Here is a 57,671-nt window from a genome sequence, read left to right on the forward strand (position 1 = left end):
AAGTATAGTGCTTGTTGTTGAGAGGCTTGTGTAGTGTGGTGCTGTGCCCCCCCCCCGCCCCCCCCCCCCCCCCCCCCCCCCCCCCCCCCCCCCGCCCCCCCCCCCCCCCCACCCCACCCCACCCCACCCCAGCCACCAACAACCCGCACCCGGAAACGTCACTCCCGCAGCAAATCCGGCACTCCCCCCGCATCCGGGTCATCCCGATCCCCCGACAGAACCGTCAAACGCTGCGTCGCCCGGGTCAGAGCCACGTACAGCACGCGCAGCCCCGCCGGGGACTCGTCCGCGATCTCGGCGGGGGTGACGACGACCGTCGCGTCGTACTCCAGGCCCTTGGCCTCCAGGCTGCCCAGGACGACGACGCGGTCGCCCTGGCCGGCGAGCCAGGCGCGGGCCTCCGCGCGGCGGGACATCGGGACGACGACGCCGACCGTGCCGTCCACGTCGTCGAGGAGGTGGCGGACCTCGGCGCGTACGGCCGAGGGGAGGTCGCCGTCCGCGACGGCGAAGCGGGGCACGACGCCGGTGGACCGTACGGCCGCCGGGGAGCGCATGCCGGGCATGGCCAGGGCCAGGATCCTGGCGGCGAGTTCGGCGATCTCGGCGGGGTTGCGGTAGTTGACGGTGAGCTCGAAGCGGCGGCGCGGGCGGGTACCGAGCGCCTCGTCCCTGGCGGCCGCGGCCTCGTCCGGGTCGGACCAGGAGGACTGCGCGGGGTCGCCGACGACCGTCCAGGTCGCGGTGCGGCCCCGGCGGCCCACCATCCGCCACTGCATGGGGGTGAGGTCCTGCGCCTCGTCGACGATCACGTGGGCGTAGTCGCGGCGCTCCTCCGCCAGCCGCTCCGCGCGCTCGCGGCGGCTCTCGGAGCGCGTCGGCATGAGCTCCTCCAGCCCGGTGAGATGGTCGAGCGGGTCGAGCTCGCGCGGCTTCTTCGGGCGGGCGGGCACGCCGAGCAGCGTCTCCAACTCGTCGAGCAGGGCCACGTCGTGGACCGAGAGCGGGCCCCGCCCCCGGTCGTCCAGCCGCTTGAGCGAGCGGGCCAGCAGGCGGACCTCGCGCGGATTGAGCTCACGGCGCGCCCAGCGGGACAGCCGCCGCTCGTCCGCCATCGCGGCGAGCACCCCGCGCGGGGTGAGCTCGGGCCACCAGGCGGCGAGGAAGCCGAGGAAGTCGTCCTCGGTGGAGACGTCCTCGTCGAACGCCTGCCGGGCCTCCGCCGCGAGTTCGGGGTCGGTGTAGCGCTTGGGGCCGCCCGCCTTGGACCACAGGGAGTCGAGGATCAGCCTGCGGGCGCGAGGGCGCAGCAGGTTGACGGGCGCGGTGCCGCCGAGCGCGGTGTTGCGGATGCGCTTGAGCTCGTCGGGCCCGATCTCCAGCCGGGCGCCGAAGGCCACGACGCGCAGCCGGTCCGGGGTGACGGGGGCGGCGGCCTCCGCCGGTTCCCCGAAGGACAGTTGACCGTCGCCGGCCGGACCGCCCCGCCGCCCCGCGGCCGCGGGCGCGGCCGCCGACACGGGTGCCTTTTCAAGTGCACCCCGCACCGCCTTGCGCAGCACCTTGAGCATGCGGGAGGAGCCCTTGATCCGGGCGACGGCGGGCTCGTCGTACGTATCGGCCTCGGCGCCGTCGACCAGGGAGCCCACGGCGCGGATCGCGACCTGGCCCTCCTCGCCGAGCGAGGGCAGCACGCCCTCGGTGTAGGCGACGAGCAGCGGCGTCGGCGAGACGACGAGGATGCCGCCCGCGTAGCGCCTGCGGTCCTGGTAGAGGAGGTACGCGGCGCGGTGCAGTGCGACGGCGGTCTTGCCGGTGCCGGGCCCGCCCTCGACCTCGGTGACCGAGGCGGCGGGCGCGCGGATGACCATGTCCTGCTCGGCCTGGATGGAGGCGACGATGTCGCGCATCGTGTGGCTGCGGGCCTGGCCGAGCGCGGCCATCAGGGCGCCGTCGCCGACGACCGGCAGCGCGGCGCCGTCCAGGGTGGCCGTCAGTTCGGGGCGCAGCAGGTCGTCCTCGACGCCGAGGACCTGACGGCCCTTGGAGCGGATGACCCGGCGGCGTACGACACGGCCGGGCGCCACCGGGGTGGAGCGGTAGAACGGCGCGGCCGCGGGCGCCCGCCAGTCGATGACGAGCGGGGAGTAGTCGGCGTCGAGGACGCCGATGCGGCCGATGTGGAGCGTCTCGGCGATCTCCGCCCGGTCGTCGCGCACGGCGTCGTCCGCGGGCTCGACGGAGGTGTAGGCGCCGTCGGGCCCCTTCTTCCCGTCCTTGCCGAGGAGCAGGTCGATGCGGCCGAAGAGGAAGTCCTCGAACTCGCTGTTGAGCCGGTTGAGGTGCACTCCGGCACGGAACACCTGGGCGTCCCGCTCGGCGAGCGCCCCCGGTGTACCGACCTGGCCCCGTTTGGCGGCGTCGTCCATGAGGAACTCGGCCTCGTGGATCTTCTCCTCCAGGCGCCGGTACACCCGGTCCAGATGCTGTTGTTCGGTACCGATCTCGCGGTCGCGGACCCCGTCGGGTTCCGTCGCCGGTCCTGTCGCCACCTGCGCGTGCGTGGCGTTCTGCGCGGCCACCCAAGCCCCCTTCTGCTGTGCCTAGGGCAGCCGTCAACCGTACGCGAACAGAGGTGCTGAGCGCACCTGTCATGACATGGTGGTTTTCGTCGCCCTTCGGACGGGTTCCGGTCAGACCTTGATGGTGTCCAGGAGTTTCCCGTCCAGCGTGCGGACCTCGAAGCGGTCAATGTCATTCCGGTTCAGTGCCGCGCCGCCGTGAGTGTACAGCGGCTCCTTGCTCCATTTGTCCGCCCCGGCGCCCTGCAGGCCGTAGCCCGCGGCGGGCACGGCCCAGGTGGTGACGGTCTGCCGCTCGCCGTTCCTGCCGACCGCGACGAGGTCGCAGGTCAGCGGGCCTCTGACGTTGGCGAGCTTCAGGGCGACGTGCGTCCCCCACGGTTTCTCCTGGAGCGAGACGGAGGCGTCGACCTTGGTCGTGGGGTCGACCGCGCCGATCTTCTCGCCCTCCTCGTACATCGCCTTGGCCGCGCTCACGGTGCTGTGGCTCGGCGCGTTCTGCGAGGTGAAGGAGGAGCCGGCCAGCGGGCCGGCGACGATCAGGACGCCGGCGGCCGCCGCCAGGCAGAGCCTGCGGGTGCGCTGGGCGCGGCGGACGGTCACGACCCTGGCGAGAAGGCCGTCGAGGAGCGCGGGGCGCGGGCGCGCGATGAGCACGCCGGGGTCCGGCGCGGACTCCTTGAGGTCGGCGAGGAGCGGGGTCAGCCCGAGCGCGGAGTCGAGTTCGGCGGCGCACCGGGAGCAGTCCGCGAGGTGCTCCTCGAAGCGCGCGGCCTCCGCTGCGTCCAGGACGCCGAGGGCATAGGCGCCCACGTCCATGTGCTGTGCCGGCTCGTTCATGCCGTCACTCCCCGTTCTTCGAGCGAGAGCCGCATGGAGCGCAGGGCGTAGAAGACCCGGGACCGCACGGTCCCGGCCGGTACGCCCAGCACCTCGGCCGCCTCGCTCACCGTACGTCCCTTGAAATAGGTCTCGATCAACGCCTCTCGGTGGGCCTCGGTCAGATCGCCGAGCGCGTCGGAGATGGTCATCAGGCGCAGGGCCCGGTCGATCTCGTCGGCCGCGGGGATCTGCTCCAGCGGCGCCGGGTCGACCTCCCGGGGGCGGGCCTGGCGGCTGCGGTGGCCGTCGATGACGATGCGGCGGGCGACGGTCACCAGCCAGGGCCGTACGGAGCCGGGGGCGCCGCGCAGCCGGTCGGCGTTGCGCCAGGCACGCAGCAGCGTCTCCTGGACGACGTCCTCCGCCCGCTGGCGGTCCCCGGCCACCAGCCGCAGCACGAAGGCGAGGAGCGGACCCGCGTGCTCGTCGTAGAGCGCCCGCATCAGTTCCTCGTCCGGACTGGTCCTGTCGGCCACGACGGCATCCTTGCGCACGGCCTTCCCCCGGTCGATAGGGCGGGACGGTGGTTCGCGGGTCAGTAGCCGTAGCCCCCGCCGCCACCGGTGCCCGCCTGCGCCTTCTTGCCCTGCGGGCCGCTGGCGAACCAGGTGCCCGCGATGCCCTGGCCCTTGGTGTCGCCGGGCTTGGTGTCGGCCGCGTAGCGGTAGAGCGGCCAGCCGCCCAGGGTCAGCTGCTTGCTGCCGTCGGCGCGGGTCACGGTGGAGACCAGGGCCTTGTCGATGCCCTTGAGGGTGACCTGGTCGCCGGCCGCCGCGGGCGGCCAGGTGGTCGCGCAGTTGCCTGAGCAGTTGGAGACGGACGGCCTGGGTTTGTCCTTGTCGAAGCGGTAGAGGGTGAAGCCCTTGGCGTCCGTGACGATGGCGCCGAGCTTGGCGTCCTGCGTCCGTACGAGAGCGGGGGACGCGGGAGCGGGCTGCGGCTGTTGCTGACTCTGCGACGGCGTGCTCCCGCCGGGCTTGTCGTAGGAGGAGGAGCCGCCGGAGCCGCAGGCGGTCGCGGTGAGCGCGGCGGCGGCCGCGCCGGTCACCGCGAGAACACCGAGGCGCGTGCCGCGCACGATTTCCCTCATGACGATTCCCCCTGCCGGGATGATTTCCGGGGCGTGGTGCCCCCTTCGACCCTGAATACGGATGGGGCGTCCGTGGCACTCAACCGCCCGGGGGAAATCCCGGAGGAATTCGGCGTACGTACGGAAGAGCCTCCGCGTTCAATGCGCGGCATTGTTTTCGGCGGGGCATTCTCAGGGGGTCTGCGGACCGGCCCCGAGGAGACGGCGGCGGTGCCTGGCCACCCGTACGCGGTTGCCGCAGACCTCGCTGGAGCACCAGCGACGGCGGCGGCCGCGCGAGGTGTCCAGATAGACCAGCGAGCAGGTCTCGCCCTCGCACTGCCGCAGCTGTCCCCGGGTGGCCGGGTCGGTGAGGAGTTCGACCGCGTCGCGGCAGATCTGCCCGACGAGCGCCCCGCAGTCGGGGGCGCGGGCGACCGTGCGGACGAGGCTGCCGTCGGCGGCCCGTACGGCCCGCAGGGCGGGCGGCGCGGTGGCGGCGAGGGCGTTGACGCGGTCCAGGTCGGGATCGGCGGCGCGGCCGTCGATCTCGGCGTGGACGACGCGGTGCAGCAGGTCGCGGGCCGCGTGGAAGCGGCTCAGCCAGCCGGCGTCGACCGCGCCGAGCGGGGTGCCGGGAGGCACGGCGCCGGCGGCGAGCAGCCAGTCCCGCAGCCGTTCGGGGGTGCCGAGCCGCTCGACGGGCTCCTCGCTGAACCGTCCGCCGACCGTGGCCACCAGATCCAGGCAGAGCCGCCCGGCGTCGAATCGCAGGTCATAGGAGGCTGTCGCCGCCATGCGCCTGTCACCTTTTCCCTGTTCGCGTCTTCCCGCGTCCCGGGACCGCCCGTGCGCGGTGCCGCCACCTCCAGGGTGCCCCGTCGGGCGTACGGCCGTAACCCCCGGATCGTCCGGGTGGCGGCGCGGTCAGCCGCGCATCAGGGCCTCGTCGGCGGCGGGCAGCCAGCTCCCGGCGGGGCGTTCGAGCCAGCCGTGCCGCGCGGCCAGCGCGTCGGCCGCCGTCCGCAGCGCGTCCAGCCCGGGGTGGCGCAGCCCGCGGGCCCACACCATCGAGACGGGCGACAGCGGCACCGGGTCGGCGAGCGGGCGCAGCACCATGCCGGGGACGTCGAGGAACTCGGCGCTCGCCAGCACCGACCAGCCCCGCTTGCGGACGACGCGGACGAACTCCTCGTCGCCGTCGATCTCCGGGAAGGGCGCGGCGATGCCGATGCCCCGGCCCTCGAAGAGCCGCTCCGCGAGGTCGGTCCACTCCGCGGTGGCGGGGTTGCCCGCGGCCGCGTAGAGGGTCTCGCCGGCCAGCTCCGCGAGCCGCACGGCGGGCCGGGCCGCGAGCCGGTGGCCGGCGGGCAGCAGGACGGCCATCGGCTCGTACCGTACGGGCCGGTGGGCGAGGCGCGCCCGGACCGCAGGGTCCAGCCCGGCGAGCCGGCCGAAGGAGACGTCGAGCCTGCCCGCGAGGATCTCCGCGGCCGCGCCGGTGAGCCCGCTGTGGAAACGGGCCACGAACTCGTGCTCGGCCGCCGCCTCCCGGGCCGCCGCCAGCACGCGGTGCGCGGTGCCGGTGGTGGCGCTGATGTCCACGAGCAGGGGACGCTCCTCCCGGTCCCAGGCGGCGGCGAGTTCGTCGTGCGCGGCGAGGATCCGCCGGGCGTACGGCAGCAGGCGCGCGCCTTCGGCGGTGAGCGTGACCTGCCGGGTGGTGCGGGTGAACAGCTCGGCGCCCAGGCGCTGTTCGAGCCGCCGGATGTCACGGCTGAGGGCCTGCTGGGCGAAGTGGAGGCGGGTGGCGGCGCGGGTGAAGTGGAGCTCTTCGGCGACGGCGGTGAAGGCGCGGAGGAGGCGTGGCTCTATGTCGTGCGGCACGCACGGCAGTCAACAACAGGAGTGCGTGAATGGCCACTGATCAGGTGTTGGACCGCCGCACGCGGTGGCGGCGAGAGTGGGGCACATGCCGAACTCCTCTTGCCGAAGCCCCTTCTTCGCGGTCAGCGGCAGCATGCTGGTGGCCGTACCCCGGACCCCGGACGCGGTCCCGCCGGCCGCCCGCAGGCGCCGGGTGTGGGCAACCGTGCTCCTCAGGCTGCGGGCCCGCTGATCCGTGACTTGGCCAGTGCCACACCCGTCAGCCCCAGCAGCGCGGCGAGACCCGCGCAGACCACCACCGTCACCAGAGCCGACCCGGGCACCCCGGAGGGCGAGGACGCCGCCGTCACGACCAGTTGCCCGATCTTCCGTACGCGCCCGTGGTGGCTGACCACGGTCACCGGATAGCTGCCCTCCCCCAGGCCGTGCCGGATCCGCGCGGGGCCGTAGTAGCGGGGCAGGTCGCCGTCCCCCGCCTTGCTCTCGTCGCGCTTGAGCGGCACCGGCCGCTCGAAGGCCGGTGACGTGGCGGTCAGCCGCGACTCCTCGCCAGGGTCGGGCGAGGAGTCGCGCCACAGCACGTTGACGGTCCCGCCGACCGGGACGGTGTGGCCGTGCGTACGGGCCCGCTCGGGGCCCGACGTGGGCGAGGTGCCGAAGAACGCGGGGCCGCGCGCCCGGCCCACGTAGTCGCGGTCGCCGGGCCGGGCCGCGCGGACCACCAGCGGCTTCGCGTCGACCTCGCGGCCGCCGGGGCCGGTGAGCGTCACCTTGTAGGTGCCGTCCTTCACCGAGGCCGGCAGGTCGAGGCCGCCGGAGAACAGCCGGGGGTTGTTCCAGTCGGCGCCCGAGGAGTCGTGGGCGAGCCGCACGGGCGCGGGGAAGGCGGGCGAGCGCGCCTCGAAGGCCGTCCCGGTCTCGCCGGGGAACAGGTCGTCGTACGCCATCCACAGCCGCTCCCCCGGCCGCATGACCTCGCCCGGCGAGGTCACCGTGAACCGCGGCCTGCGCGGGGGCCCGACCTCCACCTTGTCCTCCGCGACGACCCGCCCGCCCGCGCGCACGGTGAGGGGATAGCTGCCGGGCCTCGCGCTCATGGCGATGGCGGGCCGCGCGTGGTGGCCGCGCTCGGCGGCGGGGGCGCGGTGCTCGTAGGGGGCGAGGGTGACGCGGTGCGGGAAGACGGGCGAGGAGACGGTGACGTCGCCCCGGCCGCGTACGCCCTGGACGTCGATGTCGACGAGGCCGCCCGGGCGGTTGTCGAAGGCGCCGTTGAGCAGCAGGTGCACCCCGCCGCGCCCGTCGTCGGCGGCCGCGCCCTGGGCCGGGCCGAAGGCCGGCCACAGCGCGGCGGCCCCCACCACGGCCAGCACCGCATGCGTCCACTTCACCGCGCACCCCCTTGTCCGCCACCGAGGAAGAGGGCCACGGCGGCCTCCGGGTTGCCCTGCGCGGGCACGCGGCACACACGACGAAGGCCCCACCGCCGGAGCGGTGGGGCCTTCGCCTCACATGGGATGAGTGGAGATGGCGGGAATCGAACCCGCGTCCAACGGTGCGGAATCAGGGCTTCTCCGAGCGCAGTCCGCTGCGATTTTCTCGGCCCCGGAGATCACACGGACAAGTCTCCGTCGGGCCCAGCCACTGTTTGATTTCCTGCCGGACCCCGTGGCCGGGACCGGCAGTTTAGTTCCCTCAATGATGCCAGGATCCGGGTCGGGAACAGCCCCGGGCTGACACTTCGCTAAGTCGCTACTTAGGCAGCGAGGGCGAAGGAATCGCGCTTGGTGTTGGCGATTATTGGTTGCGACATATGGTTTACGAGATCATTGCCGCTTCCTCGGCTCGCTTCCCCTGCTTCGACATCCGCTGTCGAAACCGATCATCCCCATGTTGTTTTTTCAAGGTGCGCACCCCGTGGGGTGTGCGGTGCCCATCGTACGTGACCAACGCGCGACGGTGCCAGCGTATTCCCGCTGCCGGGCGACGCGGGCCAGGCCAGGGCTAGGCCTGCTTCGCCTGCGACGCCCGCTGACGCCTGCGGGCCGCCGCGATCGCGCGGTTCGACTCGCGGGTGTCCTGCTTCTCGCGCAGCGTCTGCCGCTTGTCGTACTCCTTCTTGCCCTTGGCGAGGGCGATCTCGACCTTGGCCCGGCCGCCCCTGAAGTACAGCGCGAGCGGCACGATCGTGTGGCCCGTCTCCTGCGACTTGGAGTCGAGCTTGTCGATCTCGGCGCGGTGCATCAGCAGCTTGCGCTTGCGGCGCGCGCTGTGGTTCGTCCACGTGCCCTGGGCGTACTCGGGGACGTGGACGTTGTGCAGCCACGCCTCGCCGCCGTCGATCTGCACGAAGCCGTCCGCCAGCGAGGACCGGCCCTGGCGGAGCGACTTGACCTCGGTGCCGGTCAGCACCATGCCGCACTCGTAGGTGTCCAGAATGTGGTAATCGTGGCGCGCCTTCTTGTTCTGCGCGACCAGCTTGCGGTCCGGCTTCTCTTTAGCCTTCTTCTCTTTAGCCATAGCGCGGCCATTCTCGCACTACGACCCACCCCTGAGGCCACTCAATACTGTGCGGGCCCGCCGCTCGGCGTCGCTCCGCACGACCACGTCGGGAGCGATGCCGCGGCCGTCGACGGAGCGGCCGGAGGGGGTGCGGTAATGGCCGACGGTGAGCTCCGCGACCGAGCCGTCCGCGAGCCGGCTGGGCAGCTGCACCGAGCCCTTGCCGAAGGTCGGTGTGCCCACGACGACCGCCCGGCCGCGGTCCTGGAGGGCCCCGGCCAGCAGCTCGCCGGCGCTCATGGTGCCGCCGTCGACGAGCACGACGAGCGGCGCCCCGGTGTCGCCGCCGGGCCCGGCCTCCAGGGTGCGCTGTCCGCCCCGCACGTCGTAGGTGGCCACCAGGCCGCCGTCGAGGAAGGCGGAGGCCGCGGTCACGGCCTCGTCGACCAGGCCGCCGGAGTTGCCCCGCAGATCCAGCAGGATGCCCTCGCCGCGCGCGGCCGCGCGGGCCGCCCGGCGGATCCGCTCACCCGTTCCCCGGGTGAAGGAGTCGACCTTGATCCGGGTGGCGGCGGGCCCGTCGGCCCGCCCGTCCGGCAGCCGGTCCACGGCGACGCTCCCGGTGTCCAGCCGCTCGCGGTGGAGGGTCCGCCGCCACGACCACCCGGCCCGCTGGAGGCCGACCGTCACGGGGGTGCCCGCGGCCCCCTGCCCACCCGCGCTGTCGCCGCGCAGCCGGGCGATCACCTCGGTGACGGGAAGGCCCGCCGTCGCCGCACCGTCGACCGTGCGCAACCGGTCCCCCGCGCGGATGCCCGCGCGCTCCGCGGGGCCGCCGGGCCGGACGCCGTCGACCTCGGTCCGTCCGTCGCCCGTGCTCCGGGCGGAGAGGCCGACGCCGACGTACGCGCCGTCCAGGGCGCGTTCGAAACCCTCGTACTCGCGGGCGCTGTAGACGGAGCTCCAGCGGTCGCCGCTGCGGCCGACCACCTCGGCCGCGGCCTCGGTGCCGGACTCGCCGTCCTGCGCGGCCTGTTCGGCGGCGGCCTCGACGGCGCTTCGGTCCACGAGGCGCTCGCCCCCCGCCCCCGCCGCGTCGACGGCCCCCGCGGCGGGCCGCGCCGCCGTACGGGCCGCGAGGCGGGCCTCCGCCGACTTCCGGCCACCCTGCGCGTCCGCGCTCCAGGAACCGGCCGCGGCGCCCGTCGCCAGCACGCCCGCGAAGACCAGCGTCAGCGCGGCACCGCGTCTGCCGCGGCGCCGCGGCAAGAACGGCGGGAACGGCGAGAACGGCAACGGGCCGGGCATGCGCGTGAGTCTAGGACACGAGAAGGCGCCGTACGGGGAGTTGTCCCGTACGGCGCCCTGGTCCGCCGCTCAGACCTTGAGGTACTTCCGCAGCGCGGCGAAGGCCGCCAGCGCGGGCATCAGCAGCCCGATGGCGAGCACCAGCGGCAGCTTGGCCAGCACCGCGTCCCAGCCGATGAACTGGATGACGTCGATGTGGTGCACCAGCCAGTTGTTCACCAGGAAGTACTGGCCGCAGACCAGCAGGACACAGGCGAAGCCCGCGCCGAGCAGGCCCGCGAAGGCCGCCTCCATGATGAACGGGATCTGGATGTAGAAGCTGGACGCGCCGACCAGCCGCATGATGCCGGTCTCCCGGCGGCGGCTGAAAGCGGACACCCGCACGGTGTTCACGATCAGCATCAGCGCCACGATCAGCATCAGGAACATCACGCCGAGAGCCGCGAAGTTCATGCCGTTGAGGAGGTTGAAGAGGTTCGACAGCAGCGTCTTCTGGTCCTGCACGGTCTGGACGCCGGGCCGCTGCGAGAAGGCACTGGAGATGACCTCGAACTTCGAGGGGTCCTTGAGCTTGACGCGGAAGGACTCCTGCATCTGGTCCGGCGTCAGCGACCCCGCGATCGGGGAGCTCTTGCCGAACTGCTCCTTGTAGTGCTTGTACGCCTCGTCGGCCGTCTCGAACTGGACGCTCTGGACGAGGTCCGTCATCTTCCCCAGGTCGGTGCGGATCTCCTTCTTCTGGTCCTCCGTCGCCGCCCCCTTGGCACAGGAGGGGAAGGACTCCGCGTCGGTCTTGTTGCAGAGGAAGATCGAGACGTTGACCTTGTCGTACCAGTAGCCCTTCATCGTGCTGACCTGCTCGCGCATGAGCAGAGACCCGCCGAAGAGCGCGAGCGACAGAGCGACGGAGACGATCACCGCGAAGGTCATCGTGAGATTACGGCGGAGACCGACGCCGATCTCCGACAGGACGAACTGGGCGCGCATGGCGTCCTTTCAGTGCTGGTAGCCGTAGACGCCACGCGACTGGTCGCGCACGAGACGGCCCTGTTCCAATTCGATGACGCGCTTGCGCATCTGGTCCACGATCTGCTGGTCGTGGGTGGCCATGATGACCGTGGTCCCGGTCCGGTTGATCCGGTCCAGCAGCTTCATGATGCCGACGGAGGTCTGCGGGTCGAGGTTGCCGGTGGGCTCGTCCGCGATCAGCAGCAGCGGGCGGTTGACGAACGCGCGGGCGATCGCGACGCGCTGCTGCTCACCGCCGGAGAGCTCACCGGGCATCCGGTCCTCCTTGCCGCCGAGGCCCACCAGCTCCAGGACCTGGGGCACGGCCTTGCGGATCTCGCCCCGCGGCTTGCCGATGACCTCCAGGGCGAAGGCGACGTTCTCATTGACCGTCTTGTTGGGGAGCAGGCGGAAGTCCTGGAAGACCGTGCCCAGCTGGCGGCGCATCTGCGGCACCTTCCAGTTGGACAGCCTGGCGAGGTCCTTGCCCAGCACATGGACCTGGCCGGTGGTGGCGCGCTCCTCGCGCAGCAGCAGCCTCAGGAAGGTGGATTTGCCGGAACCGGACGAGCCGACGAGGAAGACGAACTCGCCCTTCTCGATCTCCAGCGAGACATCGCGGAGCGCCGGCCGGTTCTGCTTGGGGTAGGACTTGGAGACGTTGTCGAATCGGATCACGAGTGCACCACGCGTCGACCTGGATAGGGGGCACGGAACACCGCGCACGCGGCTCCCGTCGGTGTGCGTGACCATACGCGAACCACCGGTACACGCGCAGTCGGCGTCCGGTCTTGGCGCGTTTGTCACCGGCTCCGCGGGGGACAAAACTGGGGCAATCGGGTCCACGCCCCCGGGTACGGCCGACCGGCCGCGCCGAACGGTGTGGAAGCTGGCACAGTGGTAAGGGGAACCGCCCGGCTCTCCCGCGCGTTGGACGTACCGGAGGAGGAGATCGCATGACATGCGACCGACTGGTGTGCGCCAACTGCGCGGCCCCCGTCAGTGAGGGCCGCTGCCCGGTGTGCCGGGCCAGCAGGGAGCGGCTGCAGCACCAGGAAGGTGTCTTCGCCGGGCTGACCCCGGCCACGCTGCTCGCGCTGCTCGTGGCGCTGATAGCGGTGGCCGTCGTGGCGCGCGGCTTCGCCGGGTAGCCGCCCGGTCACACCGCGGCGCCCGCCGCACACGTACGAGGGCCCGGAGCGCTGTGACGCGCTCCGGGCCCTCGGTCGTGTCTCCCGGGCCGTCAGGCCGCGGTGGCGCGGGTCATCAGGCGCGGCAGCAGCCGGAAGCCGATGCCGCCCGCGATCATCGTCGCGGCGCCGACGACCAGGAAGGTCGTCTGACCCGCGCCGGTCTCGGCGAGCTGCTCCTTGGGCTTGGCCTGCTGCACGGGCTTGGCGCCCGCGCTGTCGGTGTCCGTGTTGGTGCCGCAGTTGCTGTTGGTGTCCACGGGGCAGGTGCGGCCGTCGCCGGGCTTGTCGCCGTGGTCGGCGCCGGTGGCGGTGCCGCCGGTCGCGCCGTTGTGGTCACCGCCGGTGGAACCGTCACCGCCGGTGGAACCGCTGTGGTCACCGCCGGTGGTGGTGCCGCCGTCGGTCGTACCACCGGTCGACTTGCCGCCGTCGGTCTGACCACCCGTGGTCTTGCCACCGTCGGTCTGGCCGCCGGTCGTCTGACCGCCGGTGGTCTTGCCGCCATCGGTCTGACCGCCGGTCGTCTTGCCACCGTCGGTCTGACCGCCCGCGGTCTGGCCACCGGCCGTCTTGCCACCGTCGGTGGTGCCGCCGTCCGTCTGGCCACCGGTGGTCGTGCCACCGTCGGTCTGACCGCCCGCGGTCTGGCCGCCGGCCGTCTTCCCGCCGTCGGTGGTGCCGCCGTCCGTCTGGCCGCCCGTGGAGGGGCCACCGGTCGTGGTGCCCGTCGTCTGACCGCCGTCGGTCTGGCCACCCGAGGAGGGGCCACCGGTCGTGGTCCCGGTCGTCTGGCCACCCGAGGACGGGCCGCCCGTCGTGGTGCCCGTCGTCTGACCGCCATCGGTCTGACCGCCCGAGGACGGACCACCCGTCGTGGTGCCCGTCGTCTGACCGCCCGAGGACGGACCGCCCGTCGTGGTACCGGTCGTGGTGCCGGTCGTCGTACCGCTCGTGTCACCGCCCACCGGCGGCTGCGGGATCTCGTTGGGGTCGCCGTCGACGGAGGCGGCGGTGTGCACACCGCTCGTCACGCCGACCCCGGCGACATGGACGCCCGCGGCCGAAGCCGCACCGGCCGCGGTCAGCGAAGCACCCGCGGCGACAACCGCGCCGGCGGCTATGCGCGCGACGCGCAGCCGCGTCTTCTTGGTCATATACCTGCTACCCCCAGTAGCTGATCGTCATTGGAGCAGCTGTGCACGGGGCGGTGGCGCACCCGGGGGTCGAGAGCGGCTGAACCGGCCGGACCGGCCGGGCCGCTCGCCCCCTGCCACACGCACCCCAGTGACACGCATGCCGCGCGCCAGCCTGACCAGTTTTTGAGGCAGCGTCAAGAAGGTTACAAGCGGGTATGTCCGCCTATACAGCTGGTTGTTGCTACTTCTCCCGCTGCTTGCGCCAGCGGATACCGGCCTCGAGGAAGCCGTCGATGTCACCGTCGAGGACGGCGGTCGGGTTGCCGACCTCGAACTCCGTGCGGAGGTCCTTGACCATCTGGTACGGGTGCAGGACGTACGACCGCATCTGGTTGCCCCAGGAGCCGCCGCTGTCGCCCTTGAGCGCGTCCATCTTGGCCTGCTCCTCCTGGCGGCGGCGCTCGAGGAGCTTGGCCTGGAGGACGTTCATCGCGGTCGCCTTGTTCTGGATCTGCGAGCGCTCGTTCTGGCAGGAGACGACGATGCCGGTCGGGATGTGGGTCAGGCGCACCGCGGAGTCGGTGGTGTTGACGCCCTGGCCGCCGGGGCCGGAGGAGCGGTAGACGTCGACGCGCAGCTCGGACTCGTCGATCTCGACGTGGTCGGTGGTCTCGACGACCGGCAGCACCTCGACGCCCGCGAAGGACGTCTGGCGGCGGCCCTGGTTGTCGAAGGGCGAGATGCGGACGAGGCGGTGCGTGCCCTGCTCGACGGAGAGCGTGCCGTAGGCGTACGGGACCTGGACGGCGAAGGTGGTCGACTTGATGCCGGCCTCTTCCGCGTACGAGGTCTCGTAGACCTCCGTCTTGTAGCCGTGGCGCTCGGCCCAGCGGAGGTACATGCGCTGGAGGCGCTCGGCGAAGTCGGAGGCGTCGACGCCACCGGCCTCGGCTCGGATGTTGACCAGCGCCTCGCGGGAGTCGTACTCGCCGGAGAGGAGCGTGCGGACCTCCATCTCGGCCAGCGCCTTGCGGACGTCGCCCAGCTCGGTCTCCGCCTCGGCGAGGGCGTCGGCGTCGCCCTCGGCCTCGGCGAGCTCGAAGAGCACCCCGAGGTCGTCGATGCGGCCGCGCAGGTTCTCCGTCTTGCGGAGCTCCGCCTGGAGGTGCGACAGCTTGCTGGTGACCTTCTGCGCCGCCTCCGGGTCGTCCCACAGGGAGGGGGCGGCCGCCTGCTCCTCGAGCACGGCGATGTCAGCCCTCATCCTGTCGAGGTCCAGGACGGCCTCGATCGACCCCATGGTCGAGGAGAGGGACTTCAGCTCTTCGGATACATCAACGACTGCCACGCACCCAGCCTAACGGCTGCGCCGGGCTGCGGGTGTCCGACGGGTCGCCCGTTCCCGGCCGCGGGTCCGTCGCCGCCTGTGACGGGAGTGCCCCGCGGGCGGTCCGGGCAGGGCCCCGGTTACGGCAGCGGGTCCGGGTCCGGCGGGGCGTGGTCCGGGTGGTGGACGCCGGGAGGGGCGTCCTTCGCCTCGTGCGACGAGACCGCGAACCAGCTGCCGACCCCCGCCGCCGCGGCCAGCGCGACCGCGGCCGCGCCCAGCTTGATGCGGCGGCGCCGGGTCTCCTCCGGGGAGCGGTGGCGCGCGGAGCCCGCGCGGCGCTGGCCGGCCGCCCTCGGGGCCCGTGCCGTGCCGTGCGCGCCTCCGGCGAGCTCCGCGGGCGTGGGCACCCGCATGCTCGTGTGGGTCTCCCGGCTGGAGTCGGCGACGGCCCCCGGCACCAGCGGGACGGCGCCGCGCCGCCGGGGCGCGGTGGCCACGCCCGAGGACGCGGGCCCGCCGTCGTAGGCCGTCTCCCGTTCGGTGAGCGTGGCCGCGACCGCCTCGGGCTCGTCCTCGGGCTCGTCGATGTCGAGCGGCGGGATCCCGGCGAGGCCGGGCAGCAGCTCGCGCAGCCGGACGCCGAGCTCGGACGCGCGCAGCCGGGACGCGGGCCCCTTGGCCAGGCACTGGACGATCAGCTGCCACAGCTCGTCGGGGATGCCGGGCAGCGGCGCCACGGTCTCGGTCACGTGCCGCCGCAGCACCGCGCCGGGGTGGCCGCCGCCGAAGGGCGTGAAGCCCGCGAGCAGCTCGTAGAGCACGGTGGCGAGGGCGTAGACGTCGACGGAGGCGCGCGGCGGCAGGCCCTCGATGATCTCGGGGGCGAGGTAGTCCGGGGTGCCGATGACGCTGCGGGGGCTCGGGGCGCGCCCGCCCGGCCCGGCGGGGCGCGGGATGGTGGGCTCGGCCGGGCGCGGGGAGTCCACGAGCCGGGCGATGCCGAAGTCGGTGAGGAGCGCCGGGTGGGCGCCGCCGGGGCCGAGCGCGCCCTGCATGTCCAGCAGGACGTTCTCGGGCTTCACGTCGCGGTGGACGACGCCCGCCGCGTGCGCCGCCGCGAGGCCGTCCGCGACGTCGGCGACGATGGCGACGGCCGCCTCGGGCGCGAGGCGGCGCTCGCGGTCGAGGCGGGTGCGCAGGTCCGTGCCGCGGATGAGGTCCATGACGAGCGCGAGGTCGGCGCCGTCGACGACGAGGTCGCGGACCCCCACCACGTTCGGGTGGTCGAGCCCGAGGAGGGCCGCGCGCTCCTGCACGAACCGGCCGACGAGTTCCTGGTCGGAGGCGAGGTCCTCGCGCAGGAGCTTGATGGCGACCGGGCCCTCGGGGCCCTCGCCAAGCCACACCGTGCCCGCACTGCCGCGCCCCAGGACCTGGTGGGCGGTGTACCGGCTGCCGATCTTCCGTGCCAAGGCTGTTCGGGTTCCTTTCCGGGTCCTCCGACGTCCGACAAGGGAGCGCTGGCGACCAAGCTACGCGGACACGAGGGGGTTGGGGGCGCCGATCCCGCACCAACTGTCACTTCTGCGGCTTAAAAACACCCCTGAGGTGTCGACATGTAGACACTGCTGCCCTGTCGGCGCGGCACCGGTGCTACTGCACTGCCATCGGCCGTCATCGGCCGCCGCCGGCTCGTCGCCGACCGCCGCTAGTTGCCGCCGCCGGAGGACGAGCCCAGGCCGGAGACCCAGTCCTTGATGTCGACGAACCAGCCGTAGGCGGCGTCCCAGAAGCTCTTGCCGTCGGCGACCCAGTCCTTGAGCGGTGTGAACTCCCAGACCAGCCAGGAGCCGATGACCAGCACCACGATCATGAACAGGCAGCCCTTGAGGCAGCCGAGGCCCGGGATGCGCATCGGATTCGCGCTGCGCTGCCGGGGCGGCCGGGGCTCGCGGCGCGCGGACGGCGGCTCCGGGGCGTACCGCTGCGGCTGGGGCTCCTGATAGTGCTGCGGCTGGGGCTGGGGCTGGGGCTGGGGCTGGGCCTGCGGGCGCTGCTGCCGCCGGGGCGGCCGCTGCGGGGCGTACTGCTGCGGCTGGGGAGCGTACGGCTGCTGAGGGGGCGCGTACTGCTGCCCGTACTGCTGCTGGGGAGGCTGCGGGGGCTGCTGGTACTGCTGCTGCGGCTGGGCCGCCTGCCGGTGCGGGCGGCGGCGCAGCGGGTCCTCGCTCGGGTCGAGGTAGCGCATCTGCGTCTGCTCGTTGCGGTCCCGCGCGGCGCGCATCTGGCTCTGCCAGGGGTGCGGGCCGTCGTTGCCCTCGGGGGGCAGCGGCGGGACGGGCGGCATGGCGCGGGTGGGGTCGGCGCCGCCGTTCGGGCCGGAACCGGCGGGCATGACCTGGGTGGGGTCGGCGCCGTGCGCGCCGCCGGAGGTGTTCGGCAGCAGGCTGGTGGCCGCGTTCGGGTCGTAGGAGCCCGCGTTCGACGGCAGCACCTGCGTGGGGTCGGCGTCGCCGGACGGGGACCCGGCGGACGAGCTGTCGCCGCTGCCGGGCACCAGGGCGGGATCGGGGTCGGGGGCGAGCAGGGCGGCGACGCCGAGCGCGGCCTCGGCCTGCGCGGGGGAGGCGTGCACCCCGACGCCGGCGGCGACGACGCGCAGGGCGCGGGCGAGGTTCTCGGCGCTGGGCCGCTCCTCGGGCCGCTTGCTCAGGCAGCGCTCGATGACCGTCCACAGGGGCTCGGGCACGGTCGTGGGGCGGCGCGGCTCGGCGCTCAGGTGCTGGTGGAGGACTTCGAGCGCGGTGGCCCCGGCGAACGGGGGGCGCCCGGTGACCAGCTCGTACAGCAGGATGCCCGCGCCGTAGATGTCGACGGCGGAGGTCTGCGGGCGGCCCTCGGCGGACTCGGGCGCGACGTAGGCGGGCGTGCCGACGAACTCGTGGGTGCGGGTGAGGCCCGGGGAGTCCGCGAGGCGCGCGATGCCGAAGTCGGTGAGCATCGGGTGCATCAGCTGCCCGTCCGCCCCGGAGAGCAGGACGTTCGCCGGCTTGAGGTCGCGGTGCACGACGCCGTCGGCGTGGCTGGCGGCGAGGGCGTCCGCGATCTGGGCGGTGAGCAGGGTGGCGGCGACCGGGGTGAAGGGGCCGTTGTCGCGCAGATAGCGGTGCAGGTCCGGGCCGTCGACGAGGTCCATCACGAGGGCGAGGAGGTCGCCCTCGACGACGAGGTCACGCGTACGGACGATGTTGGGGTGCGTGAGGCGCAGCAGGACGGAGCGCTCGCGCAGGAAGCGCATGACGACGTCCGCGTCGTTCGCCAGCTCCTCCTTCAGCACCTTGATCGCGACGGTCTCGCCGGGCTGCCCGGCCACGGCGGCCTCGGAACCGGCCGTCTCGCGCTGCCGGGCCCGCCAAACGGTGCCCGTCGCCCCGCGTCCGAGCACCTCCTCGAGGAGGTACTTGCTGCCTACCGGCCGCACGTCATGCGCTCCCTGGTCGTGATTGCCGTGATCCGCTGTCGTGATCCACGCTGCTGACGGCCGCTCCCGTCGTCGTGACGCCCCGTGGTCGTCGCGTGCCGTGGCGGCCCTTCGCCCACTGTAGTGCCGTCGTACGGACCACCGGACTGCCGAAATCCGGGGGGCTTGGGGTAAAGACGCGCGTTCCGGACAGTTGGTTGCCGTGGGGCGGCGGGGCGGTGTGAGGTGACCCGAAAGAGGCGCGGGGAACGGCACGTCGACGGCCGTGGGAAAACTTGCCAATGAGCGTCATCAAGCGGCAAAAAGTGACCTCCCGGTGAGCGCTTCCCCGGCTCGCCTGGCCCTTACTTGGTCATCATCCGCGTTTTTCGCACGGCCCGATCGTCGTCCAAGATCACGAATTGGCTCTCGCCGGGCGCGTTGTCGGTGGCAGGTGCGAGGATGCTCGCAGCACGGATGCGGTGGGGAGGGAGCGCAGGGCCCCGCGCGACGTGGTGACCTGTACGTGCCGACGCGCCCGTGCACGGTGGGGGAAGCGGCGGATGCGCCCGCCGGTCCCGCCGCGGCAGGGGCAGGAAGGGACCGTTGACGGCGATGCAGATCAGGCTGACCGTCCTCGGGCCGCTCAGCGGCCACACCACGCACGCCACGCGCGCCTGTGACGTCCTGGTGACCGCCCCCACGGGCACCGCCCTCGCCAGTGTGACCAGCGGCCTCGCGGCGGCCGTCGCCGCGGCCGGCTCCGACCTCGGCAGCGGTGCCGTCGTCGTCTACGCCGGGGCCGAGCGGCTCGACGCCCAGCGCTGCGCGCTCGGCGAGCCGCCCCTGATCGACGGCGCCGTCCTCTCCCTCTGCGCCCCCGCCGACCCCGAGCGGCACGCGGGCGTGCTGCCCTCCGGCACACCGGAGGCCGCCGCCCGGCTGCACGTGGTCTCGGGCCCGGACGCGGGCGGCGTGCACCTGCTGCACGGCGGCGAGGTCAGCGTCGGCCGCTCCACCGCCGCGGACGTGCCCCTCGACGACCCGGACGTCTCCCGGCTGCACTGCGCGGTCACCCTCGCCGACGACGGCACCGTGACCCTGCGGGACCTGGGGTCGACCAACGGCACCACGCTGGACGGCGAAGCCGTGGGGGAACAGCCGGTCGTGTTTCCCTCCGGCGCGCTGCTGCGCGCCGGAGAGTCCGTGCTGAGCCTGCACGGCACGCTGGACGCCGCCCCGAGCGTGCTCCCGGCCGCCCCCGACGGCGAGGGCCACCTGCGGGTGGGCGTCGTCGAGGCGCCCCACGGGCCCGTGGGGGCGCCCGTGGCCGGGGCGTGGCTGGGCGGGCCCGGCGGCCCGCCGCAGCCCGACCCGAGGTCGGGCGCCACCTCCCTCGGCACGGCGGTCCTCGGCGCGGACAGCGCGACGACCCGCCCCTTCGACGGCCCGCCCGGCAGTCCGGTCACCCACGGCGGCCGCGGCGTCCCACTGGGCGCGGCGGTGACGGCCGCGGATCCGGAGGCCGGCGAGGACGCCCCGGACGACGCGCGCAGGCGCGCGGGCGGCCGCAACCGCGGCATAGGCGCATGGGCCCGGCGGCTGACCGGCGGGCGCGGCGCGGTCACCCGCCCCCTGACCACGGACGAGTGGGACGCGGAGGACGCGGGCGAGCGCGCCCGCGCGGAGTCGGCCGTCCTGCGGGAGCGCTGGCCCGACCCGGCGAGCGTGCTGCTGACCGTCCTCGGGCCGGGTCCGCGCCTGTGGGAGCGCGGCCCGGACCACCCCGACCTGCTGACCGTCCGGCTCGGCACCGCCGACCGGCACACCGCCGACGGCAGCGCGCCGCTCACGTCCGTGCCGGTGACGGTCGGGCTGCGGCAGGCCGGTTCGCTCGGCCTGGCCGGGCCCCGGGGGCGGCTGTCGGCGCTGGCCCGGTCCGTCCTCGCGCAGCTCGCGGCGCTGCACTCGCCCACGGCCCTGGAGTTCGTCCTCATCAGCGCGGACCGCTCGCGGTCGGCGGAGGAGCGGCTGGCGGAGTGGTCCTGGCTGAGCTGGCTGCCGCAGTTGCGCCCGGTGCGCGGCCAGGACTGCCGGCTGCTGGTGGCGTACGACCGCGAGCAGGCCGTGGCCCGGGTCGCCGAGCTCGTGCGCCGGCTGGACGAGGGCCCGCTGGGCCCGCACTGGGCGGCCGCTCCCGCGGCGGCCGTCGCCGCGGCCGCCGAGCGCCACACGGGTGCGCACACGGTGCTGATCGTGGACGGCGACCCGGGTTCGGCCGACCTCCGGGAGACGGTCTCGCGGCTGGCCGCGGGCGGCCGGGCCGCGGGCATCCACCTCATCTGTCTGGCCGACGCCCCGGCCACCACGCCCGCCTCCCCCGTCTCCGCCACGCTGGCGACGGCCCGGACCGCGTCACCGGCGTTCCCGCACTGCGGTGTGGTGGCGCTGCTGAGCGGCGACGTGGCCACGGTCGTGCAGGTCATCCACCGGGCACCGGCCCCGGCGGCCGACGGGGCGTACGCCGAGAGCGCGTCCGTGCCGGGAGCGGCCCCCGGCACCGCGGTGGAGCCGCTGCGCGCCGGCCACCCGGATCCGTACGGCCTGCATCAGGACGCGCGCGCGGACGCCGCGGCCGGTGACGCCGTGGCGGCGTGCGGCGGCCAGGGCGAACAGCCGGTCGGCGCCGCCGTGGTGGCGGCCGTCGACGCCGTGTCCGCGGCGTGGGCCGAGCGGTTCGCGCGGGCCCTCGCGCCGCTGCGGATGGCGGACTCGGGCGGCGCGGACGGGCAGGCGTCCCGGGTCGTGGCGGCGCTGCCGCGCACGGCCCGGCTGCTGGACGAGCTGGGCCTCGCGCGGGCCACGCCCGCCTCGCTGACGGCCCGTTGGGCGGCCGCCACGGACCGCGGCACCCGGCCGGGCGGCCGCGCCGTCGCCGTGCTGGGCGCCGGGCCGCACGGCCCGCTCGCGGTGGACCTGGCGGCCGACGGGCCGCATCTGCTCGTGGAGGGCGGGCCGGGCAGCGGCAAGACCGAGCTGCTGCGCTCGCTCGCCGCCTCGCTCGCGGCCGCCGACCGCCCCGACCGGCTCTCGCTCGTGCTGGTCGACGGCGCGGGCGCCGAGCGCGGCGAGGGTCTGCGGCTGTGCACGGACCTGCCGCACGTGTCGACGTATCTCGCGGCCGCCGACCCCATGCGGATGCGGGAGTTCGCGCAGGCGCTCAGCTCGGAGCTCAAGCGGCGCGCCGAGCTGCTGGGCCGGCTCGACTTCGCCGCGTGGCACGCGCAGGCGGCCGCGCCGGCCGCCCCGCAGGTCGTCGCGCCCCGCCGTCCGGCGGACTCCACCGGCGACCTGGACCCGGCCCCGAGCGGCACCCTCAAGCTCCGTACGCAGAAGGACGGTCCGTCGCGCACGGCCGAGACGGCGCTGCCCCGGCTCGTCGTCCTCGTCGACGACTTCGACGCCCTGGTCGCCCCCGCGCTGGGCAGCACGGGCCGCCCGGCGGCGGGTTCCGTCGTACGGGCCCTGGAGGCCGTCGCCCGGGACGGCGAGCGGCTCGGGGTGCACCTCGTGGCCGCGTCCGGCCGCCCGGACCGTACGGCCGACACGGCGGCCGTCGAGCGGGCCGGGCTGCGCGCGGCGCTGGAGATCGCGCCGCCCTCGGCCGACGGTCCGGCGGGCGACGGCAGCGGCGCGGGCGAGCCGGCGCCGGGCCGCGGCCGGCTGATGCGCCCGGACGACGACGCCACGACGCCCTTCCAGGCGGGCCGGGTCACGGGGCGCATCCCGCGCACGGCGACGCTCCGGCCGACGGTCGTGCCGTTGGACTGGGCGCGCATGGGTGACCCTCCGACGCGGCGGCCGCTGCGTGAGCTGGGCAATGGGCCTACGGATCTGGCGTTGCTGGCCAGTGCGCTTCAGCGTGCCGCGCAGTCGGCTGGGGCGGAGGCGGCGCCTCCACTGCTTTGAGGGGCTTCCGGGGGCGCTTTCCGCTGGGGGCGGGGGCGCTTCCGGGTGCGGGTCCGTTGCTCCCCCAGCTACCGCTGGGAGGTGCCCCCAGCGGCGGGCTTTTCCCCAGCCCCGCCCCTTCCCGAAACTGGGGGCAGGCCCCCAGACCCCCGAAGCACGCTTCGCGCGCTGTCCTCAAACGCCGGACGGGCTGAATACGCTGCGGGGCTAGGGAACAAAAGCCGATCACCTGACGCCCCATCACAACCCCGTCACAATCAGCCACTTGACACCCGACACGGTATTGCGGCAACCCCCGACCCGGCGTAGACCTGTCGCGGGGAGCCCGTACGGGATGGGGGGGCGGCAATGCCTAGCACAGGGCGTAGCACAGGCGCACGCGCGGTACTGGCAGTGGTCGCGGTGGGGGCGCTCGCCCTGACCGCCGCCTGCGGGGGCGGCAGCAAGAGCGACGACAAGCCGTCGGCGAGCAGAAGCAGCGGCTCCGGTTCGATTCCGCAAACGGTTCAACTTCCCAAACTCAGTGGGCAGAAGCTCAAGGTGACCGCAGTCTGGACGGGTGACGAGCAGAAGAACTTCACCAAGGTGCTGGACGAGTTCTCCAGGCGCACGGGTGCCGACGTGTCGTTCGTGCCCAGCGGTGACGACATGGCGTCCTTCGTCGGCTCGAAGGTCGCGGGCGGCGACCCGCCGGACGTGGCGATGCTGCAACAGCCCGGCGTGCTCAACGAGTTCGCGGAGAAGGGCTGGCTGAAGCCGCTCAGCGGTGAGGTCACCGCGCAGCTGGACAAGAACTTCGCCAAGGGCTGGCAGGAGCTCGGCTCGCACGGCGGCAAGCAGTACGGCGTCTATTTCAAGGCGGCCGACAAGTCCCTGGTCTGGTACAACACCAAGATCTTCGACGCGGCGGGCGCGAAGGAGCCGAGGACGTGGGCCGACTTCCTGCACACCGCGCAGGTGATCGCCGACTTCGGCGTCTCCCCGGTGTCGGTCGCCGGCGCGGACGGCTGGACGCTCACCGACTGGTTCGAGAACATCTATCTCTCCCAGGCGGGCCAGGAGAAGTACGACCAGCTCACCAAGCACGCCATCAAGTGGACGGACCCGTCCGTGAAGGACGCGCTGACCACGCTCGGGCAGCTCCTGGGCAAGAAGGAGCTGCTGGCGGGCGGCAACGAAGGGGCGATCGGCACACAGTTCCCCGACTCCGTCACCCAGACCTTCCTCGGCGGTGACAAGGCGAAGGCCGCCATGGTCTTCGAGGGCGACTTCGCGGCCGTGAACATCGCCGGGGCCAAGGCACAGCTCGGCAAGGACGCCAAGGTCTTCCCGTTCCCCGCCGTCGGCGCCAAGCCGCCGGTGGTGACGGGCGGCGATGTCGGCGTGGCCCTGAAGGACGGCCAGGCCGCCCAGGCCCTGCTGACCTTCCTCGCCTCCCCCGACGCGGCCGCGATCTGGGCGCACCAGGGCGGTTTCCTGTCCGCGAACAAGAACCTCGACCTCGCCGTGTACCCCGACGACGTCTTCCGGGGCATCGCGAAATCCCTCGTCGCCGCAGGCGACGACTTCCGCTTCGACATGTCCGACCAGGCCCCCGCCTCCTTCGGCGCCAAGCCGGGGCAGGGCGAGTGGAAGGACCTCCAGGACTTCCTGAAGAACCCGGGTGACGTGGCGGGCACCCAGGCGAAGCTGGAGTCCGACGCGGCCAAGGCGTTCAAGAACTGAACCGACGGGAGCCCCATGTCGACCGCGACAGCGGGCGGCGCCGCGGCCCCGGCGGCCGTACCGCCCCCGAAGAAGTCCCGCAGCGTGCTGGGCACCCGGCCGTGGGTGGCCGCCTGTTTCCTGCTGCCCGCGCTGGCGCTGCTCGGCGCCCTCGTCGTCTATCCCATCGGCTATTCCGTCTACCGCAGCTTCTTCGACGCCTCGGGCCACGGCTTCGTGGGGGTCGACAACTACCACGAGGTGTTCACGGACGACCGGATCCGTACGGCGCTGAAGAACAACGTCATCTGGGTGATCGTCGCGCCGTCCGTCGCCACCGCGCTCGGCCTGATCTTCGCGGTGCTCACCGAACGGGTGCGCTGGGGAACGGCGTTCAAGCTGGTCGTCTTCATGCCGATGGCGATCTCGATGCTGGCCGCGGGCATCATCTTCCGGCTGGTCTACGAGCAGAACCCGGACCGCGGCGTGGCGAACGCCGTGTGGGTGGGCATCCACGACACCTTCACCAAGCCGGCGCCGTTCCCCGGCGCGCACCCCGTGAACGACAAGGTGTTCACGACGGGCGGCGGGGCCTTCACCACCCGGTCGGTGGTGAAGGCCGGCACGCCCGCCGCCCTGCCGCTGGTGGGCGTGAAGCCCGGGGACCTGGGCGGCGCGAAGGACGCCATCCCGGCGCGGGGCGTGGCCGGGAAGGTCACCGGCACCGTGTGGATGGACTTCACCCGGGGCGGCGGCGGGACGCCCGGCATGATCGACCCGGGTGAGAAGGCCCTGGGCGGGGTGAAGGTCGAGGCCGTCAAGGACGGCGGGACCGTCGCCTCGGCCACGACGGAGTCCGACGGCACCTTCACGCTGCCCGCCGCCGCGGACGGCGCGCGGCTGCGGCTGCCCGCCGCCAACTTCGCCTCGCACTACAACGGCATCGACTGGCTCGGCCCGTCCCTCGTCACCCCGTCGATCATCGGGGCGTACGTGTGGATGTGGGCGGGCTTCGCGATGGTGCTCATCGCGGCGGGGCTCGCGAGCGTGCCCCGTGAACTGCTGGAGGCGGCGCGGGTGGACGGCGCGAACGAGTGGCAGGTCTTCCGCCGGGTGACCGTGCCGCTGCTGGCACCGGTGCTGGCGGTCGTCCTCATCACCCTCATGATCAACGTGCTGAAGATCTTCGACCTCGTCTACATCATCGCGCCGGGCGCGAGCCTCGACAAGGCGAACGTCCTGGCCCTCCAGCTGTATCAGTCGTCGTTCGGCACGGACGTCAACCAGGGGGTGGGCAGCGCCATCGCGGTCTTCCTGCTGGTGCTCGTGCTCCCGGTGATGCTGGTCAATATTCGGCGGATCCGGAAGGAGCGGCAGCGATGACCACGGTGGACACGGCCGTACGGGCCAGGCAGTCGCTGCCCGCGCGGATCGCGGCCCGGCTGGGCGGGGGCGCCATGCGCTTCTTCCTGATCGTCGTCGGGCTGTTCTGGCTGACGCCCACGGTGGGGCTGCTGCTCTCGTCGCTGCGGGACAAGTCCGATATCGCGGGCTCCGGCTGGTGGAAGGTCTTCGCCCACCCGGCGCAGCTCACCACCGCCGGCTACAGCGACCTCTTCCACAACGACACGGTGATGCGGTCCCTGCTGACCACCGCGCTGATCACCGTGCCCGCGACGGTGCTGGTCATCCTGATCGGGGCGCTCGCCGGATACGCCTTCGCCTGGCTCGACTTCCCGGGCCGCGACTGGTGGTTCATGGCCGTCGTGGGGCTGCTGGTGGTGCCGGTGCAGGTGGCGCTGATCCCGGTGGCCAAGCTCTTCGACAAGCTGGGCATCTTCGAGAGCACACCGGGCGTGGTGCTCTTCCACACGGCCTTCGGGCTGCCCTTCGCGGTCTTCCTGCTGCGCAACTTCTTCGCGGAGATCCCCCGCGAGCTGCTGGAGGCGGCGCGGCTGGACGGGGCGGGCGAACTGCGGCTGTTCACCCGGGTCGTGCTGCCGCTGGGCGGGCCGGCCATCGCCTCGCTGGGGATCTTCCAGTTCCTGTGGGTGTGGAACGACATGCTGATCGCCCTGATCTTCGCGGACAGCGGGCACCCGCCGATCACGGTGGCACTCCAGCAGCAGGTGCGCCAGTTCGGCGACAACATCGACGTGCTCGCGTCGGGCGCGTTCCTGTCGATGGTGGTGCCGCTGGCGGTCTTCTTCGCGTTCCAGCGGCAGTTCGTGAGCGGGGTGATGGCGGGGGCCGTGAAGTAGGACCGCCTGGTCACCTCGCGCCCGTCCGGCCCCGCCCTCGGCGGACTCAGCCGCGGCGTACGTACAGCGACACCGCTCCCCCGCGCACGTAGGCCGAGGACTTCTCGGCGCAGAACTCCCGGAGTCCGTCCCACTTGGCGGACTCCGGGCGCTGGGCCCGGAACCAGGGCGTGCCCACCGTGGTCGTGTCCGCCACCACCCACACCCGCGCGCCCGGGCGCAGGCGCGTCAGCCGGGTCCGCAGCTCCCGCGCCGGGACCTCCTCGCCGAAGAGCGTGCCGGAGGCGGCGGGCGACCTCTTGAGGGTGAGGTCGTGGAGCCCGGCGAAGTCGTGTGGATAGGCGAGCGCGACGCGGCGCTCGTGGAGCGGGAGGAAGAGCACCGCGTCGCCCGGCCGGGCCTGGCGGCCGACCAGGCGTGCCACGGGGGCCAGTTCGTCGCCGCGGCTGACGGGGAGCCGTTCGCGCTCCTGCTGCGGCAGCTGCCACAGGAAGGCCGCCGCGACGGCGAGGACCCCGGCCGCCGCCGCGGCCCGCCGCCACGGGAGTTGACCGAGGATCCGGTCGGCCCCGGCGGCGGCGAGCAGCGGCACCCCGGCGAGGCTGAACAGCAGATAGCGGTCGAGGAAGAGCGGCCGGAACTGCGCGGCCGCGTAGAGGAGCACGGGCGGGAGGACCGCCAGGGGGAGGGCGACGGCGTTCAGGTGGAGCCGGCCCGCGCGGGGGACGGGGGCGGCGAGGGCCACGGCCACCAGCAGCAGCGTGCCGAAGAGGACGAGGTCCCGGGGGCCCGCGAAGGAGCGCAGCAGCGCCTCCGCCTCGGCGGGTCCGGGCGTCCTGATCCAGGAGACCTGGGCGCTCTGCCCGCGCGAGAAGACCGCCAGCGGGGCGAGCGCCCCGCACGCGGCGGCGGCCGCACAGCCCCAGGCGCGCCAGGTCCGCGCGGGTATCCGGGAGACGAGCAGGGTCAGCGCGTGCGCGGGCAGGAGCAGGACCGCGAACTCGTGCAGCAGCGCGGTGACCGCGACCACCACGCCGTACCACGCCCACCGCCCCCGCCCGCCGTCCTCGACGGCACGCACGAGCAGCCAGGTCGCGAGCGCGGCCCCGGCGGCGACCAGGGCGTACGAGCGGCCCTCCTGGGCGTAGTGGCCGACGAAGGGGGTGGCTGCGTAGAGCAGCCCGGCCCACAGGCCGACGCGGGGGCGGGCGAGGCGGCGGCCGAGCGCGCCGACGAGCGCGGCGGTGGCCGCCGAGGCGACGACGGAGGGCAGCCGGAGCGCGATCTCGTCGGCGCGCACGGCGAGCACCCAGTGCATCAGCAGGTAGTAGAGGCCGTGGACGGCGTCGACACTGCCGAGCAGGTGCAGGATCTGCGGCACCGTGCGGCGGGCCACCTGGAAGGTGGCGCTCTCGTCGCGCCACATCGTGCCCCGGTCGAGCCCCCACAGGCCGATGCCGAGCATCACGGCCGCGGGGACGAGCACGGCGGCGCGCCGCCCGCCGCGCCGCGCGGGCTCCGGCGACCGCCCGCGGGCCGTCGGCTCCCCTTCGGCCGCACCGGCCCGCCTCACCAGCACTGTCCGCATCCCGGCCCCTCCCTGTCCCGCCCGGCCACGCCCGGGCGGGGAATATCCCCGATGGTGACGTTTCGTAGGTAAAAATGGCTTTCGTGGAGGCAGACGTCAGCGAGTCCCGGAAACCGCCCGCCGCCCCGCGGGTCTGCGTGATCGTCATCGGCTTCGACGACGCGGCCCACATCGGTGACGCCGTGCGCTCGGCCCTCGCCCAGGGCCCCGCCGTGGCCGAGGTCGTCGCCGTGGACGACGCGTCCACCGACGGCACCGGCCCGCTGCTCGACGCACTGGCCGCCGGGGAGCCCCGGCTGCGGGTCGTCCACCGCGCCGCCAACAGCGGCGGCTGCGGCGCCCCGCGCAACGACGGCGTACGGGCGGCGACCGCGCCGTACGTGATGTTCCTGGACAGCGACGACACGCTGCCCGACGGCGCCGCCCAGGCCCTGCTGCGGGCCGCGCTGCGGCACCGGGCGCCGGTGGCGGCCGGCCTGTGCGTACGCCGCGAGCTGCCCCAGGGCCGCGAGACCCGCTGGCAGCCGGGCCTCTACCGGCGGGCCGGCGCCCGCCCGCCCGAGGAGCGCCCGGCGCTCCTCCACGACACCCTCTGCGTCAACAAGCTCTATTCGCGCGCCTTCCTCGCCGAGCACGCCATCGCCTTCCCCGAAGGGCCCTTCATCTACGAGGACTTCGTCTTCACCGCGCGGGTGCTGGCCGCGGCGCCGCGCATCGCGACCGTGCCCGACACCGTCTACGTCTGGCACGTGCGCCGCGGCGCCGCCGCGCCCTCGATCTCCCTGGACCGCGAGCGCGTCGCCAACTGGCAGGCCCGCGTCCGCGCCCACCGGCGGAGCGTGGACGTCTTCCGCGACGCGGGCAGCAAGCCGCTGGCCCGGGCCGCGCGGGTGAAGTTCCTCGACCACGACCTGCGGATGTACGTCCGCGAGCTGCCCGTGCGCGGCCTCGGCTACCGGCACGCGTGGTGGCGGATCACCCGCGGCTATCTCGCCACCTACGAGGAGGCGGAGCTGGCCGCGGCGCGCGCCCCGGCCCGCTGGATCGCCCGCGTGATCCTGGCCTCGGAGGCGCCGCGCGACCTCGGGCGCCTCGCCCAGCTCGCCGCCCGTCCGGCCCGGCTGCCACCGCCCTACGCGGAGCGGGGCGGCGACCCGGTGTGGGCGGCGGACCTCCCGGGCGCCCCCCTGGACGGCCTCACGGACCCGGCGGCCGTGCCCCTCGCGCAGCTCCCGGTGACCGTCGACGCCGAACTGCGGCTCCTGCGCGGCGAACTGCGGCTGAGCGTCCACGACCTGCACGGGCGACTCGCCGCCGACCCGCCCCGCACCGTCGACGTCGAACTGCGCCACCGGAACGGCACGGCGACCCTGCGCCGCACCGTCCCCCTGACCGGCGGAGGCCCGCCCTGGACCGTACGGCTGCCGCTCCGCCTCACCCGGCTCGCCCGGCTGGGGATCCGCGACGGCACGGGCGCGGCCCCGCAGTCCTGGGACATCCGCGTACGGGCGCACCTGACGTCGGGCGGCTCCTTCCGCACGTCGGTCCGCGCCACGGGCCGCGCACCGCGCCGGACCGTTCTGCCCAGCCGCCGCTTCGGCCTCCTGCTGGCCCGGCCCTACGCCACGGCCACGGGCTCCCTCGCCCTGCGCGTGGCGGCGGGCCCCCGGGCGATTGCGGCTGCCGCCGCGCGGGTGCTCGGGGGACGGCTCTAGGCAGTGCTCGGTTGTTGTGGCCGGTTCCCTGCGGGCGGTGTCGTCGGCGCCATCGCTGCGCGGCGGTGTCCTCAAACGCCGGACGGGCTGGAAGTGGCCGATGTGGGTGCGCGATTCAGCCCGTGGGGGCACCTTGGGGGCACCCCCGGACGGAGTCTGGGGGAGGTAGCTGGGGGAGTTTGAGGACGCGGCCGCAGGCCGCTCCCGCCGCAGGCGCAACCGACCCGCACTCATGACCGCCACCCCCTACCGGTCGATCTCCGCGAACAACGCCTCCCACCGCTCCAGCACGCCGTCCAGCCGCAGCGACGCGACATGCGCGCGGGCCGCCTGCCCGTACCGCCGGCGCAGGGCCGCGTCGGCCATCAGCTGCCGGAGCGCTTCCGCGAAGGCCGCCGTGTCACCGGGCGGGACCAGCGAGCCCGTGCGGCCGTGGGCGACCAACTCCCGTACGCCGCCGGACAGGTCGAAGCTGACGCACGGCACGCCCACGGCGGATGCCTCCGCCAGTGCCATCGGGCGGCCTTCGCGCTCGCTGGTGAGGGCCACGACCGACAGCTCGCGGTACGCGGCGGCCATGTCCCGCACGCTCCCCCGGAACCGCACCCGGCCCCCGATGCCCAACCGCTCGGCGCGGGCACGCAGTTCGGGCTCCAGCGGGCCGTCGCCGAAGCAGTGCAGCTCCCAGCCGGGATCCGCCGCGCCGGCCACGGCGAACGCGTCCAGCAGCCGGTCCAGCCGCTTGATCTCCTCCAGGCGGCCCACCGCGCCGATCCGCCGGGTGTCCAGGGGTGCGGGCGGGCCGGGGTCGAAGGGCAGCGGGTTGGGCAGGGCCGTCGCGTTGGGCAGCCTCCTGCGACGGAACTCCGCGGCGTCCGACTCGCTCAGGAACACCGACTTCTCCAGCGCCGGATAGTGCCGCAGGATCAGCTGGAGGTTCTCCGAGGCGCACGCCTGGAGGAAGGACTCGTGGTACTGCCCGATGCCCTTGAGGTGACGCCACGGGACCTCCTCCAGCCAGTCCGCCGCCCAGGGCGAGCCGATGATCACCAGCCCGTCCGGCACCTGGGCGAAGCGGGCGGCCAGGCGCCCGCGGGCCCGGTCCCGCTCCCGCCGCTCGGCGCGGGCGGCGAGCGTCCGGGCGGGGCTCAGCCGCTCGGCGAAGGAGGCGGCCCGCCAGGGGGGCGCGGCCGGTGCGGAGCAGAGGGTGGTGCGCCCGTAGGCGGGGTCGGGCGTATAGACGTGGGGTTCGGGGCTCGGCCGGATCCCGATGAGCTCCACGCGGTGCCCGCGCTCGGCGAAGCCCTGGGCGAGGGTGTGCAGGACCCGCTGGGAGCCGCCCATGGAGTCGACGTCGATGCCGACGAGGAACAGATCGCGCGCCGTCATCGCCCGCCGCCTCCCGCCCGGTTACCACCCTCGAAGAACAGCTTCACCACGCCTTCGGCGGCCCGGCCGTCGGCGTAGGGGTTGAAGCGGGTCCGGAACCGCTCGTACGCCCCCGCCCACTCCTCCCGCACCGCGTCCAGGTCCGCGAGCGCGTCGGCCAGCTCGTCCACCGTGCCGAGCAGCGGGCCGGGGGCGATCTCGGCCAGGTCGTAGTACGTGCCGCGGGTCAGGGAGCGGTAGCGGTCGTAGTCGTCGGCGTAGAAGAGGAGGGGCCGCCCCAGGTTCGCGTAGTCGAACATCACCGAGGAGTAGTCCGTGAGCAGGGCGTCGGAGGCGAGCAGCAGGTCGTTCACGTCGAGGAACTCCCGTCCGTCGCGCACCGCGTGGCCCAGTTCGCGGGGCACGGTGAAGCGTTCGTAGTAGTGCGGGCGGATGATGACCATCCATTCCTCGCCGGTGCGCCGTACCAGCCCCTCCAGGTCCACGCGGATCGACTCGCCGCCTCCGCGCGTTCCGTCGCGGAAGGTCGGCGCGTAGAGCAGGACCTTGCGGCCGGGGGGAATCTGGAGGCGCTCCCGGGTGGTGGCGGCGCGCTCGCGCTGTCCGGGTTCGTGCCCGCGCACGAGCGGGTCGTTGCGGGGCAGGCCGGTGCGCAGGAGCTCGCCGGTGTAGCCGTTGGCGCGGACGAAGGTCTTCTCGAACTCCTCGCTGGGGGCGATGAGGGCGTCCCAGCGGGCCACCGTCTCGCGGTGCAGGCGCCGCCGTTCGGCGCTCGCCAGGCGCAGTTCGGGGACGTCGAAGCCCATGTGCTTGAAGGCCTGCCCGTGCCAGGTCTGCAGATAGCGGGTGCCGGGGCGCTTTCCGTAGAGCAGGGGGAAGCCGTGCGAATCGACCCAGTAGCGCGCGCGGGCGACGGTGCGGACGTACTCCCAGCTGCCCCGCCTGATCAGGGGGGTGCCCTCGGGGTAGGAGGAGCTGCTGCCCGTGTACGACCAGACGGCGCGCAGCGGGAGGCCGCGGCGCAGGAGTTCCTCGTGGAGATAGCGGGGGCTGTCGGTGTAGCCGCGGCCCTCCATGGCCTCGAAGACGACCAGTTCGTCGTCGATGGGGAGTCTTTGCAGCTCGTGGTAGGTGAGGGCCTTGGCGCGGGGGCCGGTGACGCGGCGGGTGAGCCGGTGGATCCCGCGGTGGACGGTGCGCAGGCGCGGGGCCGCGGCCCCGGCATGGCCGAGGACTCCGGTGCGTTCCCAGGTCAGTTCGAGCCGCCCGGCGCCCCGCTCCTCGCGGCCGACGCGCAGCCGGTGGCGCGCCAGGTGCAGGGTGAGGGAGGCGAGGTCGCCGGGGACCAGCAGGGGGTCGGTGCGGGTGAGGCCCATCCGGCCGAGGACGACCACGGGGTGGCGGCGGCCCCGGAATCCCTTGAGGCCGAGGGGGATCCGCCCCGGGTCGAGGTCGATGGTGGCGGTGCGGGGGGCGGGCAGGCCGTCCGCGCCGGTGCGGGGCGGGTCGTAGCGGAAGGGCACCGTGAGGGGTTCCGCGGTGGTGGCGACGCGCAGTTCGGCGGTGTCGGGGCCCGCGTCGGGGAGGAGGTGCGCGGGGTCGTGGGTGTGCAGGAGGACGCGCAGCAGGGGTCCGGCGGGGCCGATGTGCGCCACCTCGTGGCGCAGGGGTCCTCCGGTGAACGGCTGCTCGTCCAGGTGCCATCCGGTGATGTCGAGCCCGGCGGCCGCCTCGGGGCCGGCCGGGGGGAGCGGGCCCCAGTACGTCCGGCCGGCCTCGCGGACGACGTGGCGGGGGGCGAGGTGCGGGCGGTCGAGCGTGCGCGCGCACTCGGCGGCCTCGGCGAACCGCCCGGCGCTCAGCAGGTAGTGGCAGATCTGCTGTTCGCGGGGCATCGCGGCGTGGGCCTCGGGGGCGAGGGTGCGCAGGTGGGGCGTGACGACGGCGGCGAACTCGGCGATCCAGCGGTGGTCGCGGAAGGGCAGGTCGCCCAGATAGAGGCGCAGGTCGTGGCGGAGGAACTTCTCGTCCTCGGCCGCCTTGAGGTCGGCGTTGCCCGTCTCCTGGAGGAAGGCGTCGACGAGCCCGGCCACGGTGACGCGGTCCCGCACGCTCTCGATCCGGTGCCGGCCGGCGGTGATGGAGGGGGTGGCGGGGTCGGCGGCGAGCCACCAGGTGTAGACGGGCCAGGGGACGACGGCGAAGCGGCGCGCGAGGGTGAGGGCCTGGGCGCTGAAGAGGGAGTCCTCGTAGTGCACGCCTTCGGGGAAGCGCAGGCCGTGCCGGGCGAGGAAGCCGGCGCGGTAGAGCTTGTTGGTGGAGAGGGCGTCCAGGAAATAGCGGGGCGCGGCGCGGATACCGTCGAAGACGTGGGTGTCGTCGAAGAGTTCGGGATACCACAGGCCGGTGGTGCCGGTCTCCTCGAAGAGGCGGGTGACCTCGCCGGTGACGAGGTCGGCGCCGGTCTCCTCGGCGGTGAGCAGCAGGGATTTGCAGGCGTGGTAGGGCAGTTCGTCGTCGCTGTCGAGGAACATCACGTGGGGCGCGCGGGCCACCTCGATGCCCGCGTTGCGCGGGGCGCCGCAGCCGCCGCTGTTGGCGGGCAGCCGCAGGGCGCGCACCCGGGGGTCGGTCCCGGCCAGCTCGCGGGCGGCGGCGAAGGTGCCGTCGGTTGAGCAGTCGTCGACGATGATCACTTCGAGGGCGCGCAGCGACTGGCCGAGCACGGACCGTACGGCGCGCGGCAGCCGTCCGGCATCGTTGCAGGCGATCACCACGACGCTTACGTCAGGGCCCTGCCGGGCGGGCCTTCGCACAGCGCTCACACTTCACCCCGTTTCCGAGCGGTCCAGGTGGTCCCCGGCTTCGGGATCACTACCGAAAGAGTAGACGCGACCACTGACAGTGACCTCGCGGGCGGGCCGGGCCCGGTCGCGCCAGGCCCGTACGGCCAGCACTGCGGCGACGCCCGTGATCATGACGATGTCGCGGAAGGCGTGCCTCCGCGCGCCGTCCAGGTACGGCCAGTTCACCGAGGCGAGCTCCGGGAGCAGCGGGAGCCAGAACCAGGCCGAGCGCGCCGCCGCCCCGCGCACCACCGTGGAGGCGGCCAACGACGGCAGGACGACCAGCATGTAGTGCTGGAACGACGGCCGGGAGACCAGGAACGCCGCGAGCATCAGCAGGGACGCGCACTCCACGAGCCGTGCCCGCTCGTCTCCCCCGGCCCGCCAGCGCACCCGGGCCAGGGCGAGCACGGTCAGCGCCGCGGCCCCGGCGAGCGCGAAGGCCACCGGTGACGGCACCCCGAGCCGTGGCAGCACGGTCGTCCAGGAGGCGTCGAACGGCCGGGCGTACGCGTCCTGTCCGTGCAGCAGGAACGGCAGCGTCCGGGTGAAAAAACGGCCCGGCCGGGGCATCGCCGACGCCGCCGCGAGCGACAGGGCGACGGGGACGCCGACGGCCCACGCCAGCGCCCGCCACCGCCGGGCCAGTACGAGCAGGAGCAGCAGCGGCACGAGCATCGGCTTCAGGGCGATGGCCACGCCGGTCACCACCGCGGCCGCGCACCAGCGGCCGCGGTGCGCCAGCAGCAGGGTCACGGGGAAGGCGACGGCGGAGAGGACCGTCCAGTTGCCGAGGCTGACCAGGCCGTGGAACGGCTCGAACACGCCGAGCCCGGCGACCATGGCCGCCGCGAGCCGGCTGTCGGCCCGCACGCCGAAGAGCCGCAACGCGACGAGCACGCCCGCCAGTCCGAGCAGGGCGGTCGCGACCGGCACCGCGTAGAACAGCACGCGCTCCCCGGCCAGGGTCTGCGGGAGTGCCGCGAAGACCGCGCCCGGCAGATAGAGGAAGCGCTTGTCCGCGTACGGCGAGCCGCCGTCGAGCAGGGTCCGTGCCGCGCGCACCACGACGGCGTTGTCGATGGCGGCCCGCGTGCCGGTCAGGATCCGCACGACGTCCAGCGCAAACACCAGCAGGGCCGCGCCGAGGAGCGGCCGGGGCGCGCGTCCGCGCAGCCACCGGGCGGGGACGTCGGCGGAGCCGGGCCACCGGGAGTGGACGACGCCGGGCGCGCCCGGGGAGCCGCTCACGGCGCGACCACCTCCGACAGGACGAAGCCGCCGGGCCCGCGCGCGGCCCTCCTGAGCGCGGGGTCGTCCGGCGGCAGGCCCGGCCCGCCGTCGCGCTGGAGCACCCAGCGCGCGCCGAACTCCCTGAGGATGCCGAGCCGTTCGGCCCTGGAGGCGTCCGGGGAGAAATAGCGGCGGGTCGCGTCCCGGCGGTGCCGTTCGTCGCGGAGGAAGACGTCGGGGTAGGCGGGGGTGACGGTGTACGGGCCGTAGGCGGGGATGGTGCGGAGCGCGTAGTAGTTGTCGGTCATCACCGTGGCATCCCAGGGCATCGCGCGCGCCGCCCAGTCGAAGCGCGGCCAGAGCGCGATCGTGTGCACCCGGCGCAGCGGCGGCGGGAGGGCGGCGGGCCGCAGGACGTACGACAGCGCCCCGGCCTGGGTCCACGCGCCCGCCAGCAGGGCGGCCGCCGTCAGGGGCACGAGGGCGGCGCGGAGCCGACGGCCGGCGCCGTCGGCGATCTCGGTGGCGAGGGCCAGTTGGGCGGGCAGGAGCGCGGCGGGCAGGATCCGTCCCCACGCCTGGTGGCCGGTGAGCCCGCCCGCCGCGAAGACCAGGAGTCCCAGCCCGAAGAAGATCACCAGGGGGTCGCGGCGGTCGCGCCGCCAGCGGGCCGCGAGGGCCGGCACGCCGAGGGCTGCCAGGCCGAACTTCGTCGTGAGGTGGTCGTAGAGCGGCCGGTGGATGTCGTCGAGGCCGCCCGCGCCCGGCAGCGAGAAGAAGGAGTAGTACGGCCAGCAGGCGAGCACCACGACGGCCAGCGCGGCCGCGGCGCCCACCCGTACCCACACCGCGGCGCGCGGCCGGGGGCGGGCGCCCAGCAGGACCGCGGCGGCGCCCAGCACGGCCACCGCGCCGGTGAATTGATGGACGAGCAGGACGCACGCCAGCAGCAGCCCGAGCGCGAGGAAGCGGGCCGGCCCCCGGCCGCCTCCGGCGAGCGACCCGCGCAGCAGCGCCCACAGGTGGAAGGCCAGGCCGAGGGCGAGGGTGCTGGGGTAGGCGAGGGTGAGCGACAGCGAGACCAGGCCGGGGAAGCCGCTCCACGCGAACAGCCGCACGCCGTCGAGGAAGAGGACGCACAGCAGCGCCAGCGGGACCGCCGCCCACGCGCGCGTGAAGGTGCGCACGAAGGCGGCGATGCCGGTGCCCAGCAGCACGAGCCCGGCGAGGCCGCCCAGGCGCAGCACGGTGAAGGTGCCCCAGCCGGTCACGGAGGCGGCCAGGGCCAGCAGGACCGTCCACGGCGAGTAGTAGGGGCTGGGGGTGTCGGCGCGCACCAGGGGGTTGCCGGGGTGGAGCGGGTCGGCGCGCAGCCGTTCCAGGACGGCGGCGTGCATCCCCAGGTCACCGGACCAGGGCAGGCGTACGACCATGAGCAGCAGCAGGGCGGCGAGCAGCAGGACGCAGGCCGCGAGCGCCCGGTGCGGGGTGCTCGGGCCCGGCCGGAGGGCCCCGGCGGTGCGCGGGGCCGTGCGCTCAGCGGGCGCGGCCGTCGGCGGCACGGGCGGCCCTCGCGCGCAGTCGCCACGGCATGGCCACGGATTCGAGCTGCACGGCCAGGTTCATCTTCGACTCGCCGACGGTGCGGTCCTCGAAGTGGATCGGCACCTCCATGACGGTGTGCCCGGCGCGCAGGGCGCGGTATTTCATCTCGACCTGGAAGCTGTATCCGGCGCTGTCGACGGTGGCGAGGTCGATGGCGCGCAGGGCGTCCGCGCCCCAGAGGTTGAAGCCGCTGGTGATGTCGCGGACGCGGGTGCCGAGGATCGTGCTGGCGTAGGCGTTGGCCCAGCGGGAGAGCAGTCTGCGGTGGAGGCCCCAGGCGGCGGAGAGGGTGCCGCCGGGGACGTAGCGGCTGCCGACGACGACGTCCGCCCCGGTGGCGAGGGCGACGCCGAGCAACTCCGGTACTTTCTCCGCCGGATGGCTGCCGTCGGCGTCCATCTGGACGACGTACGCGGCCCCTTCGTCGACGGCGCGGGCCATGCCGGCGGCGTAGGCGCGGCCGAGGCCGTCCTTGGCGGTGCGGTGCAGGACGGACATCCGGGCGCGGTCCGGCCGGTTGTACCGTTCGGACAGATCCTCGGCGATCTTGCCAGTGCCGTCGGGGCTGTTGTCGTCGACGACGAGCAGTCGCAGCCCCTCCAGCGGCAGCGCCATGAGCGCCTCGGCCATGGCGGGGAGGTTGTCCGCCTCGTTGTACGTGGGCATCACCACGGTCGTCGCGGTGCGCCCCCACTCCGCGGGGAGCGGGGGCACGGCGGGTGTGCGGATTGCGCTCATGTGCCTGTCCTTGTCGGTGTGGCCGGCGGGGGTCCGGTTCAGGCGGCGGAGAAGCGGATGGCTGCGTCGGGGATGGCCGTGCCGCACCAGACGCGGGCGCCGTCGCGGAGTTCGTTGTCCGCGCCGATCGTTGCGTGGTCGCCGATCACCACGCCGTCGAGCACGGTGCGCGGGCCCACCCGGGCGCCCTGGCCGATCATGCTGGCGCGCACGCGGGCGCCCGCTTCGACGTGCGCGCCGTCCAGGACGACCGAGCCCTCGATGTCGGCGCCCGCCGCGACGTACGCCCCCGCGCCGACGACCGTGCCGCCGCCGAGGCGGGCGCCGGCCTCGGCGCGGGCGCCGGGCAGCAGCAGGAACTCCCCCGGCTCGCCGGGGACGGCCGGGGAGCGCACGACGCCGCGTACGAGGTCGGCCGATGCCTGGACGAAGGAGGCGGGGCGGCCGAGGTCCAGCCAGTACGAGGCGTCGACGACGCCGTGCAGCAGCGCGCCCGACGCCAGCAGCCCGGGGAAGGTCTCGCGCTCCACGGAGACGGGGCGGCCGGTGGGGATGGTGTCGATGACGTCGCGCCGGAAGACGTAGCAGCCGGCGTTGATCTGGTCGGTGACGAGCTCCTCCGGGTGCCGCGGCTTCTCGGTGAAGGCCAGGACGCGCCCGTCGGGGGCGGTGGGCACGAGGCCGAAGGCCCGGGGGTCGGCGACGCGGGTGAGGTGCAGGGTGACGTCGGCCTGGGCCCGCTCGTGGCGGCGCAGCAGGCCCCCGATGTCGAGGCCGGTGAGGATGTCGCCGTTGAAGACGAGCACGGGTGCGCCGGGACCGCAGGTCAGCGCGCTCGCGGCGCTGCGGATCGCGCCGCCGGTGCCCAGCGGTTCGTCCTCGGTGACGTAGGTCAGGCGCAGCCCGTGGGCGGAGCCGTCGCCGAAGTAGGGCTCGAAGACCTCGGCGAGGTAGGAGGTGGCCAGGACGACGTGGTCGACCCCGGCGGCTCTGGCGCGGGCCAGCTGGTGGGCGATGAAGGGCACCCCGGCGGCGGGGACCATCGGCTTCGGCGTGTTGAGGGTCAGCGGCTGGAGCCGGGTCCCCTTGCCGCCGACGAGCAGTACCGCCTCTGTCATGCCACTGTCCTCGCCGTCGTCGCACTGTGTCAGTTTTTGCGGCAATTTACACTACAATCAGTTCTCTGCGGCAAATGTCTGCTTTGCGTGGCGAGCGTATTGGGAGAGGCCCTTGCGACCCTTGCGACCGAGGAGGTCCGGCACCCCGGAACCCGCCGCGCCCGGCACCCCGCGCGCGGCCCCCGCCTCCCGCCCGGCACGGCTGCTGGCCCTCGGCCGGGAGTTCGCGAAGTTCGGCACGGTCGGCGGCCTGGGCATCTTCGTCAACCTCGCGGTCTTCAACCTCTGCCGCACCACCACGGGCCTGCCCGTCGTCCGCTGCAGCGTGCTCGCGACCGTGGTCGCCATCGCCTTCAACTACGTCGGGCTGCGCCACTTCGCCTACCGCGACCGCGACAAGAGCCACCGCAGCCGGGAGATCACCCTCTTCGCCGCCTTCAGCGCGGTCGGGCTGGTCATCGAGAACGGCGTGCTCTACGTCGCCACCTACGGCTTCGGCTGGGACACGCCCTTCCAGAGCAACCTCTTCAAGTTCCTCGGCATCGGCGCGGCCACCCTCTTCCGCTTCTGGTCCTACCGCGCCTGGGTGTTCCGGGCGCTGCCGCGCCGGGCCCGGCCGCCGCGCACCGGCGAGCCCTCCCCTCACGGCGACCCCGCGAACAGCACGAGCAGCCCTGCCGCGTACCACCCCGAGACCACCGCACCTCCGCCGTAGAGACACACCCGCACCCCAAGCGGAGCACGCGCGAGCGGCCGGGCCGCCAACAGCAGCAGAACCGGCAGGAACGGCAGCATGAAGCGTGGCTTGGACAGCGGCGAACCGGGCGTGCCCACCATCAGCACCCACGCGCCCGCCACCAGCACGACCAGCGGCCACGGCACCTGACGGTCCAGCGCCAGCGCCACCACCCCGATCGCCGTCAGCAGCAACAGCCCCAGCACGACCGCGCCGCGCAGATCACCGGTCCGGCCCGCGTGGTGGTAGAGCAGCATCCCCTTCAGCAGGTGCGCGGTGGCCCGGCCGAAGTCGAACTGCTGGTCCCAGGCGCGCTCCGCCTCGAACCACCCGTCGAGCCGGCCCACCTTGCTCCCCAGGAACAGCCAGCTCCCCAGCAGTCCCGCCGGTGCCGCCGCCAGCGCCACCCACGGCCGCCAGCCGTCCCGCCGCTGGACCACCGCCCATCCGGCGGTGACCATCACCGTGCCGATCAGCACCGAGGCCGTCGGCCGTACGCCACCGGCCAGGACGCACAGCGCGGCCGCCGTCAGCCAGCGGCGCTCCAGCAGGGCCACCAGCGACCACAGGAGCGCGGCGCTGAAGACCGCCTCCGAGTACGGCACCCACAGCGCGAACGCGTACGGCGAACAGGCCCACAGCGCCACGCACGCGTACCCGGCGCCCGGCCGGCCCCCGACCGTGCGCACCAGCCGGTACACCCCGGCCGCGGCCACCGCCGCCGCGCACCAGGAGACCACCACCCCGGCGTACGGGAACGGCAGCCCGGTCAGCACGTGCACCGCCCGGATCAGGCCGGGCACCAGCGGGAAGAAGGCGATGGTGCTGAACTTCGGCTCCCCGTCGGGGCCGTAGGGGATCTCGCCCGGATAGCCGCGCTTGGCGATGTGCAGATAGTGCCCGCTGTCCCAGCGGCGCAGCAGCTGCTCCACACCCCGCCCGAGGTGATGGTTGATCAGCAGCAGGACGGCGAACCCGGCCGCCGCGACGGCGAGATAGAGGACGGCCGCCAGGGCCGCCTCCCGGCGCGCGGAGTGGTCGGGGAGGGCCTTCGGAGGCGCCGGGGCGGGGGCAACTCGTGTGACGACCTTCATTGGACTCTCTTAACACGAATCAACCCGACAAAAGGGGCGGCCCCGGGGATTTCTCCCCGGGGCCGCCCCTTGTTCATCCAGGCGTCAGCTGTGCGTCCGCAGCAGCGTCCGCATCGTCCGCATCGCGACCGACAGGTTGGCCAGGTCGAAGGAGTCCGAGCCGCGGATCTCGTCGAGCGTGGTGCGCGCCCGGCCGAGGATCGCCGCGTTCTTCTCCTCCCACGTCCGGAAGCGCTGCTCCGGGGTGGAGCCGCCGTTGCCGGCGGACAGGATGTCCGAGGTGAGCGCCGCGTGGGCCGCGTAGAGGTCCTCACGGATGGAGGCGCGGGCCATGGACTGCCAGCGGTCGGAGCGCGGCAGCTCGATGATCCGGTCCATCAGCTGGGTGATGTGCAGCCGGTCGCCCAGGTCGTAGTAGACCTCGGCCACGTCGAGCGGCTCCTTGCCGCTGCGCTCCGCGACGGCCACGATGTCCAGCGCCGGGAAGGCGGAGGAGAAACCGGCCACCCGGACGGCCAGGTCGTCCGGCACGCCGGTCGCGACCAGCTCGTCGCGGATGGACTGCCACCACTCGCTGTCGGCGCCCTTGAGCAGCTTCGGCAGCTGGAACCAGACCGCCGCCACGCCGTCCCGGAAGAACTCGATGGTCTCGGCGAGCTGGAGCGGCTGCGGACGGTTGTTGAGCAGCCAGCGGGTGCCGCGCTCGACCAGGCGGCGCGAGTGCAGCCGGATACGGGTCTGCACATCGGCCGGCACGAGGTTGTCGAGCGCCTCGACGGCGTCCCAGACCTTGCCCAGGCCGAAGATCTCCCGGGCCGCGGTCTGCGCCCGGACGATCTCCTCCAGCGACGCCCCGGTCTCCTCCCGCAGACGGTGCAGGAAAGTGGAACCGCCGCTGTTGACCGTGTCGTTGACCAGGACCGTCGTGACGATCTCCCGGCGCAGCGCGTGCCCGTCGATCTGCTCGCCGAAGGAGGAGCGCAGCGCCTGCGGGAAGTAGGCGTACAGCAGCCGCTCCAGATACGGGTCGTCCGGCAGGTCGGTGGCCAGCAGCTCCTCGGACGTCGTGATCTTGATGTAGGCGAGCAGGACCGCCAGCTCCGGCTGGGTCAGCCCGCGGCCCGCGGAGAGGCGCTCGCGGATCTGCCGGTCGGTGGGCAGGAACTCCAGCGCGCGGTCCAGGTGACCGTCGCGGCTCAGCCGGCGCATGATCCGCTGGTGGGCGTGGAGCAGGCTGGGCGCCTGGGCGACGGCGTTGGCCAGGGCCACGTTCTGCGCGTAGTTGTTGCGCAGGACCAGCTCGCCGACCTCGTCGGTCATCTCCGCCAGCAGCTTGTTGCGCTGCTTGACGGTCATGTCGCCGTCGGTGACCAGCGCGTTCAGCAGGATCTTGATGTTCACCTCGTGGTCGGAGGTGTCCACACCGGCGCTGTTGTCGATGGCGTCCGTGTTCATCCGGCCGCCGGTGGACTCCGGCCCGCCGGCGCGCGCGAACTCGATGCGGCCCAGCTGCGTCAGACCGAGGTTGCCGCCCTCGCCGACGACCTTCACCCGCAGGTCCTGGCCGTCGACGCGGATCGCGTCGTTGGCCTTGTCACCGACGTCGGCGTGCGACTCGGTGGACGCCTTCACGTACGTGCCGATGCCGCCGTTCCACAGCAGGTCGACCTGCGAGCGCAGGATCGCCTTCATCAGCTCGGCGGGGGTCATCTTGGTGACGCCCGCCTCGATGCCGAGGGCGGCCCGGACGTGGGCGTTGACCGGGATCGACTTGGCCGTACGCGGGTGGATGCCACCGCCCTGCGAGAGCAGGCCCGTGTCGTAGTCCGCCCAGGAGGACCGGGGCAGCTCGAACAGACGGCGGCGCTCGGCGTAGGAGACGGCCGCGTCCGGGGTGGGGTCGAGGAAGATGTGGCGGTGGTCGAAGGCGGCCACCAGCCGGATGTGCTCCGACAGCAGCATGCCGTTGCCGAACACGTCACCGGACATGTCACCGACGCCGACGACCGTGAAGTCCTCGGTCTGGGTGTTGTGCCCCAGCTCCCGGAAGTGCCGCTTGACGGACTCCCAGGCACCGCGGGCGGTGATGCCCATGCCCTTGTGGTCGTAGCCCGCGGAGCCGCCGGACGCGAAGGCGTCACCGAGCCAGAAGCCGTACGACTCGGCGACCTCGTTGGCGATGTCGGAGAAGGTCGCGGTGCCCTTGTCGGCGGCGACGACCAGATAGGTGTCGTCACCGTCGTGCCGCACGACGTCCTTCGGGGGCACGACCTCGCCGCCGACCATGTTGTCGGTGATGTCGAGCAGACCCGAGATGAAGGTCTTGTACGAGGCGATGCCCTCGGCCAGCCACGCGTCACGGTCCAGGGACGGGTCCGGCAGCCGCTTGCCGACGAAGCCGCCCTTGGCGCCCACCGGCACGATGACGGTGTTCTTCACCATCTGCGCCTTGACCAGGCCGAGCACCTCGGTGCGGAAGTCCTCACGCCGGTCGGACCAGCGCAGACCGCCGCGCGCGACCTTGCCGAAGCGCAGGTGCACACCCTCGACACGCGGGCTGTAGACCCAGATCTCGTACGCCGGGCGGGGCGCGGGCAGGTCGGGGATGGCCTGCGGGTCCAGCTTGATGGACAGGTAGGCGTGCGGCAGACCGGCACTCGTGCGCTGGCCCCTCTCGTCGCTTCCCGCGCTGACGCGCTGGAAGTGGTTCGTGCGCAGCGTGGCCTTGATGACCGTCAGGAAGGCCCGCAGGATGCGGTCCTCGTCCAGGCTCGCGACCTGGTCGAGGGCGCCGTCCAGCTCCTCCAGCAGCCCGTCGATCAGCTCGCGCCCGGCGCGCTGGAGCGCCGGCGACATCCGGGCCTCGAAGAGGTTGACCAGCAGGCGCGTGGTGTGGACGTTGTTGCTGAGGGTGTCCTCCATGTACGCCTGGCTGAAGGTCGACCCGGCCTGCCGGAGGTACTTCGCGTAGGCCCGCAGCACCATCGCCTGGCGCCAGTCGACACCGGCCTCGAGCACCAGCTTGTTGAAGTTGTCGTTCTCCGCGGCGCCCGTCCACACGGCCGCGAAGGCCTCCTGGAAGCGGGTGCGCGCGTCCTCGCCCTCGATCCGCTCCGGCATCCGCAGCCCGAAGTCGTAGATCCAGGCGGTCGTCCGGTCCGAGCAGCGCAGCTCGTACGGGCGCTCGTCGACGACCTCGACGCCGAGGCGCTGGAGCACCGGCAGGACGGCGGAGAGGGAGACCGGCTCGCCGGTGCGGTAGATCTTGAAGCGGCGCTCGCCGGGGCCCGCGCCGACCGGCTCGTAGAGGCTGAGCTCGAAGTCGCGGTCGCCGCCGGCCGTGGTCAGCTTCTCCAGGTGACCGAGGTCGGAGACGGCGCCGCGCGGGTTGTGGTCGGCCTTGTAGCCCTCGGGGAACGCCTGGCCGTAGCGGCGCAGCAGCTCGGCGGCGCGCTCCTCGCCCACCTCGGCGGTGAGCGTCTCGGCGAAGCCGTCCGCCCAGGAGCGGGCGGCCTCGACCAGCCGGGCCTCGATGCGCTCGACGTCGGCGTCGGTGAGGTCGGGCAGGGTGGCGCCCGGCTCGACGCGGACGACGAAGTGCAGCCGGGAGAGGACCGATTCGGTGTTCCACGCGGTGAAGTCGACGCTGGTGCCGCCGAGCTCCTCCTTGAGGATGTCGATCAGCCGCAGCCGGACGGCCGTGGTGTAGCGGTCGCGCGGCAGGTAGACGAGGGCGGAGTAGTAGCGCCCGTAGGTCTCCTGGCGGAGGTAGAGCCGCAGGCGGCGGCGCTCCTGGAGGTAGAGGACGCTGGTGGCGACGGCGCGCAGCTGGTCGGCCGGCGTCTGGAAGAGCTCGTCGCGCGGGTAGGTCTCCAGGATCTGGAGCAGGTCGCGGCCGTCGTGGCTGTCGGGCGTGAACCCGGCGTCGGCCAGCACCTGGGCGACCTTGCGGCGGACGACGGGGACCCGGCGCACCGACTCGGTGTACGCGGCGGAGGAGAACAGGCCCAGGAAGCGGCGCTCGCCGGTGACGTTGCCCTCGGCGTCGAACTTCTTCACCCCGACGTAGTCGAGGTAGGAGGGACGGTGCACGGTGGCGCGGCTGTTGGCCTTGGTCAGCACGAGCAGCTTGTGCTCGCGGGCCTTGGCGCGGGCGTCCGCGGGGAGCCGGTTGAAGGACGGGGACGCGCCGAGCGGCCCGGCGTGGTGGCCCTCGCCGTGGTGCGTGGGGTCCGAGCGCAGAATGCCGAGGCCGGTGCCGGGGACGGCGCTGAGCACGTCCTCCTCGCCGCCGTCGGTGGGGACCTTCGCCAGCTCGTACTCGCGGAAGCCGAGGAAGGTGAAGTGGTCGGAGGACAGCCAGCGCAGCAGCTCGCGGGCCTCGCTCACCTCGGACTCGGGCACGTCGGGGGCGGAGGGCTCGGACGGCAGCTCGTCGGCGATGCGCAGCGCGGCGTCGCGCATCTTCTCCCAGTCCTCGACGGCCTCGCGGACGTCGGACAGGACGCGCAGCAGGTCGGAGGTGATCTGCTTGAGGTCGCCGCGGTCCGTCTCGCGGTCGATCTCGACGTGGATCCACGACTCGGTGAGGGCGTCGTGCGGCAGGACGGCGTCCTTGCCGTCGCCGTGGGCGTCGCAGTTGGAGCCGAGGACCTCCAGGAGGCGGCCGGTGAGGTCACGGCGCACGACGACCTGGGGGTGGATCACGACGTGGATGCCGCGGCCCTGGCGGGAGAGCTCGTTGGTGACGGAGTCGACCAGGAAGGGCATGTCGTCGGTGACGACCTCGACGACGGAGTGGCTGCACGTCCAGCCGTTCTCCTCGACCGTCGGCGTGTGCACCCGCACATTGGCGGTGCCCTGCGGCCGGTTCTCGGCGAGGCGGTAGTGCGAGAGCGCGGCGCCGAAGACGTCGACCGGATCCCGGCCGCTGAGGTCCTCGGGCGCGGTGTGCAGGTAGTAGCGCTGGAGAAAGGCGGTCAACGTCTCCGGGTCGAGACTGCCCTCACCCTTCGGCCCAGTCGGTTGTTGCCCCCCGGCCGGGCTGGTCTCGGCGACGCGGGCCGCCCGTTCGAGCAACTCGGCCTTGGCTTCGTCCAGCTTGGTCTGCATGTCCTCTGGCTCCTGTCGCGCGCCGTTGCGTGACATAGACGGTGAAGGCATCACGCCGCGACACGGGGTATCCGGTCGTCGTCGACGTTATGCCGGAATGAGAGGTGACCGGGCCTTTCTTGACGAGATTCGTCAGAGGTGCCCAGGTGCGGGGACCAGCGGCGGCCCGGGTGCGGTGGCACTCCGGGCGCAGGGCAGGGGCGTCGTCACCCCAGCTGGATATCGCGCTGATCACCTGGTAAGGCTATCGCTCTTCCCGGGGGAAGCGTCATGAGCCGTTTGTGTACAAAACCCGGGCCCGAACTTTGACGGTCTGGACAGCGCTTTCCGCCGGACGCGGTTCCTCGCCGGACGCGGACCGCCCGCCGCCCGCGGATCCACTGGGCTCCACGGCGGTTCGCCGCCCTGCGCGGCTCCGTCACCGGGACGCCGCGGGAGCTCCCCGGGGGAGCCTCCTGGAGCGCCGGACGGGCCCGCTGTGGCCGATGTCACGCCCGGTCAGCCGACGAGCCGCTCCGCCTCGGCGACGGCCTCCGCCAGGCTGTCGACCACCGTCACGCCCGCTTCGCCGAGGCTGCTCCGGCTGTGCGACCCTCCGGTGTAGAGCACCGCGTGGGCGCCCACGTGGGCCGCCGCGACCGCGTCGTCGACGGCGTCGCCGATCACCACGGCGCGCCCCGCCGCTATGCCGTCCAGCCCGGCGACGTGCCGGGCCATGTGCGCGGCCTTGCTGCCGCCCGAGGGGCCGGTGCGCCCGTCGACGCGGACGAATCTGCGCTCGATGCCGAAGCTGCGGACGAGGGGCACGAGCTCGTCGTGCCCGAACATCGACAGGATCGACTGGGTGCCGCCCGCCCCCTGCCAGCTCTCCAGCAGGCCCTCGGCGCCGTCGGCGAGGCCGCAGCGCGGGAAGTGGTCGCGGTAGTGCCGCTGGAAGACCAGGTCCATGTGGTCCCACTCTGCCTGGGTGGGGAGGCGGCCCATCAGCCGCTCGTAGAACCGCGGGATCGGGACGCAGTACAGCTCCCGGTACCGCTCCAGCGTGATCGGCTCCAGGCCGGTCTCGGCGAAGGCGGCGTTCGTCGCCGCCATCACCGCGTCGGTGTCGTGGAACAGCGTGCCGTTCCAGTCCCAGATGATGTGTGCCCCGTGGTTCCCCATGACACGACCGTACCGATCAGCACCGACAACGCCGCCCGGAGCCTCAGTCCGTGCCCGGCGGATCTTTGCCAGTCTGCGGGCCCGTTGCTGCCTGCGGCGGGAACGCCCTTGGGGGTCCCCCCGGACGAAGTCTGGGGGGAGTGTCCTCGCCGCGTAGCGGTGGTGCGGACGACGACCACCCGCAGCACCGACCACAAGATCCGCCGGACAGGCCCCAGGACACCCGCGCCCACCAGGGCGTTCGTCAGATGAGGCCGGCGATCTCCTGGACGCCGAACCACATCAGGTCGTGGTCCTCCGCGCCGTCCACGGTGAACTGCGCGTCGTCGTCGCCCTGGTCGGCGGCGCCCAGCGCGGCCGCGGCGGCCGCGACGTCCGCCTCGGCGTCGCCGGAGTCGAGGTGCACGGCCGCCGCCTTCGCCAGCGGCACGGCGGAGGCCAGCCGCACCTGGCCCAGCGTGGACTGCTCCAGGCCCTGGTCGGGGTCGGTGGTCGCGGCGCCCTCGGGCACGTCGACGGCGACGACGACGCGCCGGCGGGCGGCGTCCGGGGCACCGGCGAGCATCCGCAGCGACGCCTCGGCGGCCCGGCCGAGGGCCGCGTACTCCAGCTCCTCGACGTCGTCGGAGAGATACCACTCGCGCAGCGCGGGGGTGACGGCGAAGGCGTGCAGCGGGGCGGGCCCCAGCTGGCCGGTCCGGTGCGCCTCGGCGAGACCGGGGAGGGTCAGGGGGACGTAGACGCGCATGACCGCTGCTTTCCTGAAGATCCTGAAGCCTGAAAGAACGCGCTGCCAGCATACGGCGGGAGTCCCCCTTCGGAGTGCCGGGAGGCCCCGTGGAGGCGCTTCTCCCCCGCTTGCCGCCACCGGAGGCACTCCGGCCCCACCGGGCCGCCGAAACGGCCCCCTGTGCCCCTTCGGCCCCTGATAGGGGAAACCGGCCTGCCGCCCGGCCCGCCCCACCGCGTCCTTGCCGCCCTCCGCGGCCCGCCGGTAGAAGATCGGCAAAGAAAACGAAGAGAACGAAGAAACCGACGAAGACGGCGAAGAAGAGGCCACCGCCCGGCATCGGCACCGGGCCCGGCATCGCGGGGGCGATCGGCATGCAGCGCACCACCACCGGATCCACCGGACCGGCCAGGACCGCACGGGCGGCCAGGACCGGCCCGCCGCGGCGCACCGACAGCAGGCGCCCGCACCCCGACCCGGCGGCCCGCCGCCGCGAGCGCGAGGGCCTGCCGCGCTACTGGTTCGCCAACCGGCTGCTGCTCACCCTCAGCGGCCAGCGCCCGGTGCACTGGATGCTCGGGCACACCGTGGGCACCGCGTACGACCAGCTCGCCACGCTGGCCCCGCAGGCGCCGCTGCGGCCCCCGCCGCCGGGCCGGACGCCGTTCGTCCGGCGCTGCGACGAGTTCAGGCCCCGGCCCGGGGTGATCGAGGCGTTCGCCCGGATCGTCTCCGGCGACCGGCTCCAGGCACTCGCCTTCCGCCTGGAGCACGGCACGGACCAGCGGTGGCGGTGCGCGGCCGTCGAGCTCGGCGGGGCACGCGCGTAGGCCGTACCCGGCGGGTCACCGCCGGTCCGAAGGCCGACGGTGACCCGCGGGGCGCTCGCGGCTCGCGGCAGGAGCATCCTTCGCCGCACGGCGGTGGCTCGGACGCATCACCCGCGGACGACGGGCCGCAAGACCCACCGGTACGCGCGAGGCGGGGGCGGGGCACCGTGTGCCCCGCCCCCGCCTCGTGTCACCGCCCGCCGGGTTACTTCTTGCGGCGGCGGCCACCGCTGTTCTTCTGGGCCTTGCGCCGCTCGGCGCGGGTCATGCCGTCCGCCGAGGAGCGCGTCGGGCCCTCGTCACCGACGAGGTCGCCCTCGACGACACCGCCCTCACCGTCGACCGTGGGGGCCGAGAAGTGCAGCCGGTCCGGGCGCTGCGGGGCGTCGAGGCCCTTGGCGCGGATCTCCGGACGGGCACCGGCGACGACGGCGTCCTGGGGCTCCTTCTCCAGGGACGGGCGCTCGCCGCGGTCCTGGACGGGGACCTCCTCCAGCTGCTGGTCGACCTGGACCTCCAGGTTGAACAGATAGCCGACGGACTCCTCCTTGATGCCCTCCATCATGGCCTGGAACATGTCGAAGCCCTCGCGCTGGTACTCCACCAGGGGGTCCTTCTGGGCCATGGCGCGCAGGCCGATGCCCTCCTGGAGGTAGTCCATCTCGTAGAGGTGCTCACGCCACTTGCGGTCCAGGACGGACAGCACCACGCGCCGCTCCAGCTCACGCATGATGTCCGAGCCGAGCTGCTCCTCGCGGGCGGCGTACTGCTCGTAGATGTCGTCCTTGATGGACTCCGCGATGAACTCGGCCGTGATGCCCGCGCGGTCGCCCGCGGCCTCCTCCAGCTCCTCGACGGTGACCTTCACGGGGTAGAGCTGCTTGAAGGCGCCCCACAGCCGGTCCAGGTCCCACTCCTCGGCGAAGCCCTCGACGGTCTCCTGGCGGATGTAGTCGTCGATGGTGTCGTCCATGAAGTGCTTGACCTGCTCGTGCAGGTCCTCGCCCTCCAGGACGCGGCGGCGCTCGCCGTAGATGACCTCGCGCTGGCGGTTGAGCACCTCGTCGTACTTCAGGACGTTCTTACGCGTCTCGAAGTTCTGCTGCTCGACCTGCGACTGGGCGGAGGCGATGGCCCGGGTGACCATCTTGTTCTCGATCGGCACGTCGTCGGGGACGTTGGCCATGGCCATCACGCGCTCGACCATCTGGGCCTTGAACAGGCGCATCAGGTCGTCGCCCAGCGAGAGGTAGAAGCGGGACTCGCCCGGGTCGCCCTGACGGCCGGAACGGCCGCGCAGCTGGTTGTCGATACGGCGGGACTCGTGGCGCTCGGTGCCCAGCACATAGAGGCCGCCCAGCGACTTGACCTCCTCGAACTCCGCCTTCACCGCGGCCTCGGCACGCTCCAGGGCGTCCGGCAGCGCGGCCGCCCACTCCTCGACGTGCTCCACCGGGTCCATGCCGCGCTGGCGCAGCTCGGCCTCGGCGAGGTCGTCGGGGTTGCCGCCGAGCTTGATGTCGGTGCCACGGCCGGCCATGTTGGTGGCCACGGTGACGGCGCCCTTGCGGCCGGCCTGGGCGACGATCGTCGCCTCCCGGTCGTGCTGCTTGGCGTTGAGCACCTCGTGCTGGATGCCGCGCTTGGCGAGCTGCTGCGAGAGGTACTCCGACTTCTCGACGGAGGTCGTGCCGACCAGGATCGGCTGGCCCTTCTCGTGCTTCTCCGCGATGTCCTCGACCACGGCGTCGAACTTGGCGACCTCGGTGCGGTAGATGAGGTCGGACTGGTCCTTGCGGACCATCGGCCGGTTGGTCGGGATCGGCACCACGCCGAGCTTGTAGATCTGGTGGAACTCGGCGGCCTCGGTCATCGCCGTACCGGTCATGCCGGAGAGCTTGCCGTAGAGGCGGAAGAAGTTCTGGAGGGTGATGGTGGCCAGGGTCTGGTTCTCGTCCTTGATGTCCACCCCTTCCTTCGCCTCGATCGCCTGGTGCATGCCCTCGTTGTAACGGCGGCCGGCGAGGATACGGCCGGTGTGCTCGTCGACGATCATGACTTCGCCGTCCATGACGACGTAGTCCTTGTCCTTCTTGAACAGTTCCTTCGCCTTGATGGCGTTGTTCAGATAGCCGACGAGGGGAGTGTTGACCGACTCGTAGAGATTGTCGATGCCCAGCCAGTCCTCGACGCGGGAGACGCCGGACTCGTGGATGGCGACGGTGCGCTTCTTCTCGTCGACCTCGTAGTCGCCGGTCTCCTCGATGCCCTTCTGCGGGTTGGCCGGCTCGCCCCTCTTCAGGCGGGTGACCAGCTTGGCGAAGTCGCCGTACCACTTGGTGGCCTGGTCGGCCGGGCCGGAGATGATCAGCGGCGTACGGGCCTCGTCGACGAGGATGGAGTCGACCTCGTCGACCACCGCGAAGTTGTGCCCGCGCTGCACCAGCTCGTCCTGCGACCAGGCCATGTTGTCGCGCAGATAGTCGAAGCCGAACTCGTTGTTCGTGCCGTACGTGATGTCGCAGTTGTACATCTCGCGGCGCTGCGCGGGTGTCATGTTGGCGAGGATGCAGCCGACCGACAGACCGAGGAACTTGTGCACCCGGCCCATCAGCTCGGAGTCGCGCTCCGCCAGATAGTCGTTGACGGTGATCAGGTGGACGCCCTTGCCCGAGAGGGCGTTCAGATACGTCGGGAGGGTGCCGACGAGGGTCTTGCCCTCACCGGTCTTCATCTCCGCGACATAGCCCAGGTGCAGGGCGGCGCCGCCCATCAGCTGGACGTCGTAGTGCCGCTGGCCGAGCACGCGCTTGGCCGCCTCGCGGACGGTGGCGAACGCCTCGGGGAGCAGGTCGTCCAGGGACTCCCCGTCGGCGAACCGCTGCTTGTACTCGTCGGTCAGCGCGCGCAGCTCGGCGTCGGAGAGGGTGAGGAAGTCCTCTTCGATGGAATTGACCTGGTCCGCGATGCGGTGCAGCTTGCGCAGGATCTTGCCTTCTCCTGCACGCATGATCTTGCCGAAGACGGACACGTAGGCTGACTCCTTGCCGGTCGGGCCTGGCACTGGGGCTGCCCCCGCCGCAGGCAGGGGGAGGGTGCGCGGGCACGACGGGACAGTCCCCGCCGCAACGGCCATCGTAAGCGAGGACCCCGCCGCGCCGGGAGGTCCGTCAGGGCCCGAGCCGGGTGTCACCCGCACGGTGAACGAACGGCACCGCCCGAAGGTGCCGGGCCTGTGACATTTCTCCGCGATCGACGTCAACGGGGAAAATCACTCGCCCGGGACCGCGGCCGGCGACCAGACTCCCCGCATGGAACCCCTCTCGCTCGCCACCCCGCGCCTGACGCTGCGCCCCTTCGCCCCGTCCGACGCGGGCGCCGTGCACGCGGCCTGCCAGGACCCGGACATCCCGCGCTACACCAGCGTCCCCTCCCCCTACACGCGCGAGGACGCGCGGACCTTCCTGGAGGAGACCTGCCCGGCGGGCTGGCGCGACGACTCGATGTACACCTGGGGCCTGTTCACCCGCGACGAGGGCCAACTGGTGGGGTCGATGTGCCTGGTGCGGCTCGCCCAGCTGCGCTCCCCCGAGCGACAGGCCGAGCTCGGCTACTGGACCGCCAAGGAGCGGCGCGGCCGGGGCTACACCGCGGAGGCCGCCCGCGAGGTGGCCCGCTGGGGATTCGAGGAGCTCGGCGTGGAGCGGCTGGAGTGGTACGCCGAGGCCGGGAACACCGGTTCCCGCGCGGTCGCCCTGAAGGTGGGCTTCCGCATGGAGGGCACCCAGCGCGCGAAGATCCCGTACGCCGGCACGCGCCGCGACGCCTGGGTCGGCTCGCTGCTCCCGTCGGACCTCGGACTGCCGTCCGGGGCCCCCTACCTGCCGTTTCCCGAACGGGCCTGACCGACCGGGGGCGTTGTCAGTGCCGGGATCTACGCTGGCGGCATGGTCTCCAGCATGACAACTGCCGCCGCTGCCAAGGGTCCACGCACCGAGCACCGGCTCTCCGCCGACGAGGCGCGGCGCATCGCGCTGCGGGCACAGGGGCTGCTCGGCGCCCCCGACCGGCGGGCCGGGGTGCGCGGGGTGCTGCGGCTGCTGGGCGCCGTGCAGCTGGACACGATCTCGGTGCTGGCCCGCTCGCACGAGCTGGTGCCGTACGCACGGCTGGGCGGGGTCGGGCGCGGCACGGTCGAGTCCGCCTACTGGACCCCGCGCACGGCTCCCGAGCCGCCGCACAGCTTCGAGTACTGGTCGCACGCCGCATGCCTCCTGCCCATCGAGGAGTGGCCGCTCTTCGCCTTCCGGCGGCGGGCGTTCCAGGCGCGCGGGCACCGCTGGCACGTGATGAAGGAGCCGGAGCGCTCCTGCGCCGCCGTCCGCGACCGGCTCAAGGCGGACGGCCCGCTGACGGCCACGGAGTTGGGCGGGGCCAAGAACGGCGGCCCCTGGTGGGACTGGTCCGAGACGAAGATCGCCGTGGAGTGGCTGCTCGACACCGGCGAGGTCGTGTGCACCGAGCGGCGCGGCTGGAAGCGGGTGTACGACCTGGCGGAACGCGCCGTCCCGGACGCCCTCTTCCACGACGACCTCGACGACCTGGAGTGCGTACGGCGCCTGGTCACCCAGGCGGGCGCGGCGATGGGTGTCGCGACCCGGGCCGACCTCGCGGACTACCACCGCCTCAAGGGCGAGCAGGTGGACGCGGTCATGGAGGCCACGGGGCTGGTGCCGGTCGAGGTCGCCGGGTGGTCCAAGCAGGCATGGGCGGATCCGCGGGCGCTGGCCGGTGACGGGCGGGGCCGGCACCGCACGACGCTGCTCTCGCCGTTCGACTCGCTGATCTGGGACCGGCCGCGCACGGAGCGGATCTTCGGCTTCACGCACCGGCTGGAGGCGTATGTGCCCAAGCCGAAGCGGGTGCACGGCTATTTCGCGATGCCGCTGCTGACGGGCGGACGGCTGGCCGGGCGGGTGGACCCGGCCCGCGAGGGCAGCACGCTGGTGGCCCGCCAGGTCTCCCTCGACGGGCCCAAGGCCGTGGCGCCCATGGCACAGGCGCTGCGCGAGGCGGCCGGGTGGGTGGGCTGCGACTCCGTGCGCATAGAGCGCTGCGACGACGCGAAGCTGGCCGCGGCCCTGGTCACCGCCCTCGGCTGACGGGAGGCCGGCGACGGGCCCCGGGCCCCCAGGAGCCCCGAACCCTCAGCCGCCTCACCGAATCTCGAAACTGCAACCCTCGGGGGATAACCCCCGAACCCCCAGCCACTTCACCGGATCTCGAGGATCTTCTCCCGCATCGCGTAGACCACGGCCTCCATCCTGGAGTGCAGCTGAAGCTTCTCCAGGATGTTGCGCACATGGTTCTTCACCGTGTTCTCGCTGATGAACAACTCCTTGGCGATGTCGCGGTTGTTCATCCCGGTGGCGACGAGCTTGAGCACCTCCAGCTCACGGTCGGTGAGCCGGGGCGCGGGCACCAGCCGGCGCTCGTCCGTGCGCTGGATCATCGACTTGAACTCGGTGAGCAGCTTGGAGGCCATGGACGGGCTGATCTGCGACTGCCCGTCGGCGACCGCCCGGATCGCGGTGGCCACCTCGTCGGTGGAGATCTCCTTGAGGAGATAGCCGGTCGCCCCCGCCTTGATGGCGTCGTAGAGATCGGCTTCCTCGTCGCTGATCGTCAGCATGATGATCTTGGCGCTGGGGGCCACCTCCTTGATGGAGGTGCACGCCTCGATGCCGCCGCGCTTGGGCATCCGCACATCCATCAGCACGATGTCCGGCAGCAGGTCGGCGGCCTTGTCGACGGCCTCCGCGCCGTCCCCGGCCTCGCCGACGACCTGGATGTCCTCCTCCTGCGCGAGGACGATCTCCAGCCCCCGGCGGAAGAGCGCGTGGTCGTCCACCACCAGCACCCTGATGGGCTCCGCACGCGTGCCGCCCCGGTCCGCGCAGGCACTCTCGTCGTCGTCCTCGCCGGGCACGAGCACCGGCCCGAACCTGTCCGCCATCGTTCCTCCCCCTGGAGACCCCTGAAGGCCCAGAGTCCCTCGCGGTTGCACAGTGCTGCCCGCCGCCCCAACCGGTTTCGGCGGGCCGGTGGTTGGCCGTCCGTCATGATTTCATGCCGGGCAACCGGGCGGTGCTCCCGCCGTCGCACAGGGTGCCCAGGGAGCGCCGGAGCGCTCCGAGGGCACCATCGGATGGATGTCTACGACGCGGGCCGCGAGAGGCTTCGGCCGCCTGCCGGGCCTCCCGGCTCAGCCGCCGAGCGCTCCGCCCGCCCCGCCGGGCTCCGCTTCGAACAGCGGGTCGGCGTTGAGACGGATGACGCCGTAGTCGTAGGCGTGCCGCCGGTAGACGACACTGGGCAGCTTGGTCTCGGAGTCGACGAACAGATAGAAGTCGTGGCCGACCAACTCCATTTCGTAGAGCGCCTGGTCGAGCGTCATCGGAGCCGCGGTGTGGGTCTTCTCGCGGACCACCAGGGGGCCTTCGCCCTGGACCTCGAGCGATCCCATGCGGGTGACCGGGACTCCGTCCATCGCCTGCTCCACGGTGAGTTCACCGCTGTCGTTGAGCTCCGCGGCGCCGATGACGGTCGACGCGGCATCGCTCGCGGGAATGCGTCCGTTGCCCCTGCGGCTGTGACGCTTGTCGTTCTGCTTGCGCAGCCGCGCTTCCAACTTGCTGGTGGCGAGGTCCAGCGCGGCGTACGGATCGGCTGCTGCCGCCTCCGCCCGGATCACCGGTCCACGCGAACGCACCGTGATCTCCACCCGGTCGGAGCGGTCGGCCTGCCTGGGGTTGGGCTCCTTGGACACCTCGACGTCGAGGCTGATCACCTTGCCGTCGAGCTTCTGGATCTTGTCCAGCTTCAGCTTCTCGGCCACGTGCTTGCGAAAGCGCTCGGGCACCTCGGTCTTGCGGCCTTTGACGACGATGTCCACGCAGAACTCCGTTCCCGGATCGCCCCGCTGAAGATGCGGAGCGCATCCCTCTTGCAACAAGCCCCGGGGACACCCCGGAGCCACCGACTCGGCGGTTTCACCTCCTCCTCCCCCATCGACAAGATCTACACCCCATCGACTTCAAGCTTCTTCGAAAGCGCAGGAAAAGCGCCATTCGGAGATATGAGGCATAGAGCTTGCCCTTCCTCACAACCGAACATATCTCGCCCGGACGCCTGTCGGTAGCCCCTACCGAGGCGTACCCCCATTCAGGTGTTTTCCTGCCGTTTCCCTCATCAACGAGTGGCGTTCTCCGAGGGTTCCGTTTATGCGCGGCGCCGGCCCGACGGGCGTACGCTCGACAGTGGCGACCACGGCCGCCCCGAGAAGCCGCCCTCCGACCAGGGAGACGGCCCGCGCCGCCTCGCTCAGCGACGCTCCCGTCGTCATCAGGTCATCCACCAGCACCACCGGGCCCCTCTGACACAACAGCCCCTCTGCCCCCTTGAGTACCCCCAACGCGTCGGACACATTCGCCCGCCGCTGCCGGGCGTCCAGACCGGCCTGATCCGCGACGGCCCTGCGCTGCCGCAGCACCGCAGCCGTCCGCGCGGGAAGACCGGCACGCCGCAGCACACCCGCGGCCGCGAGAGCGATCCGCCGCCCCGGATCGTGCCCCCGAGCGGCGACGGCATGCCGCGCGGAGGGAACGGGAACGAGCAGCAGGGGGCCTCCCCCGCCCCTCCCCACCTCCCCCTCGCCCCCGGCGCCCCCGTTCTCCCCCTCCGCCACCGAACGCACCGCCCCTGCCAGCGCAGCCCCCAGCGGGCCCGCCAGCGCCAGCGCGCCCCGTTCCTTGTGCGCGAGCAGGACCGATCGCACCCTGTCGCCGTACCGCGCCGCGGCGTGCACGGGCGGCAGCCCCACCGGCACCGGGTCCGGCCACACGCGGTGCGCCCGGGACCCGCTCAGCGCCGCACGGCACTCCTCACACAGCACCGTCCGCCACCGGCCGCACCCCGCGCAGTCGACCGGCAGCACCAGGCCGGTGATCTCCTGCCACCACCTGCGCATGGCCCTACTGTCCCGCGGAGCGGCGACCCCTGCCACCCCTGTGGATAACTCCCGGTCGCTGGCCTCAGAGGAACCACGGGCCACAAGGGACACAGCCCATCGGGCGGGCCTGCCGAAAAGCGCACATCCGGAACATCCCGCGTGCGGGAGCACCGCCCACCCCGGATGGACCGGAGTCGTTCACCCCGGACGGACCGGAGCCCGTTCACCCCGGATAGACCGGAGCCGAGCCCTCCTTGGTCACCAGCTTCCAGTTGGTGTCCGGGAGCAGCCGTACGATCCCGCCGTCGCGCTCCGCGACCAGCGTCGGCGCCTTGGCCGCGTTCTCCGCGGCGGCGATACCGCGCACCCCGGTGATGCCGGGCAGCGCCGAGGCATTCGACAGCGAGCCGTCGGTCTCGACGTACAGCAGCTGCTGCAGGCCGTTCTGCTCGCTGCCCGCGACCAGCAGGCGGCTGCCGCCCGCCCAGGACACCGCGTCGACCTGCTCCAGCCTCGGTGCCACGGAACGCAGTTCCTGCACCGAGAGCGTCATCCGCCCCACGCCGCCGTGCCGCTCCACGCGTCCCAGCTCCAGCGACGTCCGGTCGCCCTTCGTCACCAGCAGCGCGACGCGCACACCGTCCGCGGCCACCCGCAGCCCGGTGATCCGCCCGCCGTCGAGCCGGGGCACCTGGACCTCTTCCGGCGCACCCGTACCGCCCGGCAGCCGCAGCAGGCGCGGCCGGTCCGGGTCCTGGTCCGCGACCCACAGGTCGCCCAGCCCGTCCCAACTGGGCGACGTCAGGCCCGCCTTGGCCCCGCTGCCCCGCACCGTCAGCCGCGGGTCGCCCAGCGCCGCACCGGACTCCAGCCCGGCGACGTACAGCGACTGCCCGTTGGCCGTCACCCCCGCGGCCCGCTTCTCGTCACGGGCCACCGCGACCGAGCGCAGCTGCACCGGGGCGTCCGCACCGAACGGACCGGGGACCCGCCGCGGCTCGTCCTCGCCGTCCGCGATGCTCACCATCCGGTGCTGCGCGTCGACGAAATACTGCCGGTCCGGATGACCCGCCGTCTGGTCCGGTGCGTACCACCGCGCCTGGTCCCGCTGCAGCACACACATCTGGGAGCCGTTCTCGCGTTGCAGCGTCACCTGGCTGACCTTGGCCGACTGGTCCTGCACCGTGTAGAGGACCTGCGCGGCCATCCGCAGGCACTGCTCCTCACTGGTGCCGTCCGCCCGGGCGTTGAGCCGCACCTTCAGGGCGTTGGAATCGTCCAGGGACAGCCGCTGGTCGACCACCTGCGTGCCTTCGCGGAAGGCCGTCGTCGCGACCGGGTCGAGCCACGTCGTCGGCCCGTCCAGCAGCGCCTTCACCGAGGACGTCACCGGGTCTATGCGCTTGCGCAGGTAGACGGGGTCGGCGACGAGCACGTTGCGGCCCTGCCCCACACCACTCGCCCCCAGCTCGGC

Annotated in this window: 41 protein-coding genes and 1 other RNA gene (1 of these 42 running past the window's edge); 10 read left to right on the plus strand and 32 right to left on the minus strand. The window is 73.2% G+C overall.

The window, feature by feature from the left end:
- Positions 1-158: 158 nt before the first annotated feature.
- From AB0435_RS20350 to ftsE, 12 genes are all read right to left on the minus strand, one after another.
- Positions 159-2,552, minus strand: a complete 2,394-nt coding sequence (locus tag AB0435_RS20350) for a UvrD-helicase domain-containing protein (protein ID WP_366427622.1) — start codon at positions 2,550-2,552, stop codon at positions 159-161.
- Between the two features lie 141 nt (positions 2,553-2,693).
- A complete protein-coding gene (locus AB0435_RS20355; protein WP_366427603.1) occupies positions 2,694-3,422 on the minus strand; it encodes a zf-HC2 domain-containing protein in 729 nt (242 codons plus the stop codon).
- Entirely contained in the window at positions 3,419-3,958 is a 540-nt protein-coding gene (locus AB0435_RS20360) for a sigma-70 family RNA polymerase sigma factor (RefSeq protein ID WP_366005058.1), read from the minus strand. Before AB0435_RS20360 ends, AB0435_RS20355 begins: the two co-directional genes overlap by 4 nt.
- 41 nt (positions 3,959-3,999) lie before the next feature.
- Positions 4,000-4,554: a hypothetical protein gene (locus AB0435_RS20365; RefSeq protein ID WP_366427604.1), complete on the minus strand. Its 555-nt coding sequence runs from the start codon at positions 4,552-4,554 to the stop codon at positions 4,000-4,002.
- A 171-nt stretch (positions 4,555-4,725) separates the two neighbouring features.
- The gene (locus AB0435_RS20370) at positions 4,726-5,331 is read right to left on the minus strand and encodes an ABATE domain-containing protein (protein ID WP_366005060.1); all 606 of its coding nucleotides are present in this window, start codon (positions 5,329-5,331) and stop codon (positions 4,726-4,728) included.
- Positions 5,332-5,460: 129 nt separating this feature from the next.
- Positions 5,461-6,420 (minus strand): LysR family transcriptional regulator, encoded by a 960-nt coding sequence (locus AB0435_RS20375; RefSeq protein ID WP_366005061.1) that lies wholly within the window; start codon positions 6,418-6,420, stop codon positions 5,461-5,463.
- 212 nt (positions 6,421-6,632) lie between these two features.
- Positions 6,633-7,811, minus strand: coding sequence for a hypothetical protein (locus AB0435_RS20380; RefSeq protein ID WP_366427605.1), 1,179 nt, complete (start codon positions 7,809-7,811; stop codon positions 6,633-6,635).
- Between the two features lie 128 nt (positions 7,812-7,939).
- Positions 7,940-8,310: a transfer-messenger RNA gene (gene ssrA, locus AB0435_RS20385) on the minus strand.
- A gap of 114 nt (positions 8,311-8,424) precedes the next feature.
- Entirely contained in the window at positions 8,425-8,940 is a 516-nt protein-coding gene (gene smpB, locus AB0435_RS20390; protein ID WP_366005063.1) for an SsrA-binding protein SmpB, read from the minus strand.
- A gap of 18 nt (positions 8,941-8,958) precedes the next feature.
- Positions 8,959-10,230 (minus strand): S41 family peptidase, encoded by a 1,272-nt coding sequence (locus AB0435_RS20395; RefSeq protein WP_366427606.1) that lies wholly within the window; start codon positions 10,228-10,230, stop codon positions 8,959-8,961.
- 69 nt (positions 10,231-10,299) lie between these two features.
- A complete protein-coding gene (gene ftsX, locus AB0435_RS20400; RefSeq protein WP_366005065.1) occupies positions 10,300-11,217 on the minus strand; it encodes a permease-like cell division protein FtsX in 918 nt (305 codons plus the stop codon).
- Positions 11,218-11,226: 9 nt separating this feature from the next.
- A complete protein-coding gene (ftsE, locus tag AB0435_RS20405) occupies positions 11,227-11,916 on the minus strand; it encodes a cell division ATP-binding protein FtsE (protein ID WP_361531257.1) in 690 nt (229 codons plus the stop codon).
- A 278-nt stretch (positions 11,917-12,194) separates the two neighbouring features.
- On the opposite strand from ftsE, the gene AB0435_RS20410 reads away from it, so the two are divergent.
- Complete coding sequence (locus AB0435_RS20410) at positions 12,195-12,389, plus strand: hypothetical protein (RefSeq protein ID WP_366005066.1); 195 nt, start codon at positions 12,195-12,197, stop codon at positions 12,387-12,389.
- 92 nt (positions 12,390-12,481) lie between these two features.
- Here the strand turns inward: AB0435_RS20410 and AB0435_RS20415 are convergent, their stop codons facing one another.
- From AB0435_RS20415 to AB0435_RS20430, 4 genes are all read right to left on the minus strand, one after another.
- Positions 12,482-13,585 (minus strand): LPXTG cell wall anchor domain-containing protein, encoded by a 1,104-nt coding sequence (locus AB0435_RS20415; protein WP_366427607.1) that lies wholly within the window; start codon positions 13,583-13,585, stop codon positions 12,482-12,484.
- A gap of 223 nt (positions 13,586-13,808) precedes the next feature.
- Positions 13,809-14,915, minus strand: coding sequence for a peptide chain release factor 2 (gene prfB / locus AB0435_RS20420; RefSeq protein WP_366427608.1), 1,107 nt, complete (start codon positions 14,913-14,915; stop codon positions 13,809-13,811).
- A 119-nt stretch (positions 14,916-15,034) separates the two neighbouring features.
- On the minus strand, positions 15,035-16,369 hold the full coding sequence (locus AB0435_RS20425) for a serine/threonine-protein kinase (protein ID WP_366005069.1): 1,335 nt from the start codon (positions 16,367-16,369) through the stop codon (positions 15,035-15,037).
- Positions 16,370-16,605: 236 nt separating this feature from the next.
- Positions 16,606-18,378, minus strand: a complete 1,773-nt coding sequence (locus AB0435_RS20430) for a serine/threonine-protein kinase (RefSeq protein ID WP_366427609.1) — start codon at positions 18,376-18,378, stop codon at positions 16,606-16,608.
- A 594-nt stretch (positions 18,379-18,972) separates the two neighbouring features.
- Here AB0435_RS20430 and AB0435_RS20435 point away from each other — a divergent pair.
- From AB0435_RS20435 to AB0435_RS20450, 4 genes are all read left to right on the plus strand, one after another.
- Positions 18,973-22,326, plus strand: coding sequence for an FtsK/SpoIIIE domain-containing protein (locus tag AB0435_RS20435; RefSeq protein ID WP_366427610.1), 3,354 nt, complete (start codon positions 18,973-18,975; stop codon positions 22,324-22,326).
- Between the two features lie 348 nt (positions 22,327-22,674).
- Entirely contained in the window at positions 22,675-24,051 is a 1,377-nt protein-coding gene (locus AB0435_RS20440; RefSeq protein ID WP_366427611.1) for an extracellular solute-binding protein, read from the plus strand.
- A gap of 15 nt (positions 24,052-24,066) precedes the next feature.
- Positions 24,067-25,413, plus strand: a complete 1,347-nt coding sequence (locus AB0435_RS20445; protein ID WP_366427612.1) for a sugar ABC transporter permease — start codon at positions 24,067-24,069, stop codon at positions 25,411-25,413.
- On the plus strand, positions 25,410-26,291 hold the full coding sequence (locus AB0435_RS20450) for a carbohydrate ABC transporter permease (RefSeq protein ID WP_366005073.1): 882 nt from the start codon (positions 25,410-25,412) through the stop codon (positions 26,289-26,291). Before AB0435_RS20445 ends, AB0435_RS20450 begins: the two co-directional genes overlap by 4 nt.
- A 46-nt stretch (positions 26,292-26,337) precedes the next feature.
- Here the strand turns inward: AB0435_RS20450 and AB0435_RS20455 are convergent, their stop codons facing one another.
- Positions 26,338-27,879 (minus strand): glycosyltransferase family 39 protein, encoded by a 1,542-nt coding sequence (locus AB0435_RS20455; protein ID WP_366427613.1) that lies wholly within the window; start codon positions 27,877-27,879, stop codon positions 26,338-26,340.
- A gap of 74 nt (positions 27,880-27,953) precedes the next feature.
- On the opposite strand from AB0435_RS20455, the gene AB0435_RS20460 reads away from it, so the two are divergent.
- Complete coding sequence (locus AB0435_RS20460; protein ID WP_366005075.1) at positions 27,954-29,594, plus strand: glycosyltransferase family 2 protein; 1,641 nt, start codon at positions 27,954-27,956, stop codon at positions 29,592-29,594.
- Positions 29,595-29,840: 246 nt separating this feature from the next.
- Here AB0435_RS20460 and AB0435_RS20465 read toward each other — a convergent pair whose 3' ends face one another.
- Genes AB0435_RS20465 through AB0435_RS20490 form a run of 6 tightly spaced genes read right to left on the minus strand, consistent with a single transcriptional unit; the run spans position 29,841 to position 38,523 of the window.
- Positions 29,841-30,983, minus strand: a complete 1,143-nt coding sequence (locus AB0435_RS20465) for a glycosyltransferase (RefSeq protein ID WP_366427614.1) — start codon at positions 30,981-30,983, stop codon at positions 29,841-29,843.
- Positions 30,980-33,808, minus strand: a complete 2,829-nt coding sequence (locus AB0435_RS20470; RefSeq protein ID WP_366427615.1) for a CDP-glycerol glycerophosphotransferase family protein — start codon at positions 33,806-33,808, stop codon at positions 30,980-30,982. The genes AB0435_RS20465 and AB0435_RS20470 overlap by 4 nt, the downstream gene beginning before the upstream one ends.
- Before the next feature lie 3 nt (positions 33,809-33,811).
- Positions 33,812-35,080 (minus strand): glycosyltransferase family 87 protein, encoded by a 1,269-nt coding sequence (locus AB0435_RS20475; protein WP_366427616.1) that lies wholly within the window; start codon positions 35,078-35,080, stop codon positions 33,812-33,814.
- Positions 35,077-36,624, minus strand: a complete 1,548-nt coding sequence (locus AB0435_RS20480) for a hypothetical protein (protein WP_366005079.1) — start codon at positions 36,622-36,624, stop codon at positions 35,077-35,079. Before AB0435_RS20480 ends, AB0435_RS20475 begins: the two co-directional genes overlap by 4 nt.
- Positions 36,599-37,405, minus strand: a complete 807-nt coding sequence (locus AB0435_RS20485; RefSeq protein ID WP_366005080.1) for a polyprenol monophosphomannose synthase — start codon at positions 37,403-37,405, stop codon at positions 36,599-36,601. The genes AB0435_RS20480 and AB0435_RS20485 overlap by 26 nt, the downstream gene beginning before the upstream one ends.
- A 38-nt stretch (positions 37,406-37,443) precedes the next feature.
- Positions 37,444-38,523: an NDP-sugar synthase gene (locus AB0435_RS20490; RefSeq protein WP_366005081.1), complete on the minus strand. Its 1,080-nt coding sequence runs from the start codon at positions 38,521-38,523 to the stop codon at positions 37,444-37,446.
- Between the two features lie 202 nt (positions 38,524-38,725).
- On the opposite strand from AB0435_RS20490, the gene AB0435_RS20495 reads away from it, so the two are divergent.
- Positions 38,726-39,238, plus strand: a complete 513-nt coding sequence (locus AB0435_RS20495; protein WP_366005098.1) for a GtrA family protein — start codon at positions 38,726-38,728, stop codon at positions 39,236-39,238.
- Here AB0435_RS20495 and AB0435_RS20500 read toward each other — a convergent pair.
- The 4 genes from AB0435_RS20500 to AB0435_RS20515 form a co-directional block, all read right to left on the minus strand.
- Positions 39,166-40,353 carry a hypothetical protein gene (locus tag AB0435_RS20500; RefSeq protein WP_366005082.1) on the minus strand — a complete coding sequence of 396 codons (1,188 nt, stop codon included), beginning with the start codon at positions 40,351-40,353 and terminating at the stop codon, positions 39,166-39,168. The genes AB0435_RS20495 and AB0435_RS20500 overlap by 73 nt on opposite strands.
- Positions 40,354-40,437: 84 nt before the next feature.
- The gene (locus tag AB0435_RS20505; protein ID WP_366005083.1) at positions 40,438-45,465 is read right to left on the minus strand and encodes an NAD-glutamate dehydrogenase; all 5,028 of its coding nucleotides are present in this window, start codon (positions 45,463-45,465) and stop codon (positions 40,438-40,440) included.
- Between the two features lie 498 nt (positions 45,466-45,963).
- The gene (locus AB0435_RS20510; protein WP_366427617.1) at positions 45,964-46,626 is read right to left on the minus strand and encodes an HAD hydrolase-like protein; all 663 of its coding nucleotides are present in this window, start codon (positions 46,624-46,626) and stop codon (positions 45,964-45,966) included.
- A gap of 244 nt (positions 46,627-46,870) precedes the next feature.
- Positions 46,871-47,374, minus strand: a complete 504-nt coding sequence (locus AB0435_RS20515) for a hypothetical protein (RefSeq protein WP_366005085.1) — start codon at positions 47,372-47,374, stop codon at positions 46,871-46,873.
- 356 nt (positions 47,375-47,730) lie between these two features.
- On the opposite strand from AB0435_RS20515, the gene AB0435_RS20520 reads away from it, so the two are divergent.
- Complete coding sequence (locus tag AB0435_RS20520) at positions 47,731-48,186, plus strand: Rv3235 family protein (RefSeq protein ID WP_366005086.1); 456 nt, start codon at positions 47,731-47,733, stop codon at positions 48,184-48,186.
- A gap of 205 nt (positions 48,187-48,391) precedes the next feature.
- Here AB0435_RS20520 and secA read toward each other — a convergent pair whose 3' ends face one another.
- Positions 48,392-51,217 (minus strand): preprotein translocase subunit SecA, encoded by a 2,826-nt coding sequence (gene secA / locus AB0435_RS20525; protein ID WP_366005087.1) that lies wholly within the window; start codon positions 51,215-51,217, stop codon positions 48,392-48,394.
- 280 nt (positions 51,218-51,497) lie between these two features.
- Here secA and AB0435_RS20530 point away from each other — a divergent pair, with 280 nt between their 5' ends.
- Positions 51,498-52,091 carry a GNAT family N-acetyltransferase gene (locus AB0435_RS20530; protein WP_366427618.1) on the plus strand — a complete coding sequence of 198 codons (594 nt, stop codon included), beginning with the start codon at positions 51,498-51,500 and terminating at the stop codon, positions 52,089-52,091.
- Positions 52,092-52,133: 42 nt separating this feature from the next.
- On the plus strand, positions 52,134-53,348 hold the full coding sequence (locus AB0435_RS20535) for a crosslink repair DNA glycosylase YcaQ family protein (RefSeq protein WP_366427619.1): 1,215 nt from the start codon (positions 52,134-52,136) through the stop codon (positions 53,346-53,348).
- 110 nt (positions 53,349-53,458) lie between these two features.
- Here AB0435_RS20535 and AB0435_RS20540 read toward each other — a convergent pair whose 3' ends face one another.
- The 4 genes from AB0435_RS20540 to AB0435_RS20555 all read right to left on the minus strand — a co-directional run.
- Entirely contained in the window at positions 53,459-54,175 is a 717-nt protein-coding gene (locus AB0435_RS20540; RefSeq protein WP_366005099.1) for a response regulator transcription factor, read from the minus strand.
- Between the two features lie 276 nt (positions 54,176-54,451).
- Entirely contained in the window at positions 54,452-55,141 is a 690-nt protein-coding gene (gene raiA, locus AB0435_RS20545; RefSeq protein WP_366005090.1) for a ribosome-associated translation inhibitor RaiA, read from the minus strand.
- 249 nt (positions 55,142-55,390) lie between these two features.
- On the minus strand, positions 55,391-56,215 hold the full coding sequence (locus tag AB0435_RS20550; RefSeq protein ID WP_366005091.1) for a ComF family protein: 825 nt from the start codon (positions 56,213-56,215) through the stop codon (positions 55,391-55,393).
- 205 nt (positions 56,216-56,420) lie between these two features.
- Positions 56,421-57,671: the 3' portion of an LpqB family beta-propeller domain-containing protein gene (locus AB0435_RS20555; protein WP_366427620.1), read on the minus strand. The gene runs 570 nt beyond the window's last position; the window shows 1,251 of its 1,821 coding nt (coding positions 571-1,821); its start codon lies beyond the right edge, outside the window — the gene reads right to left on this strand; the stop codon is at positions 56,421-56,423.

The sequence above is a fragment of the Streptomyces sp. NPDC051173 genome, from assembly GCF_040689515.1.
Lineage (GTDB): Bacteria > Actinomycetota > Actinomycetes > Streptomycetales > Streptomycetaceae > Streptomyces.

Coding starts and splice junctions, on each gene's coding strand:
- AB0435_RS20550 (WP_366005091.1), bottom strand. CDS start 56,215: ATGCGCAGGTGGTGGCAGGAGATCACCGGCCTGGTGCTGCCGGTCGAC.
- AB0435_RS20440 (WP_366427611.1), top strand. CDS start 22,675: ATGCCTAGCACAGGGCGTAGCACAGGCGCACGCGCGGTACTGGCAGTG.
- AB0435_RS20355 (WP_366427603.1), bottom strand. CDS start 3,422: ATGAACGAGCCGGCACAGCACATGGACGTGGGCGCCTATGCCCTCGGC.
- AB0435_RS20515 (WP_366005085.1), bottom strand. CDS start 47,374: ATGCGCGTCTACGTCCCCCTGACCCTCCCCGGTCTCGCCGAGGCGCAC.
- AB0435_RS20460 (WP_366005075.1), top strand. CDS start 27,954: ATGGCTTTCGTGGAGGCAGACGTCAGCGAGTCCCGGAAACCGCCCGCC.
- AB0435_RS20485 (WP_366005080.1), bottom strand. CDS start 37,405: ATGAGCGCAATCCGCACACCCGCCGTGCCCCCGCTCCCCGCGGAGTGG.
- AB0435_RS20370 (WP_366005060.1), bottom strand. CDS start 5,331: ATGGCGGCGACAGCCTCCTATGACCTGCGATTCGACGCCGGGCGGCTC.
- AB0435_RS20530 (WP_366427618.1), top strand. CDS start 51,498: ATGGAACCCCTCTCGCTCGCCACCCCGCGCCTGACGCTGCGCCCCTTC.
- AB0435_RS20500 (WP_366005082.1), bottom strand. CDS start 40,353: ATGAAGGTCGTCACACGAGTTGCCCCCGCCCCGGCGCCTCCGAAGGCC.
- AB0435_RS20445 (WP_366427612.1), top strand. CDS start 24,067: ATGTCGACCGCGACAGCGGGCGGCGCCGCGGCCCCGGCGGCCGTACCG.
- AB0435_RS20505 (WP_366005083.1), bottom strand. CDS start 45,465: ATGCAGACCAAGCTGGACGAAGCCAAGGCCGAGTTGCTCGAACGGGCG.
- smpB (WP_366005063.1), bottom strand. CDS start 8,940: ATGGCTAAAGAGAAGAAGGCTAAAGAGAAGCCGGACCGCAAGCTGGTC.
- AB0435_RS20395 (WP_366427606.1), bottom strand. CDS start 10,230: ATGCCCGGCCCGTTGCCGTTCTCGCCGTTCCCGCCGTTCTTGCCGCGG.
- AB0435_RS20510 (WP_366427617.1), bottom strand. CDS start 46,626: ATGGGGAACCACGGGGCACACATCATCTGGGACTGGAACGGCACGCTG.
- AB0435_RS20455 (WP_366427613.1), bottom strand. CDS start 27,879: ATGCGGACAGTGCTGGTGAGGCGGGCCGGTGCGGCCGAAGGGGAGCCG.
- AB0435_RS20490 (WP_366005081.1), bottom strand. CDS start 38,523: ATGACAGAGGCGGTACTGCTCGTCGGCGGCAAGGGGACCCGGCTCCAG.
- AB0435_RS20535 (WP_366427619.1), top strand. CDS start 52,134: ATGGTCTCCAGCATGACAACTGCCGCCGCTGCCAAGGGTCCACGCACC.
- AB0435_RS20520 (WP_366005086.1), top strand. CDS start 47,731: ATGCAGCGCACCACCACCGGATCCACCGGACCGGCCAGGACCGCACGG.
- AB0435_RS20365 (WP_366427604.1), bottom strand. CDS start 4,554: ATGAGGGAAATCGTGCGCGGCACGCGCCTCGGTGTTCTCGCGGTGACC.
- ftsX (WP_366005065.1), bottom strand. CDS start 11,217: ATGCGCGCCCAGTTCGTCCTGTCGGAGATCGGCGTCGGTCTCCGCCGT.
- AB0435_RS20450 (WP_366005073.1), top strand. CDS start 25,410: ATGACCACGGTGGACACGGCCGTACGGGCCAGGCAGTCGCTGCCCGCG.
- AB0435_RS20465 (WP_366427614.1), bottom strand. CDS start 30,983: ATGACGGCGCGCGATCTGTTCCTCGTCGGCATCGACGTCGACTCCATG.
- AB0435_RS20415 (WP_366427607.1), bottom strand. CDS start 13,585: ATGACCAAGAAGACGCGGCTGCGCGTCGCGCGCATAGCCGCCGGCGCG.
- AB0435_RS20435 (WP_366427610.1), top strand. CDS start 18,973: ATGCAGATCAGGCTGACCGTCCTCGGGCCGCTCAGCGGCCACACCACG.
- AB0435_RS20410 (WP_366005066.1), top strand. CDS start 12,195: ATGACATGCGACCGACTGGTGTGCGCCAACTGCGCGGCCCCCGTCAGT.